Annotated in this window: 45 protein-coding genes and 2 pseudogenes (1 of these 47 only partly in view); 24 read left to right on the top strand and 23 right to left on the bottom strand. The window is 71.3% G+C overall.

All coding sequences use genetic code 11. From position 1 onward, the window contains the following. Positions 1 to 214: 214 nt before the first annotated feature. On the bottom strand, positions 215 to 2,032 hold the full coding sequence (locus ACGF07_RS25955; protein WP_350750007.1) for a glycosyl hydrolase family 18 protein: 1,818 nt from the start codon (positions 2,030 to 2,032) through the stop codon (positions 215 to 217). 290 nt (positions 2,033 to 2,322) lie between these two features. Beyond that, positions 2,323 to 2,562: an FxLYD domain-containing protein gene (locus ACGF07_RS25950; protein ID WP_392902472.1), complete on the bottom strand. Its 240-nt coding sequence runs from the start codon at positions 2,560 to 2,562 to the stop codon at positions 2,323 to 2,325. Between the two features lie 40 nt (positions 2,563 to 2,602). Between ACGF07_RS25950 and ACGF07_RS25945 the strand changes: the two genes are divergently transcribed. After that, positions 2,603 to 2,893: a hypothetical protein gene (locus tag ACGF07_RS25945; protein WP_350750013.1), complete on the top strand. Its 291-nt coding sequence runs from the start codon at positions 2,603 to 2,605 to the stop codon at positions 2,891 to 2,893. 198 nt (positions 2,894 to 3,091) lie between these two features. Here ACGF07_RS25945 and ACGF07_RS25940 read toward each other — a convergent pair whose 3' ends face one another. Further along, on the bottom strand, positions 3,092 to 3,652 hold the full coding sequence (locus ACGF07_RS25940) for a DoxX family protein (protein WP_392902470.1): 561 nt from the start codon (positions 3,650 to 3,652) through the stop codon (positions 3,092 to 3,094). Between the two features lie 201 nt (positions 3,653 to 3,853). On the opposite strand from ACGF07_RS25940, the gene ACGF07_RS25935 reads away from it, so the two are divergent. Beyond that, positions 3,854 to 4,486: a MarC family protein gene (locus ACGF07_RS25935; RefSeq protein WP_392902468.1), complete on the top strand. Its 633-nt coding sequence runs from the start codon at positions 3,854 to 3,856 to the stop codon at positions 4,484 to 4,486. Between the two features lie 37 nt (positions 4,487 to 4,523). Here ACGF07_RS25935 and ACGF07_RS25930 read toward each other — a convergent pair whose 3' ends face one another. After that, positions 4,524 to 5,063 carry an NADPH-dependent FMN reductase gene (locus ACGF07_RS25930; RefSeq protein WP_392902466.1) on the bottom strand — a complete coding sequence of 180 codons (540 nt, stop codon included), beginning with the start codon at positions 5,061 to 5,063 and terminating at the stop codon, positions 4,524 to 4,526. A gap of 58 nt (positions 5,064 to 5,121) precedes the next feature. Next, on the bottom strand, positions 5,122 to 5,556 hold the full coding sequence (locus tag ACGF07_RS25925; protein ID WP_350742401.1) for an Lrp/AsnC family transcriptional regulator: 435 nt from the start codon (positions 5,554 to 5,556) through the stop codon (positions 5,122 to 5,124). A 219-nt stretch (positions 5,557 to 5,775) separates the two neighbouring features. Here ACGF07_RS25925 and ACGF07_RS25920 point away from each other — a divergent pair, with 219 nt between their 5' ends. Next, positions 5,776 to 6,606 (top strand): tryptophan 2,3-dioxygenase, encoded by an 831-nt coding sequence (locus tag ACGF07_RS25920; protein WP_392902464.1) that lies wholly within the window; start codon positions 5,776 to 5,778, stop codon positions 6,604 to 6,606. A gap of 29 nt (positions 6,607 to 6,635) precedes the next feature. Next, positions 6,636 to 7,862 (top strand): kynureninase, encoded by a 1,227-nt coding sequence (gene kynU, locus ACGF07_RS25915; protein WP_392902462.1) that lies wholly within the window; start codon positions 6,636 to 6,638, stop codon positions 7,860 to 7,862. A 31-nt stretch (positions 7,863 to 7,893) separates the two neighbouring features. On the opposite strand, the gene ACGF07_RS25910 is transcribed toward kynU, so the two are convergent. Next, positions 7,894 to 8,853: a hypothetical protein gene (locus ACGF07_RS25910; RefSeq protein ID WP_350742395.1), complete on the bottom strand. Its 960-nt coding sequence runs from the start codon at positions 8,851 to 8,853 to the stop codon at positions 7,894 to 7,896. A gap of 76 nt (positions 8,854 to 8,929) precedes the next feature. Here ACGF07_RS25910 and ACGF07_RS25905 point away from each other — a divergent pair, with 76 nt between their 5' ends. Continuing rightward, a complete protein-coding gene (locus ACGF07_RS25905) occupies positions 8,930 to 9,559 on the top strand; it encodes a TetR family transcriptional regulator (protein WP_392902460.1) in 630 nt (209 codons plus the stop codon). Between the two features lie 150 nt (positions 9,560 to 9,709). Here the strand turns inward: ACGF07_RS25905 and ACGF07_RS25900 are convergent, their stop codons facing one another. Next, a complete protein-coding gene (locus tag ACGF07_RS25900) occupies positions 9,710 to 11,179 on the bottom strand; it encodes a choice-of-anchor A family protein (protein ID WP_392902458.1) in 1,470 nt (489 codons plus the stop codon). Between the two features lie 471 nt (positions 11,180 to 11,650). Here ACGF07_RS25900 and ACGF07_RS25895 point away from each other — a divergent pair, with 471 nt between their 5' ends. The 4 genes and pseudogenes from ACGF07_RS25895 to ACGF07_RS25880 all read left to right on the top strand — a co-directional run bounded on the left by ACGF07_RS25895 (position 11,651) and on the right by ACGF07_RS25880 (position 14,669). Continuing rightward, on the top strand, positions 11,651 to 12,358 hold the full coding sequence (locus ACGF07_RS25895) for a 4'-phosphopantetheinyl transferase family protein (RefSeq protein ID WP_392902456.1): 708 nt from the start codon (positions 11,651 to 11,653) through the stop codon (positions 12,356 to 12,358). A gap of 118 nt (positions 12,359 to 12,476) precedes the next feature. After that, complete coding sequence (locus ACGF07_RS25890; protein WP_392902454.1) at positions 12,477 to 12,959, top strand: DUF2269 family protein; 483 nt, start codon at positions 12,477 to 12,479, stop codon at positions 12,957 to 12,959. Positions 12,960 to 13,149: 190 nt separating this feature from the next. After that, positions 13,150 to 14,013, top strand: coding sequence for a helix-turn-helix domain-containing protein (locus tag ACGF07_RS25885; protein ID WP_392902451.1), 864 nt, complete (start codon positions 13,150 to 13,152; stop codon positions 14,011 to 14,013). A gap of 151 nt (positions 14,014 to 14,164) precedes the next feature. Continuing rightward, positions 14,165 to 14,669 (top strand): annotated as a pseudogene (locus ACGF07_RS25880) (GNAT family N-acetyltransferase). A 65-nt stretch (positions 14,670 to 14,734) separates the two neighbouring features. On the opposite strand, the gene ACGF07_RS25875 reads toward ACGF07_RS25880, so the two are convergent. Further along, entirely contained in the window at positions 14,735 to 15,001 is a 267-nt protein-coding gene (locus tag ACGF07_RS25875) for a hypothetical protein (protein WP_392902449.1), read from the bottom strand. 45 nt (positions 15,002 to 15,046) lie between these two features. After that, complete coding sequence (locus tag ACGF07_RS25870) at positions 15,047 to 16,063, bottom strand: Lrp/AsnC family transcriptional regulator (protein WP_392902447.1); 1,017 nt, start codon at positions 16,061 to 16,063, stop codon at positions 15,047 to 15,049. Positions 16,064 to 16,175: 112 nt separating this feature from the next. Between ACGF07_RS25870 and ACGF07_RS25865 the strand changes: the two genes are divergently transcribed. Next, positions 16,176 to 16,985 carry an inositol monophosphatase family protein gene (locus ACGF07_RS25865; RefSeq protein WP_392902445.1) on the top strand — a complete coding sequence of 270 codons (810 nt, stop codon included), beginning with the start codon at positions 16,176 to 16,178 and terminating at the stop codon, positions 16,983 to 16,985. A 171-nt stretch (positions 16,986 to 17,156) separates the two neighbouring features. Here the strand turns inward: ACGF07_RS25865 and ACGF07_RS25860 are convergent, their stop codons facing one another. From ACGF07_RS25860 to ACGF07_RS25835, 6 genes are all read right to left on the bottom strand, one after another. Beyond that, positions 17,157 to 18,014: an amidohydrolase family protein gene (locus ACGF07_RS25860; protein WP_392902474.1), complete on the bottom strand. Its 858-nt coding sequence runs from the start codon at positions 18,012 to 18,014 to the stop codon at positions 17,157 to 17,159. Between the two features lie 77 nt (positions 18,015 to 18,091). Then, on the bottom strand, positions 18,092 to 19,726 hold the full coding sequence (locus ACGF07_RS25855; protein ID WP_392902443.1) for an acyl-CoA dehydrogenase family protein: 1,635 nt from the start codon (positions 19,724 to 19,726) through the stop codon (positions 18,092 to 18,094). Further along, positions 19,710 to 20,432, bottom strand: coding sequence for a TetR/AcrR family transcriptional regulator (locus ACGF07_RS25850; RefSeq protein ID WP_392902441.1), 723 nt, complete (start codon positions 20,430 to 20,432; stop codon positions 19,710 to 19,712). Before ACGF07_RS25850 ends, ACGF07_RS25855 begins: the two co-directional genes overlap by 17 nt. Positions 20,433 to 20,560: 128 nt before the next feature. After that, a complete protein-coding gene (locus tag ACGF07_RS25845) occupies positions 20,561 to 22,051 on the bottom strand; it encodes a S28 family serine protease (RefSeq protein WP_392902439.1) in 1,491 nt (496 codons plus the stop codon). A 411-nt stretch (positions 22,052 to 22,462) separates the two neighbouring features. Then, entirely contained in the window at positions 22,463 to 23,371 is a 909-nt protein-coding gene (locus ACGF07_RS25840) for a serine protease (RefSeq protein WP_392902436.1), read from the bottom strand. A 174-nt stretch (positions 23,372 to 23,545) separates the two neighbouring features. Further along, a complete protein-coding gene (locus ACGF07_RS25835; RefSeq protein ID WP_392902434.1) occupies positions 23,546 to 24,175 on the bottom strand; it encodes a TetR family transcriptional regulator in 630 nt (209 codons plus the stop codon). A 120-nt stretch (positions 24,176 to 24,295) separates the two neighbouring features. Here ACGF07_RS25835 and ACGF07_RS25830 point away from each other — a divergent pair, with 120 nt between their 5' ends. From ACGF07_RS25830 to ACGF07_RS25820, 3 genes are all read left to right on the top strand, one after another. Further along, positions 24,296 to 24,451 carry a hypothetical protein gene (locus ACGF07_RS25830; RefSeq protein ID WP_350742363.1) on the top strand — a complete coding sequence of 52 codons (156 nt, stop codon included), beginning with the start codon at positions 24,296 to 24,298 and terminating at the stop codon, positions 24,449 to 24,451. 121 nt (positions 24,452 to 24,572) lie between these two features. Beyond that, entirely contained in the window at positions 24,573 to 24,983 is a 411-nt protein-coding gene (locus ACGF07_RS25825; protein ID WP_392902432.1) for a hypothetical protein, read from the top strand. 223 nt (positions 24,984 to 25,206) lie between these two features. Beyond that, positions 25,207 to 26,106: a metallophosphoesterase family protein gene (locus ACGF07_RS25820; RefSeq protein WP_392902430.1), complete on the top strand. Its 900-nt coding sequence runs from the start codon at positions 25,207 to 25,209 to the stop codon at positions 26,104 to 26,106. Between the two features lie 116 nt (positions 26,107 to 26,222). Here ACGF07_RS25820 and ACGF07_RS25815 read toward each other — a convergent pair whose 3' ends face one another. The 5 genes and pseudogenes from ACGF07_RS25815 to ACGF07_RS25795 form a co-directional block, all read right to left on the bottom strand. Further along, positions 26,223 to 26,510, bottom strand: coding sequence for an SHOCT domain-containing protein (locus ACGF07_RS25815; RefSeq protein WP_350742357.1), 288 nt, complete (start codon positions 26,508 to 26,510; stop codon positions 26,223 to 26,225). A 186-nt stretch (positions 26,511 to 26,696) separates the two neighbouring features. After that, positions 26,697 to 27,374, bottom strand: a complete 678-nt coding sequence (locus ACGF07_RS25810; protein ID WP_350742355.1) for a response regulator transcription factor — start codon at positions 27,372 to 27,374, stop codon at positions 26,697 to 26,699. Continuing rightward, entirely contained in the window at positions 27,371 to 28,468 is a 1,098-nt protein-coding gene (locus tag ACGF07_RS25805) for a sensor histidine kinase (RefSeq protein WP_392902428.1), read from the bottom strand. Before ACGF07_RS25805 ends, ACGF07_RS25810 begins: the two co-directional genes overlap by 4 nt. A gap of 465 nt (positions 28,469 to 28,933) precedes the next feature. Then, positions 28,934 to 31,522 (bottom strand): ATP-dependent Clp protease ATP-binding subunit, encoded by a 2,589-nt coding sequence (locus ACGF07_RS25800; RefSeq protein ID WP_392902426.1) that lies wholly within the window; start codon positions 31,520 to 31,522, stop codon positions 28,934 to 28,936. 116 nt (positions 31,523 to 31,638) lie between these two features. Further along, positions 31,639 to 32,348 (bottom strand): annotated as a pseudogene (locus ACGF07_RS25795) (VIT family protein). Positions 32,349 to 33,605: 1,257 nt separating this feature from the next. On the opposite strand from ACGF07_RS25795, the gene ACGF07_RS25790 reads away from it, so the two are divergent. The 7 genes from ACGF07_RS25790 to ACGF07_RS25760 all read left to right on the top strand — a co-directional run bounded on the left by ACGF07_RS25790 (position 33,606) and on the right by ACGF07_RS25760 (position 46,900). Continuing rightward, entirely contained in the window at positions 33,606 to 34,499 is an 894-nt protein-coding gene (locus tag ACGF07_RS25790) for a hypothetical protein (RefSeq protein ID WP_392902424.1), read from the top strand. A gap of 5,017 nt (positions 34,500 to 39,516) precedes the next feature. Then, positions 39,517 to 40,065: a CRISPR-associated endoribonuclease Cas6 gene (locus ACGF07_RS25785; RefSeq protein WP_392902422.1), complete on the top strand. Its 549-nt coding sequence runs from the start codon at positions 39,517 to 39,519 to the stop codon at positions 40,063 to 40,065. Further along, a complete protein-coding gene (locus tag ACGF07_RS25780) occupies positions 40,062 to 41,495 on the top strand; it encodes a hypothetical protein (RefSeq protein WP_392902420.1) in 1,434 nt (477 codons plus the stop codon). The genes ACGF07_RS25785 and ACGF07_RS25780 overlap by 4 nt, the downstream gene beginning before the upstream one ends. After that, complete coding sequence (cas7i, locus tag ACGF07_RS25775) at positions 41,492 to 42,517, top strand: type I-B CRISPR-associated protein Cas7/Cst2/DevR (RefSeq protein WP_392902418.1); 1,026 nt, start codon at positions 41,492 to 41,494, stop codon at positions 42,515 to 42,517. The genes ACGF07_RS25780 and cas7i overlap by 4 nt, the downstream gene beginning before the upstream one ends. After that, on the top strand, positions 42,514 to 43,191 hold the full coding sequence (gene cas5 / locus ACGF07_RS25770) for a CRISPR-associated protein Cas5 (RefSeq protein ID WP_392902416.1): 678 nt from the start codon (positions 42,514 to 42,516) through the stop codon (positions 43,189 to 43,191). The genes cas7i and cas5 overlap by 4 nt, the downstream gene beginning before the upstream one ends. A gap of 24 nt (positions 43,192 to 43,215) precedes the next feature. Next, the gene (gene cas3 / locus ACGF07_RS25765) at positions 43,216 to 45,636 is read left to right on the top strand and encodes a CRISPR-associated helicase Cas3' (protein WP_392902413.1); all 2,421 of its coding nucleotides are present in this window, start codon (positions 43,216 to 43,218) and stop codon (positions 45,634 to 45,636) included. A gap of 841 nt (positions 45,637 to 46,477) precedes the next feature. Then, the gene (locus tag ACGF07_RS25760) at positions 46,478 to 46,900 is read left to right on the top strand and encodes a hypothetical protein (protein WP_392902411.1); all 423 of its coding nucleotides are present in this window, start codon (positions 46,478 to 46,480) and stop codon (positions 46,898 to 46,900) included. 1,286 nt (positions 46,901 to 48,186) lie between these two features. On the opposite strand, the gene ACGF07_RS25755 is transcribed toward ACGF07_RS25760, so the two are convergent. The 3 genes from ACGF07_RS25755 to ACGF07_RS25745 all read right to left on the bottom strand — a co-directional run bounded on the left by ACGF07_RS25755 (position 48,187) and on the right by ACGF07_RS25745 (position 50,357). Beyond that, positions 48,187 to 49,464, bottom strand: a complete 1,278-nt coding sequence (locus ACGF07_RS25755; RefSeq protein ID WP_392902409.1) for a hypothetical protein — start codon at positions 49,462 to 49,464, stop codon at positions 48,187 to 48,189. A gap of 72 nt (positions 49,465 to 49,536) precedes the next feature. Further along, complete coding sequence (locus ACGF07_RS25750; RefSeq protein WP_392902407.1) at positions 49,537 to 49,725, bottom strand: hypothetical protein; 189 nt, start codon at positions 49,723 to 49,725, stop codon at positions 49,537 to 49,539. 113 nt (positions 49,726 to 49,838) lie between these two features. Continuing rightward, positions 49,839 to 50,357, bottom strand: coding sequence for a helix-turn-helix domain-containing protein (locus tag ACGF07_RS25745; RefSeq protein WP_392902406.1), 519 nt, complete (start codon positions 50,355 to 50,357; stop codon positions 49,839 to 49,841). Positions 50,358 to 50,500: 143 nt separating this feature from the next. Between ACGF07_RS25745 and ACGF07_RS25740 the strand changes: the two genes are divergently transcribed. The 4 genes from ACGF07_RS25740 to ACGF07_RS25725 all read left to right on the top strand — a co-directional run. Beyond that, on the top strand, positions 50,501 to 50,758 hold the full coding sequence (locus ACGF07_RS25740; RefSeq protein ID WP_392902404.1) for a helix-turn-helix domain-containing protein: 258 nt from the start codon (positions 50,501 to 50,503) through the stop codon (positions 50,756 to 50,758). After that, positions 50,755 to 51,015, top strand: a complete 261-nt coding sequence (locus tag ACGF07_RS25735) for a hypothetical protein (RefSeq protein WP_392902402.1) — start codon at positions 50,755 to 50,757, stop codon at positions 51,013 to 51,015. The genes ACGF07_RS25740 and ACGF07_RS25735 overlap by 4 nt, the downstream gene beginning before the upstream one ends. Before the next feature lie 117 nt (positions 51,016 to 51,132). After that, positions 51,133 to 51,354, top strand: a complete 222-nt coding sequence (locus ACGF07_RS25730; RefSeq protein ID WP_392902400.1) for a hypothetical protein — start codon at positions 51,133 to 51,135, stop codon at positions 51,352 to 51,354. Beyond that, positions 51,351 to 51,425, top strand: partial view of a hypothetical protein gene (locus ACGF07_RS25725; protein WP_392902398.1) — the 5' end (the start) only. Its footprint extends 132 nt past the window's final position; the window shows 75 of its 207 coding nt (coding positions 1-75); it begins with the start codon at positions 51,351 to 51,353; its stop codon lies off the right edge, out of view. The genes ACGF07_RS25730 and ACGF07_RS25725 overlap by 4 nt, the downstream gene beginning before the upstream one ends.

The raw sequence follows: 51,425 nt of genomic DNA, 5'->3' as shown, positions 1-51,425 counted from the left end.
TCGGACCGGTGGCCGGGGGGCCTGGCCTGCGGGGGCCCCCGGGGGGGGGGCGCCCGGGGGGGGGGGGCCCCGGGGGGGCGGGCCCCGGGGGGGGCCCCCCCCCGCGCCCCCCCGCACTCCTGTATGCGCGTGGTGCTCCGGGCGCCGCCCGGATCGCGCGGGCCGGTCGGGCCCGCGCCCGGTCAACCGATCAGCCGGTCAGCCGGTCAGCCGATCAGCAGGGGCCGTTGTCGGCCCAGACGCCCCACTGGCCGCTCAGCGTCGGGTCCTCGCCCTTGGTCCACCACTTGTTGGTGTAGTAGTGGCCCTTCCAGGAGACCTTGGTGCCACCGGCCGCGTAGGTGGTGTTCGGGTCCCAGCTCGGGGCGGCCGGGCAGGTGACCGGCGGGGTCGGGGTGCCCGTCGGGGTGCCGGTGGGCGTGCCGGTCGGGGTGCCCGTCGGCGTTCCGGTGGGGGTGCCGGTCGGGGTCTGGGTCGGCGTCGGCGTGCCGGTCGGCGGAGCGGGGCAGCCGGCGGCGGAGCCGTTGGTGGCGGTCACCATCTTGTCGAACAGGGCGGTGTTGGTGCCCAGGTCGTACAGCGAGAAGGCGAAGGAGCCGCCGAGGCCGTTGCAGTGGGCGTAGTCCAGCTTGGCCTGGATGGACCGGGCGTCCTCACCGCTCCAGAAGGTGTTGCCGTCGTAGAAGTAGGTGGCCTTGGCGGTGTCGTCCCAGAAGGTCTTGGACGGGTTGTCGACGAAGCCGCCGAGCTCCTTGTACATCTGGATGCCGGGGACGTTGCCGGACATCGCGGCACCGGCCGCCGGGCCCGTGGCGGGCTGGAAGAGGCCGTTCTTGCCGTTGTTCTGGACGCCCGTCCAGCCGCGGTAGTAGAACGGCACCCCCATGTTGATCTTGTTGGCGGGGAAGCCGCCGGGGATGCCGTACTGGGCGTCGCCGACCGTCCACGCCTTGATGGCGTTGTCGATCGAGTACTTGCCGTTGCCCGGCTTGGCCGGGGTCGACGGGTCGTCCGGGCCCGAGTAGAGCGGCGCCTGGTGGTTCGTCGGCCCCTGCGGGTCCCAACCGCCGTGCATGTCGTAGGTCATGACGTCGAGGAAGGTGAGGTACTGGCCGATCTTGTCGGTCTCGACGTTCATGATCTTGTCCTGGCCGGCGCCGACCGCCGCCGACAGGGCGTAGGTCTTGCCGTCGGCCTTGCCCTGGGCGTCCAGCTGGGTGCGGAACTCCTTCAGCAGCGCCGTGAAGTTCTGCTTGTCGGCCGGGCTGGAGATGTTGCCGGTGTGGCCGCCGCCGCCCGGGTACTCCCAGTCGATGTCGACGCCGTCGAAGATGCCGGCCGCCGAACCCGGGCCGCCGTAGCCCGCGTCGGTCGGGAGGTTGCCCTTGATGAACATGTCGAGGCAGGAGGACACCAGGTGCTTGCGCGAGGCGTCGGTGGCGGCGGCCGACGAGAAGTACTTGGAGTAGGTCCAACCGCCCAGCGAGATCAGGACCTTGAGGTTGGGGTTCTTCGCCTTCAGCTTCTTCAGCTGGTTGAAGTTGCCCGCGATCGGCTGGTTCCAGACATCGCCGACGCCGTCGACCGAGATGTCCGCGCCGTAGCTCTTCTGGTAGTCGGCGAACGCGTCGCCGGCGCCGTCACCCGCGTTGGGGTTGTTGTCGTTCGTGTCGGCGGCCTTGGTGGCCTCGAAACACCCGAGGTCGGTCGGGTGGATGTTGGCGAAGTCGTAGATCAGGTAGTCCAGCTTCCCGGCCACGCCGGTGCTCTGGATCGTCTTGGGGTAGTACGCGTTCGCGTACACCGACCACTGGTCGAAGTAGGCCACCTTGATGCCGCCGCTGGTGGCGGGGGCGCCGGTGGAGTTGGTGGTCGCGGCGTTGGCCGCGCCGCCGCCGGACAGCGCGAGGCCCGCGCCGAGCAGCAGGGAGGCGGCGGTGCCGGCCGCGACGGCGGCCAGGCTCTTCGGTCGGCGCCGGCGGGCGCCCTCCGGAGCCGGGGTCCCGGCCCTTTCGATGCGTGAGCGCAGCATGGGTGCGTGACTCCTGGTTGTGGGGGATGCCGTCGTCCCGGTGGGGTGACGAGTCCGGAGTGGGGCCGGACGACCGGGACATGACAGGTCTGGGTGGGGAATCGAGCGGATCAGGCCGTGACGGACACCGGGATGTGCCGAACCGGCGCCCCCGGCGCGAGGCCGGTGACGCCGGTTCAGGGGCTCCCTGCACCTGGGCATTAAAAATGGACTAGACCAACTCCGGCGTCAAGGGGTGCTGCCGGCCCTTGAGCCGTGCTTAAGGTTCGTCCCCGCTCCAGGCGGGCGGCTCAGTAACGGACGGCGTTCGCCACCTCGGCCTTGACCGTGCCCGAGAGGTCCAGGTGACTGCTCGCGCTGGCCTGGGTGCTCTGACCGGCCGCCAGGTCCGGGACGGTCACCGCCGTCGCGTCCAGCACCTTGCCGTTCCCGTCGGTGAAATTCACCTGGATCACGTACCGGTAGGACTGCTGGCCGTGGTTGGTGACGGTCAGCTGGACCAGCGTCTTGCCGTCCGTGCCGGTGGTCACCGCCCCGACGGTCACGTCCCCCTTGGCGTCGAGCCCGCCCTTGACCCCGGCCACCGCGGACGAGGCCGCCGAGACCGCCTCCGAGGCCCGAGCCTGCGCCGAGGCGAGCGCCGAACTCGCCCCGCCCGCCGCCGAGGCCAGCGCCGACCCCGCCCCACCCGCCGCCGAGGCCAGCTTCGAGGCGGCCGAGGCCGCGGCGCTCGCCGCGTTCTGCACCTCGGTCGCCGCCGAGGAGGCCGTACCGCTCGCGCTCTTGCCGGACGAACACCCCGCCAGCACCGCGACGCCGATGACGGCCGCCGCCAGCGCTCCGGCCGCCACGGCATGGTGACGACCCGACGGCGGTGCCGTGGGACGGGCGGTGACGCGGGATCCGGGTGTGGCTCGGGTCAGCGGCTGGCGTTCCATGCGGGTCCTCGTTTCTGCGCGGCGCCGGGCTGCCCGGCACACCTCCCCGACCACCCTCCGAGGACGACCGGACCGCCGCCAGCAGAGCTGCTGCCTCCGGATGACGGGGGAACGCCCCCCGCTACGACAGTCCCGAACCCTCCTGCTCGTCCGCCTCCACCGCCGCCCGCTCCTCCCGCAGCCGCACCACGTGCCGGCGCCGCGCCACCACCCCGTACGCGCCGGCCGCGCTCGCCAGGAACGCCAGCGTGCCCAGCCACGGACGGTCGAAGGCGTGCCCGGTCAGGTGGTCCAGCGAGTACCGCCCGGGCCCGGCCAGGCCGATCGCCAGCCCGGTCGCACCGAGGAAGGCCGGGTACTCGTAGCCGCCGGACATCGCGAAGAAGCCCGCCGGGGCGTGCACCGACACCGCGCCGGCCATCGTCCCGGCCACCACCGCGCCCGCCGCCGGGGTGGCCAGCCCGGCCACCAGCAGGGCACCGCCCCCCGCCTCGCCGAGGCCCGCCGCGATGGCGCTCTCCCGGGCCGGATGGAAGCCCATGTGGTCCATGGCCTGGGTGGTGCCCTCCAGGCCGCCGCCGCCGAACCAGCCGAACAGCTTCTGGGTGCCGTGCGCGATCAGCACCCCGCCGACGGCGCTGCGCAGGGCCAGCAGGCCCAGGTCCTTACGGTTCAGGCACATGTCGCATCCTCGTTTCCGCCAGGGGGTGGTGCTACCTCCATGGCACCCGAGAGCGCTCACCCGTTCGAGCCGGGACCGCCATCCGGGCGACATCCCCGACGGCGGGGACCGGCCCACCGCCCGGCACACGAGCGGCCCGCCACGCCCGGGCCCGGGGCGTGGCGGGCCGGCCGCCGCGGGCCGCGCGGTCATGCTGGGCCCATGTTCGTCTTCAACCTGGGCAGCGCGTTCATCACGTTCTTCGCCGTGGTCGGCCCGCCGAAGGTCCTGCTGGCCTTCACCCGGCTGGCCGGCACCCGGAGCACCCGCGAGCTGCGGCGGCTGGCGGCGTGGAGCGCGGTCATCTCCGCGGTGATCGGCCTGGTGCTCGGCTTCGGGGCCGACGACCTCACCACGTTCTTCCACATCAGCGACCAGTCGCTGCAACTCGCGGGCGGGGCGATCTTCTTCGCGTACGCCGTCGCCCTGGTCTTCGGCGTGCACCTCGGCTCCGACGGAGACCAGGGCGAACAGCTGGCGAACCCCCTGGCGGAGGGCATCCGCGAACTGCTGCTGCCGTACATCGCCAGTCCGCTCGCCATCACCGGCGTGCTCGTCGTTTCGCTCAACCGGGACGACGCGGGCTGGAAGGCCGCGGTGGCGGTGGCGTACGTGGCCGTCGCGGCGATCAACTACCTCTGCGTGGCGCTGCTCGCCCCGCTGATGCAGCGCACCCACACCACCTCCCTGGAGGTGCTGTCGCGGCTTCTCGGACTGCTGCTGGCGGCCGTCGGCGTGGAGGTCTTTTTGGAGGGCCTGTCCGGGCTGGGGGTACACCTGCCGACCGCGCACTGAGCCCGGCCCGGCCCGACCGGCGCGGCCACCCCGTGGGTCACCCCGCCGCCAGTCGGCTCAGCACCGCGCCGATCCGCTCCCCCACCAGCGGGTCGGTGACCAGGCCGTCCGCGCCCACCGCCGTGCGCTCCAGCGGGATCCGCACGCACGCCTCGTCCACCACGGCTGCCCCGGTGTAACCGAGCACCGTGCGCAGGGTGGCCTCGGCACCCCGTCCGCGGCCGGGGGCGGCGCAGTTGATCCAGCCGACGGGCTTGTCGGAGATCTCCGTGCCGCCGACCGTCCAGTCCAGCAGGTTCTTGAACGAGCCCGGCAGCGTCCCGGCGTACTCCGGGGTGCAGACCAGCAGCGCGTCGGCGGCCTCGATCGCGGCCCGCAGCGCGGTCACCGGCGCGGGCAGCGGGTCGGTGTCGTGGTCGGGGTTGAAGTGCGGCAGCCCGGCCAGCCCCTCGTAGCGGACGGTCCGGACGCCGGGCAGGCCGGCGGCCACGGCCGCGGCGGTGCGCAGCACGCTCTCGTTGGAGGATCCGGCCCGCAGGCTCCCGGACAGCAGCAGGATGTGGCGCTCGTTCGGCATGCCCGGGAACCTACTCCTTGACGTCCGCGTCAGGGCCAGCCGACCGCCACCCCGGGGGCTAACCCGGCTCCAGCGGCCGCCAGGGCACCGGGCTGGAGAGGATCATCGAGCTGGACGGCTGGCCGTAGCGGCCGAGCCGGTCGCACAGGGCCTCGAACTCGGCCATCGTGGAGACCGCGACCAGCAGCACGCAGCAGGCCCCGCCGGTCACCCGGTGCAGTTGGAGGACCTCCGGCCAGGTCGCCACCTCGGGGTCGCGCAGCACGCAGCGGTGGCCGTAGCACTGGATCTGCACCAGCGCGGTGATCGGCAGCCCGGCCCTGGTCGGGTCGACGTGGGCGTGGTACCCGCTGATCACCCCGTCGGCCTCCAGGCGGCGGACCCGTTCGGCCACCGCGGGTGCGGACAGGCTCACCCGGCGGGAGAGTTCGTTGTACGAGAGCCTGGCATCGGCCTGCAGCTCGGCCAGCAGTCGGCGGTCGACGGCGTCCATGGCTCCTCCGGGAAGCGGTCCTGGGCAGGGGTTTGCGTTCGCAAAGCGAACCGGTCGAACGCCTCGCGAACGACAACCCGCGGCGCGGTTGCGGTGCCCGTCGACCATTCAAGCGGGGGGCCGTACCGCCGCACAATGGGCTCCCCGGCGGAACCAGGACGTCCGTCCGCTCCGCCGGCCCCGGGCGACCAGACCCGGACGGACCAGGAGGGATTCGGGATGGGGCACGACACGGTGGAGACACCCAACCTGTCGTTCGGTCGGGGCGGCGAGCCGGGTCGGGGCACCCCGTACGCGCAGTACGTGCGACTGGAGGAGCTGCACAGCCTGCAGCACCCGCGCAGCAAGGAGCCGGCCGAGCTGTCGTTCATCGTCACCACCCAGGTGATGGAACTGCTCTTCGACCTGCTGCGGCACGAGTGGACGCAGGCCCGGCAGGCGCTGCGCGACGACGACCTGACGGCCGCGCTGGCCGCCCTGCGCCGCGGCACCCACGTGCAGGACGTGCTGGTGGAGTCCTGGGACCTGCTGGCCACCATGACGCCGCAGGAGTTCAACTCCTTCCGCGCCCTGTTCGGCGAGGCCTCCGGCTTCCAGTCCTCGGCCTTCCTGCACCTGGAGTTCCTGCTCGGCAACAAGAACGCCGCGCTGCTGAACATGTACGAGGAGATGCCCGGCACCCGGGCCGAGCTGGCCGAGGCGCTGCGCGAGTCCAGCCTGTACGACGAGGCGCTGGCCCTGCTGGCCCGGCGCGGGCTGGGGGTGCGCCCGGAACCGTCCGAGCAGCGCTACCGCCCGTCCGAGGAGGCCGCCGCGGCCTGGCGCCGGGTCTACACCGACCCCGAGTACGCCGCCCTCCAGCCGTTCGCGGAGGCGCTGCTGGACGTGGCCGAGCGCGTCACCCGCTGGCGCCAGCGCCACCTGAGCGCGGTCAAGCGGACCATGGGCGGCAAGCCCGGCTCGGGCGGCTCCAGCGGGCTGACCTGGCTGCGCAAGTCGGCCGAGCAGGACGTCTTCCCGGAGCTGTGGACGATCCGGGACGAGCTGTGACGGGCAGGGCCGTGGACGAGGGGATGGGCATGATCACGCGCGAGGACTGTGCGGCCCTGGACGCCGCCGACCCGCTGGCGGCGTTCCGCAAGGAGTTCACGCTGCCCGACGGGGTGGTCTACCTGGACGGCAACTCGCTGGGCGCCCTGCCGGTGCGCACGCCGGAGCGGGTGCGGCAGCTGGTCGAGGAGGAGTGGGGCCGGGAACTGATCCGCAGCTGGAACGACGCCGGCTGGTTCGAGCAGCCGTACCGGCTCGGGCGCCGGGTCGCGCCGCTGATCGGCGCCGACCCGGCGCAGGTGGTCGTCTGCGACACCACCTCGGTGAACCTGTTCAAGGTGCTCTCGGCGGCGCTCGCGCTGCGCCCGGGGCGGCGGACCGTGCTCGGCGACGCCGAGGCCTTCCCGACCGACCTGTACATCGCCGAGGGCGTGACGGGCCTGGTCGAGGGCGGCCGCAGCCTGCTGATCCGCCCCGAGGAGCTGGACCGCCACCTGGACGCGGACGTGGCCGCGGTGGTCCTGTCGCACGTGGACTACCGCACCGGCGAGCTGCTGGACATGCCCGGGATCACCGCCCGGGTGCGGGCCGCGGGCGCCCTGATGATCTGGGACGTGTGCCACTCGGTGGGCGCACTGCCGATCGAACTCGACTCCTGCGGAGCGGACTTCGCGATCGGCTGCACCTACAAGTACCTGAACGGCGGCCCCGGCTCGCCGGCCTTCCTGTACGTCGCCGAGCGGCACCTGGCGGCCGGTCCGCGACAGCCGCTGAGCGGCTGGTTCGGGCACGCCCGGCCGTTCGCCTTCGAGCCGGGGTACGACCCCAAGCCGGGCATCGGCCGGTTCCTGACCAGCTCGCCCTCACTGCTCGGCCAGGCCGCGCTGGACGCCTCGCTGGACGTCTGGGAGCGGGTCGACCTGACGGCCGTACGGGCCAAGAGCCTGGCGCTGACCGACCTGTTCGTCTCGCTGGTCGAGGGCCTGGACGGCGTGGAGGTGGTCACCCCGCGCGACCACGCCCGGCGCGGCAGTCAGGTCGCACTGCGGCACGCCGACGGGTACCCGGTGGTGCAGGCGTTGATCGCCCGCGGAGTGATCGGGGACTTCCGCGCGCCGGACCTGATGCGCTTCGGCTTCACCCCGCTCTACCTCTCGTACACCGACGTCTGGGACGCGGCCCGCGAGCTCGCCGAGGTGCTGGCGAGCGGTGAGTGGCGGCAGGAGCGCTTCTCCCGCCGGGGCGAGGTGACCTGACGGGCGACGGCGTCGGCCCCGCGGCAGCCGGTCAGCGGGGCTCACGCCTCGTCAGCTCCGCCACCAGCCTGCGGTAGACCTCGAAGGCGGGCTTGGGCGCGTAGTCGTCCCGCAGCAGTCCGAAGCGGCGGAACAGCCCCGGGCCCGCACTGTCGGCGTCCCGCAGGGCGAAGAAGGTGTAACCGGTGATGGTGAGTTCGGAAGCCAGCCCGACGACGGCCCGGACCACCTCCTCGACCACCTCGGCCTGCCGCGCCTCGCTGCGGCCGGGGCCGGTGGGCCAGCCGTTCTCGCAGATCCGCAGCGGGACGGCGGGCCCGATCCCGGCCCGGGGCAGCGCACCCTCGCGGAAGCCGGTGAGCACCGCCCGCACCGCGTCCGTGAGTCGGTCGGCCGGGACGGGCCGGAAGACGTCCGGGAAGAAGTCCACGCCGACGTAGTCGAGGGCGCGGTGGAAGCGGTCGTCGGCGAGTTCGCCGAGCTCGTCCCAGAAGGCGTCGGCGGCGGCATCGAAGGACGGCGCCGCGTTGAAGCCGACCGCCAGGTGGTCGTGACCACGGGCCAGCGCCTCCTCCTTGGCCGCGACGACGCCCTCGACCATCGCCCGGCACACGTTGGGGATGCTGCCGTCCACCGGCGGGAGGTCCACGTTGGGCTCCTCGCAGATCTGGACGTATGCCAGACCACCGCCCTGCGTCCGTACCGTGCGCCGGACGAAGTCCAGCCAGCCGTCCAACTCTCCGCTGGGCTCCCGGTACTGGAGCACCAGCTCGAGCTCGCGGCCCTCGACGGCGTACTGCTCGGGCCGCTCCGGGGTGTGCGCGCCGTCCGGGTACATCCGGTAGGCGCGGACGGTCAACCCGGCCTCGCCTCCCTGGAGTTCGCGCAGTGCGGCGGTGATCCGCGCGGGGTCGTCGGGACGGACGGGCTCGATCAGGCCGGTGTCGTCGCCGACCAGGCCGCCGGGGTAGATGCCGAAGGTGAAGGTCATGCCGACACCCTAGCCGATTTTTTTGGTGTCACTTTAATTTTGCTGCGACCCCATTGTTCACCGGTAGGATTCCGCCATGGGACTTCGTGAACTCAAGAAGCAGCAGACCCGGGAGCTGCTCGCCGACACCGCGATGGGCCTGTTCGCCGAACGCGGCTTCGAGCAGGTCACGGTCGTCGAGGTGGCCCGGGCGGCCGGCGTCTCGCCCAACACCGTCTTCAACTACTTCCCGACCAAGGAGGACCTGTTCTTCGACCGCCAGGACGAGGTGGTCGCCCACCTGGCCGAGGTGGTGCGCGGAAGACCGGCGGGCAGCTCCGCCGTGGACGCGGTACGGGCCGACCTGCTGGCCGCCATCGCCGACGGGGAGCCGACCCTCGGACTGAGCCCGCGGGCGGCGGCGTTCTGGCGGATCATCGACGCCAGTCCGGCGCTGCGCGCCCGGCTGCTGGACCTCGGCGAGCGCGCCGAGGCGGTGCTGACGGCCGTCCTGGTCGAGGAGTCGGGGGCCGGAGCGGACGACCCGCTCCCCCGGGTGGTGGCCGGCGCCGTCGCCGGCGCCCACCGTGCGGTCCTCGCCGAGATCCGCCGCGCGATGGTCGCCGGGGAGCCGGCCGAGCTGGTGCGCCGGCGGGTCGAGGACGCGGTGGAACGGGCCTTCGGGCTGCTCGCCTCCGGTCTCGCGGAGTACCCGCCGAAGCGTTGACCCGGGCTCGGGACGCACCCGCCGAAACGCCGACCCGGGCCCTGAACGGCCGAGGCCGCCCGGTCCGGTCGACACGGGCGGCTTCGGCCGTCAGCGGGGCCTTCAGGTGGGCCGTTGGCGGGGCCTTCGGCTGGGCCGTCAGCGGGGCCGTCAGCTGTGGCGGCCGCGGCGGCGGGCGGCCAGGACGGCGAGGCCACCGAGTCCGAGCAGGGCGACCCCGGCCACGCCGAAGACCACCGGGGCGTTGCCCGCGCCGGTCGAGGGCAACCCGCTGCCGTCACCGGGGTGGTGACCGCTCGGGCGCTTGGTCGGGTGGTGGCTGGTCGGGGCCGGACCGGTGCTAGACGTGGAGGCGCTCGGAGAGGTCGGGCTCGGCGAGGGCCAGGTGGGCGTCGGGCTCGGCCGGGTCGGTGAGGGCCAGGTCGGCGAGGGCGAAGTCGGGGACGGCGGGGTCGGGGAAGGGGACGTCGGCGAGGGCGGAGTCGGGGACGTCGGGGACGGTGACGGTGAGGGCGAGGGTGACGGCGAGGAGGAGGTCGGCGACGGGCTCGGTGTCACCGTGCAGTCCGGCAGGTCCCCGTCGAACGGGTAGCTGTGGATCTCGTAGCCGCCGGTGCCGGTGTGGACCAGGTTGCCCGCCAGGTAGACCCGGCCGTTCATGCCCGCCTGGGCGATGGTCGTCGTCCCGGCCGGATTGCCGGCCAGGACGGACCCCTGGAACTGCGCACTGCCGAGGATCTGCGCCCTGGTCGCGGTCGGGAAGTTGTACATGAGCCTGGAGCGCATCTCGGTGGTCTGGTCCCCCACCAGCCCGGTGCCCGTGTAGGTGTTGATGATCGGACTGTCGCCGAGCATGTTGATCACCACGGTGGCCCCGGCCGGGATGTCGTTGAAGACCAGGCCGATCTGCCCACCGCTCGGCGAGGTGAGGTTCCGGCTGACGTTGAAGACCTGCTTCGTGCTGGTCCCGTCACCGGTGAAGACGGCCTGGCCGGAGGCGACGTGGACGGTACCGGTCGCGGCGGCCCGCCCGACACAGTCCGAGAGCTCCTCGATCCGGGTCAGCACCGCCTGGTACGGCGCGGCCGCGTTCGGGTCCTGGATGTCGCGGCCGGTGGGGTCGATCCGGACGGTGCCGGTGACGCCGCCCGCGTGGCGCAGGTTGCCGAAGGCCTGCCCGCGGGAGTCGCTGCCGCCGATCAGGATCGAGTTGCCGGTCCTGACGTCGACCGCGCCGCCGGTGGTGACGAGGTCGCTGCCGTTCGGCGGCACGACGCGCGAGCCGACGCCCACGACGCCCATGTTGTAGACGCCGCCCCCGTTCTTGTCGACCGTCAGGTTGCCGAGCGTGACGATCTTGCCCTCGGCCTCCGCCGCGCGGCCGTTCACGGTGTAGTCACCGCCGGTGAAGACGTTGATCGTGGCATCCCGGCCGGTGAAGTCGCCGTTGTTCGGCGGCGGCCAGGTGGCGGGGCAGTCGGGTCCGGAGCAGGGACCCAGCGGCGGGGCCAGCGGGGCGGCCGAACCAGCCGTCAGCACGGCGGCCAGCGGCACCGCGGCGACGGCGGTCGCCACGGCGATCCGGACGGCCCGGCGACGACCGGTGGCGGGCGTCCTCACGGCGGTCGTTCTGTGATCCGGCGAACCGGCGGCCTGACCCATCGACAATTCCTCCGCACAGGGGAAGAGGGCAGGCGTGGACGGCCTGCCTGGTTCCGTCATATGTGCGGACAATCCCATGGCTTCGGGGCATCCAATCCCGAATCGGATGATTCACACCCTTTCGATCAACGGAGTGGATCTGGACGTCCGTCGATCGGCCCATGGACAGCCAGGGCCCACGAACCTTGGCCGGGGGTCGCGGACCGGTGAGCGGAGGTCGCGGACGTGTGGACGGGGGCCGTGGAGGTGTGGACGGGGGCCGCGGACGTGTGGACGGGGGCCGCGAGACGTGGCCCGGGGTGGGGCGGGCAGGATCGGGAGGGGGCCGGGTCCGCGGTCGGGGCTGCGGTCGGGGCTGCGGTCGGGCCGGCGCGAGCGCAAGGGGGCACCCGCAACCACCGCGCCGCCGACCCGGCTAGGTTGGACGCCATGACCACCGAGGCCCAGGACCAGGGCGCGCCGCTCGTCGCGGTCGCGTCCGCGGACGCCGTACTGCGCCACCCCGAGGCGGGCGAGCACCTGCTCACCACCGTCGAGCGGGAGCGCGCCGCACGCTTCCGGCACGCCTCGGGGCGGGCCGACTTCACCGCCGGGCACATCCTGGTACGGCTCTGCGCCGCCCGGCTGCTCGGGCTCCCCGCCGCCGAGCTGGTGCTCGCCCAGGAGTGCCCGGACTGCGGGCTCGCCGACCACGGCAAGCCGTACCTCCCCGACCACCCCGAGGTGCACGTGAGCCTGTCCCACACCCGGGGCGTGGTCGCAGCCGGGGCCGGCCGGCTGCCGATCGGCGTGGACGTCGAGCTGGCCGCCCGGGGCGGCTCGCTGCGCGCCGTCGCCCGCCGGGTGCTCACGCCGGCCGAGCTGGCCCTGGTCGAGGCGGCGCCGGAGCCCGACCAGGCCTTCCTGCGCCAGTGGGTGCGCAAGGAGTCGCTGATCAAGGTCGGCCGGGCCACCCTGGACACCCTCGGGCAGGTCGACCTCTCCGCCCTGCCGCTGGACGTCCCGCCCGGCACCCCGCTGCACGGCCGGTACCAGGACCTCCACCTGCTCGACTGGACGGACCCGCAGCACGGCGCCGCCATCGCGGCCGCCTGCGCGGCCCCGCCGGACATCGTGGACCTGACCACCGCCGGATAGGCCGGGGCACCCGAGCGCGGGACCGGTGAATAAGCGGTGTTAGCGTGCCTGCTCGTGGGCGCGCCGACGGCGCGCGCCCGCCTCACCCAGCTACCCACCGGATCAAGGGATGCCCGCCATGGCCAAGTTCCTGCTGAGCCTGCACGTCCTCGCGTCGGTCCTGTTCATAGGCCCGGTCGCGGTGGCCGTCAGCATGTTCCCGCGCCGGGCCAAGGCCGCCCTGGCCGGCGGGCCGGACCGGGCCTCGGACGCGGGCGTGCTGCGCGTCCTGCACCGGATCACCCAGGTCTACGCGCTGCTCGGCGTCGCGGTCCCGGTGCTCGGCATCGGCCTGGCGCAGGTGATGGACGTGCTCGGGCAGTCCTGGCTGATCGTCTCCATGGTGCTCACCGCGGTCTCCGCACTCTCCCTGCTGCTCTTCGTACTGCCCGGCCAGCAGGCCGCCGTGGACGCGCTCGGCCTCGACCCGGACGACGAGCAGCACACCAAGGCCGTCAGCGGCCTGCGGATGCTGCCGATGACGGCCGGCGTCTTCAATCTGCTGTGGGCCGTGGTCGTGGTGCTGATGGTCGTCCGCCCGGGGTCCTCCACCGGAGTCTGAGCCGGAGCCCTCCCCTACCGGAGCCCGCGCCGGAGCTTCGCCGGGACCCGAGGCGGAGGCCTCCACCGGAGCCTGGACCGCGGCTTCACCGGAGCCTGACCGGAAACCTCCGCCCCGGCCCCGCTCCTTCGGTCCCGATCCGCCGGGCCCCCTCCCGCCGACCGACTCGGTTCGAGTACCGTCGTCGGCCATGACGATCATGGCGGGCATGGGCAGCCCGACGGGAACCGGCGCCGGCCCGCTGCTGCGCGGCTGGCGTGAGCGACGACAGCTCAGCCAGCAGCAACTGGCGCTGCGGGCGGAGTCCTCCGTCCGGCACCTCAGCTTCGTGGAGAACGGCCGCGCGCGCCCGAGCCGCGCGCTGCTGCTGCGGCTGGCCGCCGAACTGGACGTCCCGGTGCGGGAACGCAACACCCTTCTCCTGGCGGCCGGTTACGCCCCGCACTACCCCGAGACGCCGCTGGACGACCCGTCGATGGCCGCGGTGCGCGCCGGCATCGAGCGGCTGCTCGCCGCGCACGACCCCTACCCGGCCGTGGTGATCGACGGGACGTTCCGGGTGCTGGCGGCCAACCGCTCGCTGGCGCTGCTGCTGGACGGCGTCGCCCCGAAGCTGCTCGAGGCGCCGTCCAACGTCATCCGGCTCGCACTGCACCCGGAGGGGCTGGCCCCGCGCATCGTCAACCACCGGCAGTGGCGGCGCCACCTGCTCGAACGGATGGAGCGGCAGCTGGAATCCGTCCGCCCCGAACCGCTCCGGCGACTGTACGAGGAGGTCAGCGGCTACCCCGAGCCGGCCGGAGACCCGGCCGACGCCCAGGCGGAGGCCCCGGTGGAGGCGCCGGCCGGAGCGCCGGGCACCGCCCAGGGCTGCCCGATCGCCCTGCCGCTGCGGATCCGGCACGACGGGCAGGTGCTGTCCTTCCTGTCGACCACCGCGACCTTCAACACCCCGCTGGACGTCACCGTCGCCGAGCTCTCCATCGAGACCTTCCTGCCGGCCGACACGACGACCGTCCGCTACCTGCAGTCCGCCGTGGGCCCGGACCGCTAACGGCCGGCCGTGAGACCCGCCCTCATCCCCTATCGGCGCAGCCAGTTCATCGCCACGGAAGAGCCCGGCGACGTCTTGACCGACGCGAGGAACGCTCTGGGGCGCCGGGCATGATCAGGGTGGGCCGTTCCCGTGCGACAGACTCGTCGGCATGGTGACTCTGCGGCTCCTCACGACGCGGCTCCTCACGACAGACGACTGGCCGCAGTGGCGGACGCTCCGCCTTGCGGCGCTGGCAGACGCACCGCACGCCTTCAAGTCCCGGCTCGCCGACTGGCACAGAGGCGAGGAGGAACGCTGGCGTGCCCGCCTGGAGATCCCCGGCGCCCACCATGTCGCCGCGCTGCTGGACGGCCGCGCCGTCGGCAATGGCCAGCGGCCTCCCCGGCGACCGCGACACCAGGGAGCTGAGGTCCGTCTGGGTCAGTTCCGGGGCGCGGGGCCGCGGGATCGGCACCCGGCTGATCGGGGCAGTGGAGACCTGGGCTCTGGAGTCAGGCGGAGCGGTGTTGAAGCTCGCGGTGCTCCCCGGCAACGAGGCCGCCCTCACCCTCTACCGGCGCAGCGGGTTCATCGCCGCGAGAGAGCCCGGCGACGTCCTGCCCGACGGGACGACCAGGGAACTCGTGATGGTGAAGGCATCGCGCCGGGCCTGACCGGCAAGAGCGATGCCTCCGGACTGCCACCGACCAGTGCCAGGACGAAAGCCTCCCGGTGTGCGCTACCTGGCGCGGCGCCGCCGAAGCTCCTCCAGCCACTCTCGTACCTGCTCGTCGTCGTGCAGGTACGGCTCCTCGGGCCCCGGCCGCAGATCGATCCCGTGAAGGAGCGCCAGCGCCCACAGTGACAGGTCGTCCCATTCCAGTTCGTCATCGAGGAACCAACGCCCGGCCCACCGGTCGGCTGACTCCCGGCTCACGCACCCCTCGGCTACAGCGGAGAGCCACAACTCGATCTCGTCCAGGTCTGGCTGGTCTCTTCCGCTCACGGCCTCACCGTATCCAGGACCGGGCAAGGGCTTCCTGACGCGGCACTAGCGGGCGGCCGTGAGGCCATCGGCGCGTGAGCGGCGGGGCTGGCGCAGCAGCACGCCCGCCCGCTTCACCGCGCGGGCCGTGATCGTGGTTTCGGCGCGGGTGACTCCGAGCGGGCCGAGGGTGTCGGTGAGGAAGCGGTAGAGGCCGCCGTGGTCCGAGCAGAAGATCGTCGCCAGCAGGTTGGTCGGGCCGCTGGTCGCGAACACACCGTGCACCTGCGGGTGGCGGGCGAGCTCGGTGCCCACCGCGGCGAGCCGGGCGGGCGGCACGTCCAGCCAGAGGTTGGCGTCCACCGCCATGCCGAGCAGCCTCGGGTCCACGGTGGTGTGGGTGCGCAGCAGGCCGGCCGCGTCCAGCCGGTGCAGTCGGCGCCGTACGGTCGACTCGGGCGCGCCGACCGCCGCGGCCAGCACCGCGTGGGACTGCCGGGCGTCCACGCCGAGCCGCTCCAGCAGGGCGCGGTCCAGCTCGTCCAGCGGCGGCGGCGCGGCGGGGCGTGCGGGGACGCGGCGGGCGAGGGCTGCGGCCTCCTGCTCGGTCAGGTAGCCGGCCTGCCACTGCCCGGCGTCGGCGAAGGCGTGCAGCACGGCGTGGGTGGTGGTCTCGGTGACGGCGCCGGTCGCGGGCAGTTGCCCGTACAGGAGCCGGTCCCGGGAGCCGGCGTCGCTCAGCATCACCGCGCCGACCTCGTGGCCGCCGAGCATCACGTCGACGAAGGGCACGTCGGAGCGGTCGGCCAGCGCCTGGGCGATCGCGTCCACCCGGCCGCGCAGGACCCGGACCCGCAGCAGCAGCGCGCCCACCGCGGCGTCCTCGACATCGGGCATCCGGACCACGCGCAGCACCCCGGCCTGCCGCATCCGGGCGAGGCGACGGGTGACCGTCCGGGCGGAGACGCCCAGCACCTCGGCGAGCCGCCCCGGCTCCGCCCGCCCGTCCAGTTGCAGCGCGGTGATCAGTCGGCGGTCCAGCCGGTCCAGCACGGTGTCCGGATCAGTCGTCTCCAGATCCATGATGTCCGATCCCCGTAACTATGAGCTTCCTGGCGTCCTGTTCGGCAGGCACGACGGTACTCCTTGTCCTGTGCGGACGGAACGGGCCGGCCGCGGAGACGGAGGAGACGCTGTGACGGACGAACTGTGGACGCTGGCGGAGGCCGTGGAGGCCGCGGTGCGCGAGGTGGGCGGGAAGCTGGCGGCCGCGCGGCCGGCCGAGCCGACGCCTGCGCGCACGCTCGACGAGGCGGCGGCGCGCTTCGCCGAGTCGGACGGCCCGGCCGCCGCCGAGCTGCGCGAACGGCTGACCGCCCGGTACCCGCAGGCCGGCTGGCTCTCGGAGGAGTTCGAGGGATCGGTGCCCGACGCGGGCGAGTGGTGGGTCTGCGACGCGACCGACGGAGCGGTGCAGTACCTGCTCGGACAACCGCACTGGGCCGTGACGGCGACGCTGGTACGGGACGGCGTGGCGGTCCTGGCCGTGGTGCACGCCCCGGAACTGTTCGGCGCGGGCCGCACCTACCGGGCGGTGCTGGGCGGCGGGGCCCAGCTGGACGGGCGCCCGATCGCTCCCCTGGAACGCGACCTGGCGGCGACGGTCGCGGCGACCAGCCAGCCGCCCGGGATCGCCGACGACCCGGTGGCGCTGCGCCGGGCCGGCGAGTCGCTGTCCGCGATGGCGGGATCGGTCCTGGCCGTGCGCAACCTCGGCCCGACCGCCCTCCAGGTGGCCCAGGTGGGTTCCGGGCACCTCGCGCTGTTCTGGGAGTACGGCGCGGACGCGGGCAACCTGCTGCCCGGCGCGCTGATCGCGAGCGAGGCGGGGGCGACGGTGACGGACGCCGCCGGGGCGGCCTGGACGGTCGGCTCCGACAGCTTCCTGGCCGCCGCGCCCGGGCTGCACGCGGACGCGCTGGGCGTGCTGCGGGCGATCGGCTGAGGGTGGGGGCGAGGGTGGCGGGCGGGCTGGGGCTGGGGCGAAGGGCGAGAGTGGCGGGCTTGGGCTGGGGCTGAGAACGGCCGACCGGCGGCGTGGGCGGCTGACCGCGGCCTGGGTAGCCGGCCGTCGAGTGGCGCGGAGGCGCTCAGCCCGCGGCCGGCGGCGGGGCGGTCAGCCGAGGTCGAACAGGGTCGCCGCGTTGTCGTGGCAGACCGCCCGCAGCCACTCCTCCCCCAGCCCCAGGCCGGCCAGCGCCTCCAGTTGGTGGACGTACCGGTGGGGGATGTTAGGGAAGTCGCTGCCGAGCAGGACGCGCTCCCGCAGCGCGCGCAACCGCGGCAGTTCGTCGCGCGGGAACGGGACGTCGGCCTCGGCGAAGTCGGTGAACGCCATGGTGGTGTCCAGCCTGACGTCCGGGTGGCGCTCGGCCAGGTCCAGGAAGTCGCGGTACTCGGGCATGCCGAGGTGCGCGACGACCAGGACCAGTCCCGGGTGCCGGGCCAGCACCTCGCCGATCGGGCCGGGCCCGGTGAACTTGCCCGGCACCGGTCCGGAGCCGCAGTGGGTGACCACCGGGGTGCCGGTCTCGGCGAGCAGCCCCCAGACACCGTCCAGGCGCTCGTCCGTCGGGTCGTAGCCGCCGACCTGGAGGTGCGCCTTGAACACCCGGGCGCCGTCCTCGATCGCCCGCGCCACGTACCCGGCCGCCCCCGGTTCGGGGAAGAACGTCGCGGTGTGCAGGCAGTCGGGGGTACGGGCGGCGAAGTCGGCGGCCCACGCGTTCAGCCAGACCGCCATGCCGGGCTTGTGCGGGTAGAGCATCGAGGTGAACGCCCGGACGCCGAACTGCCGCAGCCGCAGGACGCGTTGCTCCTCGGCCTCGCGGTAGGTGATCGGCCAGGGCCGGTTCACCAGCGGGCCGGCCGCGTCGAAGTACGCCCACACCTTGTCCATGACGTTCTTCGGCATGAAGTGGGTGTGCACGTCGATCAGGCCGGGCACGCCCAGGGTCTGCCAGAACTCCCGCACGACCGTCGCCTCTTCGCCGGCGGAATGCCGGGCGCTCGGGTCGCCGGCGGAACGCCGGGCGCTCGGGTCGTCGGCGCTCACGCGGGCACCGGGCGGGCGCGGTCGATGATCGCGGCGGTGTCGGCACCGGAGGGCAGGGTGCCGAAGGCCGCCCCGTGGTCGCCGCCCAGGCGGGTCGCGCAGAACGCGTCGGCCACCGCCGGGCTGCCGTGGCGGACCAGCAGCGCCCCCTGGAAGGTCAGGGCCATCGATTCGACCAGTCGCCGGGTGCGGAACTCGAGGTCGCTCGAGTCGGCGAGCTGCTTGCGCAGTTCGCCGACGGCGGCGTCCAGTCGGCGGTCCGCGCCGGCGGCCGCGTCGAGTTCACCGAGGAAGGCCTCGACCGTCTCCGGGCGCTTGGCCATGGCGCGCAGCGCGTCCAGCGCGGCGACGTTGCCGGACCCCTCCCAGATCGACACCAACGGCGCCTCGCGGTAGAGCCGGGGCATCCCGGACTCCTCGACGTAGCCGTTGCCGCCCAGGCACTCCAGGGCCTCGGCCGCGTGCGCCGGCCCGCGCTTGCACACCCAGTACTTGGCCACCGCGAGGCCCAATCGCCGTACCAGCGCCTGGGTTGCGTCACCGGCCAGGGCGAGGTCGGTGGCCTGGGCCAGCCGCATCGCGACCGCGGTGGCCGCCTCGGACTCCACCACCAGGTCGGCCAGCACGTTGCGCATCAGCGGCTGGTCGACCAGCGCCTTGCCGAACGCCCGCCGGTGCAGGGCGTGGTGGACCGCCCGGGTGGCGCCGTAGCGCATGCCGGAGGCGGCGCCGACGGTGCAGTCCAGGCGGGTCATGTTGACCATCTCGATGATGGTCGGCACGCCCCGGCCCTCCTCGCCGACCAGCCAGCCGACGGCCCCGTCGTACTCCAGCTCGGCGGAGGCGTTGGACTTGTTGCCGAGCTTGTCCTTGAGCCGCATCAGGTGCAGCCGGTTGCGGCTGCCGTCCGGGAGGACTCGCGGCAGCACGAAGCAGCTGAGGCCGCCGGGCGCCTGGGCGAGGGTCAGGAAGAGGTCGGACATCGGCGCCGAGGTGAACCACTTGTGGCCGGTCAGCCGGTAGGTGCCGTCGGCGTTCGCGGTCGCGGTGGTGATGTTGGTACGGACGTCGGAGCCGCCCTGCTTCTCGGTCATCGACATGCCGGCGATCAGTCCGCGCTTGGTGCGCGGCTCGCGCAGCCCGAAGTCGTACTCGGTGGCGGCCAGCAGCGGCTCCAGCTCGGCGGCCAGGGCCGGGTTCCGACGCAACGCGGGGACCGCCGCGTAGGTCATCGAGATCGGGCAGGTGTGGCCGGCCTCGACCTGGCCCCAGACGTAGAACTTGGCGGCGCGGGCGGCGTGGGCGCCGGGCCGGTCGTCCCGCCAGGGTGCGGCGTGCAGCCCGTACGAGACGGCGGTGCGCATCAGCTCGTGCCAGTACGGGTGGAACTCGACCTCGTCGATCCGGTGGCCGAAGCGGTCGTGGGTGCGCAGCACGGGCGGGTTCTCGTTCGCCAGCCGGCCCCACTCGGCGGCCTGCTCGGAGCCGGCCAGCCGGCCGAGCTCGCGCAGCTCCGGCTCCGCCCAGCCGGCACCGGCCCGCTCCAGGGCGGCGAGCAGGGTCGGGTCGGCAGCGGTGTCGTGTCCGTACGGCAGGGGCACCTGGTTGGTGACCTCATGCGTCGCTGTCATCGCGTCCTCCCAGGGCACGCAGGGTGAAGGAGACCAGGGCGGGGACCACCGTGGCGTTGTCGCTGTGCACCGTGACGTCGTGATCGTGGGCGTGGTCGGAGTCGGGGTTGGGGACGGCGGGGCCGCGCTCTGTGGCTGGGGTCGGTGCGGTGCCGCGCGGCACGGTTCCGCTCGGCGCGGCGGCGAGCGGGCCCGCCAGGGCCTCGCCGACCGCACCGACCAGGGCGGCTGCGGTCAGCACCGGGTCCTGCTCCGGGAGTTCGCCGTCCGCGACGGCGGCGGCGATCTCGGTGGCGATCACGTCCCGGAACGCCCGCCGGAAGACCAGTCGCTCGCCGTCCACCACCGCGTCGGCCGGCTCGACCAGCAGCGCGTACGCCAACCTGGGAGCGCGCAGGGCGCGGGTTGCGAAGGTCTCCACCACGGCGGCGATCCGCTGCTGCGGGGTGTCCCGGCGGGCAACGGCGGCGTTGACCGCCTCGATCTCCCGGGTCACCACCCGGCGGAAGAGTTCCACCGAGAGTTCGGCCTTGTTGGCGAAGTGCTGGTAGAGGCTGCCGGTGGCGATTCCGGCGCGGTCCGCGACGGCGGCCATGCTGCAGCCGCCGTAGCCGCGTTCGGCGAGCAGGCCGACCGCCGACTGCAGGACCGTCTCCCGCTGGGCGTCCAGGCGGGCTTGTACGGCTGGAGTGCGTCGGTAGGCCATGGAAGTATTGAAGCACTGATTCACTGCTTCGGGGAGCGCGCGCGCTTCCCGGATGGAACGCAGCAGGCCGCCCCCGTCGGGGCGGCCTGCTGGTGGCGTACGGCTTCGCCGGTGCCGGTCACTCGCGCCTACAGCGGGCGGCGCTCCTGCTCCAGCCGCTGGCCCTCGACGTCGAGCGGGCCGAAGGACGGGATCAGCCGCGGCGACTTGGCCTGCGACCCGGCGTTGTCCTGGTCACCCAGGCCGGCCCATTCCAGCACCTTGGCGGTCGCCTCCGCCGACTGGTCGGCCGGCAGCTTGCCGATGTTGGAACCGTGGTTGCCGCCGGGCACGGTGTAGACGTAGCTGTCGTCACTGCCCCGGCCCAGGTGGAACGGCTTGGCGCCCCACGGGTCGTTGCCGCCGTAGACGAACATGATCCGCTCGCCCTCGCGCTTCACCCAGCGGTCGATGTCGGGCATCGCGTACGGGTTGAAGACGGTCGGGATCTCCTTCGGCACGTACGAGCGGGCCGAGTAGAGCTCCTTGTAGTCGTAGTGCAGCTGGTCCTTCAGGTACGAGACGTCGAAGAACGGCGCACCCAGCTCGGTCGCGGCCTGGTAGTAGTACGCGGTGTACTTCGCCAGCGACTGGTCGCTGTTGCCCGTGATGCCCGACTGCGCGTCGAACCACGCGTACAGCTCGTCGTCGGTCGCGGTTGCGGCGACCGGCACCTTCGCGCAGTCCGACTCCAGGCTGTACTGCCAGAACGCCCAGACCACGTCGAGCACCCCGGCCTCGTAGGCGCGGTCCGGGGTGCCCAGGGTGTCGAAGGTGGAGCCGGCCGCCTTGTTGTCCGCGATGTAGCGGGCCTCCAGGCGGTCGCGGCGCACCAGCAGCTCGCGCTGGGCGGCGTTCAGCCTGGCGCGGCACTCCGGGGTGCCGACGGTGCGGAAGAACTCGGTGTAGGCCGAGTAGTCGCTGACGTCGGTGTTGTTCGGCGCGACGTAGGCGATCGTGCCCGCCACGTCGTCCGGGTAGAACCGGCGGTAGTAGGTGGAGGACATCCCGCCCTTGCTGGCGCCGGTGGAGAGCCACTCCTGCTGGTAGATCCGCTTTAGCGCGGTCACCAGCTTGTGGGAGTCGGCGGCCTGCTGACGGATGCCGGCCTTGGTCCAGTCGGCCGGCTCGGGGCGGGACGGGGTGAAGAAGCGGTACTCGATGGAGACCTGGTTGCCGTCCACCAGCCGGGTGGGCTCGGTCCGGGACGGGCTGGTGCCGAGCGTGTAGCCGTTGGTGTAGAAGACGGTCGGGCGGTCGTAGCCGCGGTGCAGCACGCTGAAGCGCTGCTGGAAGGTGCCCAGCCAGGGGCGGAAGTGGTCGATCGGCTGGGTGTAGGTGGCCAGGAAGTAGCGGTGGCCGGTGGTGGTCGGCTTCTCCTCGGTGATGGTCACCCCGGGGATCGCCGCCAGACGGTCCTTGATGTCGGCGTTCGGGTCGTCGGCCGGGCTACGGCCGTGGGCGGCGCCCGCGGCCCCGGCGTCCGGCGCGGCGGCGGAGGCCGGGGTGGCCAGGCCGCCGATCGCGAACATCGGTATCAGCAGGACGGAAACCAGCAGTCTTCTCAGCCTGGCAGTCATCAACTCTCCATCTCGTCAACGTCAACGGTGCTGGAGCCGGCCTCATCGGCACGGTTCCGGGTACGGGTGGTGCGGCTTCGGTACGGGTGGTGCGGCTCGGGTGCGGTGGTGCGGTTCCGGTGCGGGTGGTGCGGTTCCGGTGCGGGTGGTGCGGTTCCGGTGCGGGTGGTGCGGTTCCGGTGCGGTGGTGCGGCTCCGGTGCGGTGGTGCAGTTCCGGTGCGGGTGGTGCGGCGGTCGCCTCGTGGACGGCCGAATGGGCCACCCGCCTGGTCGCGGGTGGCCCATCGGGGAGATGTGCTGGTCAGGGGTGCCTCGGTTCCGTCGGCCGGTCGGCTGCCCGTCACGGCAGGGTGCCGGTGGGTGCTACGGGCGGGTCGGGCGTTCGGCGGGGCGTGCGAGGGACTCCGGGCTCACGGGCGGGGAAGGGTGCACCCCGGCAGGGTGAGGTCGAAGCGGTTGCCGGAGGCGAAGCAGGCGGGGATGCCGTAGGTCTCCTGGGCGTAGCCGATCCCCTGGTGGACCGTCACCGCGCCGCTCTGGTCGACCTCACAAGGGTTGTCGAGGGTGCAGGACTCGCCGTTCTCGTTGATCGTGTTGTTCACGGCGACCAGCAGTCCGGTCGCGGTGTCAACCACCGGCGAGCCGGAGGTGCCGCCGATCACGTTGCAGCCCGAGGTGTAGCGGACCGAGTCCTTGAAGGTCCAGTCGGCCTCGTGCAGGCGGTAGGCGAAGCCGTCGATCGAGCAGGAGTAGATCTTCTTCCAGTACCCGGAGACGACCCGGATGTCCGCGCCCTGGGTGGGGTGGGTGTCGGCGATGGTCAGCGGGGAGATCCCGTAGCGCGACTTGATCGATGAGTAGCTGGTGTTCAGCTGGTAGATCGACACGTCGGTGTCGGTCATGGCGCCGTACACCACCTTGCTCGCGCGCAGGGTGGCGAGGCGCGCGCCGGTGGAGCTGAGCAGGGTGAAGGTCCGACTGGAGGGCTGGTTGAGGACGACCTCACCGGGGCCGGGCATGCCCGACTCCAGGCAGTGGCCGTTGGAGAGCACCAGTGCCGGGTCGGTCGCCGCCGAACCCGGCATCCGCACCAGGGACCCGGAGCAGTTGCTGAGCGCGACCGTTCCGGCGAAGTTGACGGCGACCGGAGGGGCGGCCTTGGCGGTGTCTGCCGCCGCGGCCTGGACGGTGTCGGCGGCGGACTGGACGGTGTCGGGGGCCTGGGCGGCGCCGGCGGCCTGCGCCGGTAAGGCACCGGCGAGGGCGGTGGCCCCGGCGACCAGGAGCGTGGCGAGCATGCCGATGAGCGGCTTCTTCATGAGAGACCTCTCGATGTGGGGGTCCACCAAAGCTGTCGCGGACATGACTTGCTGTCAAGAGTCAAGACCAGACAAAGGGAACGCCCCGGCCGCAGAGCACTACCCGGCCCCCGGCCGCAGAGCACTACCCGGCCCCCGGCCAGTCCCGCCAGGGCCGCCACACCCGTCGGCCGCTCAGATCCCTTGCCAGTGACGCCGCCCCAGGCTGATCAGGCGCAACTGCAGGCGGGCCGTGTCGGCGATCCGCCGCTCCCGTTCGGGACCCACCTCCTGGGCCTCCAGCAGGGCGGAGGCGGTCGACACCATGTGATCCACGTACAACTCGGCGAGCATGCGCAGGTCCTGCTCGCTCCATCCCCGCGAGACCGGCTGGAGCGCCAGCGCCGACCCCACCTCGGCGGCGAACCGGCCCAGTTCGGCGTCGATCGCCTCACGCACCTGACGCACGCCGCCGTGGCGCTCGCGCGCCAGGAACCGCACATGCGGCCGGTGCTCGCGGACGTGCTGCTGGATCACCTCCACGGCCCGGTCGATCAGCTCCTCGGCACCACCGGCCTCGGCGAGGACCGAGCGGATCATGACGTGGAGGCTGGCCAGCGACTCCTCGACCAGCGCGACGCCGAGGGCCGCGAGGTCCGGGAAGTGCCGGTAGAAGGCGGCCGGGGACAGTCCGGCCTCCCGGGTGACCTCGCGGACGCCCAGACTCGCCAGGTTCTGGTCGGCGAGCAGGTGCAACCCCGCGTCCAGCAAGGCCCGCCGACTCTGCTGCTTCTGGGCCTGCCTGGCCCCTACGGTGTGACTCACGCCATTCAGTAAACAGTCGTTTGCCGAACTTGGCCAGTCGGCGTACAGTGGGACTCGAAGTCAGTGAACACTTGTCAACCGAAGCCGGCACAGCCGCACCCGCAGCTGAAGGAGTCAGTCGTGATCCTGTTCTCCGCCCTGGTCGCCATGGGCGTCCTGATCGGTACCGCCGCCCACCTGCCCCTCCCGGTCTTCCTCGCCGCCGCCGCCGCGATCAGCGCCTGGCTGCTCGGCTTCGGCGCCCGCGAGGGCATCTCCCGCCTCCGGCACCGCTGAGCGGCAGCCACCGGGCTTCGGCCGAGCTGACCGAACCGGCGCGCCCGCTCGACCCGAGCAGCCCCGGCAGCCGCTCGACCCAGACGATCCGTCCGCTCCCGTCGAGAGGATCACCACCGCCATGAGCACCTTCACCGAACGCGCCATCAGCCACCGCACCACCACGGGCACCACCGGCCCGGCCGCCGCCGACCGCCCAAGCGCCGACCGCGACACCAGCACCAGCCGCACGGGCAGCAGCCGAAGGGACTCCAGCCGAACGGGCGCCAGCCGCGCGGCCACCGGCCGTCAGGGCACGGCCGAGGCTGACAGTCTGGCCGTCGCCTCCTTCCTCCTCGGCCTCCCGAGCCTGCTGCTGTTCAACATCGTCCTCGGCCCGATCGCCATCACCCTCGCCACGCTGGCGCTGATCCGGGGCACCAGCCGCCGCGGCCGCGCCTTCCTCGGCCTGGCCCTCGGCATCACGTCGCTGGTCATCCTCGCCGTGACCACCGCCACCTCCCACGGTGTGCTCATCGACATCAGCTCCTGAGCGGCGTTCCGGCTGGCTGCCCGATCCGAACGCGACACCCGTGCCTCGACGTCGACCTCGACGTCGACCCGGACGTCGACCCGGACGTCGACCCGGACGTCGACCGGGACGTCGATCCGGATTTCGACCTCGGCCTCGGACGGGTGATCACGCCAACCCGGCCCATGGTCCGCGCCCGCCACGTAGGGTGGCCACATCGGCCGGGTGACCACAGGGGGCAGGAGTGACTACCGAGTTCCACAGCGACGCGCAGCCGGAGCCCACCGGGGCGGCCGGGCGGCTGCTCGCAGTGAGCGATCTGCACATCACCTACCAGGAGAACCGCGACCTGGTGAAGAAGCTCCAGCCCGGCCACCCCGACGACTGGCTGATCGTCGCCGGAGACATCGCCGAACTCACCACGAGCATCGAGTGGGCGCTCGGCCTGCTCGCCGAGCGATTCGCCCGGGTCATCTGGGCGCCCGGCAACCACGAGCTGTGGACCCACCCCCAGGACCCGGTCCAGCTTCGCGGTGTGGCCCGCTACGAGCACCTGGTGGAGCTGTGCCGCGGCCTCGGCGTCGTGACCCCCGAGGACCCGTACCCGCTCTGGCAGGGTGCCGGCGGCCCGGTCCGGATCGCCCCGATGTTCCTCCTGTACGACTACACCTTCCGCGCCCCAGGCACGACCACCAAGGAGGAGTCCCTGGCGGCCGCCTACGAGAGCGGTGTCGTCTGCGCCGACGAGCGGATGCTCCACCCGGACCCGTTCCCGGACCTGGACTCCTGGTGCCGCGAGCGGGTCCGGCTGACCGAACAGCGGCTCGCCGCCTGCGATCCGGACGTTCCCCTCGTCCTGGTGAACCACTATCCGACGGTCCGCCACCCCACCGAGGTGCTCTGGTACCCGGAGTTCGCCCAGTGGTGCGGCACCGAGCTGACCGCCGACTGGCACCGCCGCTTCAACACGGCCGCGATGATCTACGGCCACCTGCACATCCCGCGCAAGACCAGCTACGACGGCGTCCCGTTCGAGGAGGTCTCGCTCGGCTACCCGCGCGAGTGGCGCAAGCGGGGGCTCCCGGACCCGCTGCTGCGCGAGGTGCCCCTGCAAGCCCGGACCGGACCGGCCGCCGGCCGGTAGCCGGCGGCCACGGCGGGCACCGCGCTCCACGGCCCGGACCTCGAGGCCGCCGACGCCGTCGGCCTTCCCGGCGTCCGCGGCGCGGACGCCGGTGCCCGGGGCGAGGTCGAGGGTGGTCATGTCCCACCCCCGCCCCCGGGTGCGTCCCTGGTCGGTTCCGTCAGCACGGCCCGCTTGGCGCGGTACTCCTCCGCGTCGATGTCGCCCTCGGCGTAGCGGCGGCCGAGGACGGCGAGCGGGTGCTCCGCGACGGATCCGGGCCCGACGCCGTAGCCGCAGCCGCGGCGCCGCCAGACCGTCCGCCGCAGCAGGGCGATCACCAGGATCACGACGGCGATCCAGACCAGGGGAACGAGCAGGATCCACGGACCGGGACCGTGCCAGTCTGCGAGCTGCGTGTACATCGCGCTTCAACTCCTCGGTGGTGGGCCTTCAGGACCTCGGGTTCGTTCCCGAGGTGCCTTGAGCATCCCGCCGAGGAGTCTCATCACGCGTCCTACCGGCAGCGGCAGTTGGGGTACTCCCCGGAGAGTACGGACGCCCCGCGACACGCCGGGCCGGGAGTACGGAAGTAGCCGCCGACCGGCCCGTCAGCCCAGCCAGCCCGGCCGCACCAGCCCCGACTCGTAGGCCAGTACCACCAGCTGCGCCCGGTCCCGCGCCCCGAGCTTCACCATCGCCCGGCTGACGTGCGTCTTCGCCGTCAGCGGGCTGACCACCAGCCGCCGGGCGATCTCCTCGTTGGACAGCCCCATCCCGACCAGCGCCAGCACCTCGCGCTCCCGCTCGGTCAGCATCGAGATGTCCGACAGCCCCTCCGGCGCCTCCTCGGGCCCCTTCGACCGGGCCGCGAACTCCCCGATCAGCCGCCTGGTCACCCCCGGCGAGAGCAACGCGTCCCCCGCCACCGCGACCCGGACCGCCCGCAGCAGGTCGGCCGGCTCGGTGTCCTTGACCAGGAAGCCCGCCGCACCCGAGCGCAACGCCTCGAAGACGTACTCGTCCAGCTCGAAGGTGGTCAGCACGACCACCCGTACGGAGGACAGCGCAGGGTCCCCGGCGATCCGCCTGGTCGCCTCCAGCCCGTCCATCCTCGGCATCCGGACGTCCATCAGCACGACGTCCGGCACCAGTTCGCGGGCGAGCCGCACGGCCGCCTCTCCGTCGTCCGCCTCACCGACCACGGTGAGGTCGTCCTGCAGGTCCAGCAGGGCCCGGAAGCCCGCCCGGACCAGCAGTTGGTCATCCGCCAGCAGTACCCGAATCACTCACTCCCCGCCTTCGGTGTCGGCAGCTCCGCCCGGACCCGGAAACCGCCGCCGGGCAGCGGCCCCGCGGCGATGGTGCCACCGAACGCACCCGCGCGTTCCCGCATGCCGGCCAGCCCGCTGCCGGAACCGCCGGCGTCGCCGACCACCGCGGGCCCCGGGTCCTCGACCCGGACGACCAGCACGGCCGGGTCCCGCCAGTCCAGCACCACGACCGCCTCGCGGGCCACCGAGTGCCGGACCACGTTGGTCAGCGCCTCCTGGACGATCCGGAAGGCGGTGAGGTCGACGGCGGCGGACAGCGGGCGGCGCTCGCCGTACTCGTGCACCTCGGCCGCCAGGCCCACCCGGTCGGCCTGCTCGGTGAGCTCGTCCAGCCGGGCCAGCCCCGGCGCGGGACCGCGCGGCGCCGCCCCCGGCCCGCGCAGTGTGGCGAGCACCTGCCGGACCTCGCCGAGCGCCTCCTTGCTGGTCGACTTGATGGTGACCAGCGCGGTGCGGGCCTCCTCCGGCCGCCGGTCGAGCAGCGCCAGCGCGACCCCGGCCTGGATGTTGATCAGCGACAGGCTGTGGGCGAGGATGTCGTGCAACTCCCGCGCCATCTTGAGGCGTTCCTCGTTGGCCCGGCGCTGCTCCAGCTGCTGCCGGTAGGCCCGGTGGGCGGCGATCCGCTCGCGCCGGAAGCGGACGATCTCGGCGATCGCCATCACCAGCAACAGCCAGGCGAGCAGCCCGAGTTCGGGCAGCCAGACGTTCCCGGACGGCGGGCTGGCGCGCTGCCAGCCGGCGGGCACGGCGAAGGTGGTCAGGACGTGCGCCAGGTAGACCCCGCCCAGGCCGAGCCAGGCCGCCCGGCGGTGGCCGCCTCCGATCGCCGCGCAGCACGCGATCAGCCAGCTGACGAAGACCGGCCCGTACGGGTACCCGGCGGCCAGGTAGGCGGCCGTGACCACCGAGGTGCCGGCCACCACCGCGACCGGACGGCGTCCGCGGAGCACCAGCAGGGCTGGCCCGGCCAGCAGCAGCAGGTAGCCGAAGGCGTCCAGCGGCGCCCGGCCCCTGGCGTCGTGCGCGGCGAAGGTCGATCCGACCACCTGCACCACCGCGACCGCCGCCGCCAGCCCAACCGGCAGGCTCGCCCCGGCCGCGCGCGCCCACGGCGGACGCCACGGCCCGGGCGGCCGGCCCGGGGGCGGCGGCTGCGCCGGGGTCGGCGGGGGTCCCGGGGGAGGCGGGTCTCCCGGGGGCGGCGGGTGTCCCGGGGGCGGCGGGTGTCCCGGGGGCGGCTCGGGCACCGGCTCCGACCCGGGCTCCCGTTCTCGCTCCTGCTCGAGCTCCCGCTCGGGCTCCGGCTCCCGCTCGGGCTCGGGCTCGGGCTCCGTCGCCCGCTCGGGCTCGGGCTCCCGCTTCGGCGGCTGGGACATGGGCGGCATCATGCCCGGAACGCTAGACCAGCGCCCCGCCCCCGCACGTCCTCCACCAATGGCGTTCGGGCATACTCCCGCTGGAGTACGCCCGAACCCTCAGCCACCCGCGAGGCCGCCGACACCCTCACCGGCTCAGCTCTCGGTGACCGCCGCCCCGGACGCGGACCCGGACGGCGCCCCGGACGCACTCCCGACCGCGGCCCCGGTGCCCTCCCCCGCCCCCTCGAAGCCCGCGGACGCCTCCGGCCGCGCCAGCGACACCACCAACTCCCCGTCGCTCACGTCCGCGATCAGCGTGTCCCCCTCCTGCACGGTGCCCTCCAGCAGGAGGTTGGAGATCCGGTTGTCCAGCTCCGACTGGATCGTCCGGCGCAGCGGCCGGGCCCCGAACTCCGGCTGGTACCCGCGGTTGACCAGGAACTCCTTGGCCGCCTCGGTGACCTCCAGCTGCACGTCCTGCGCCCGCAGCCGGCGCCGGGAGCGCTCCAGCAGCAGGTCGACGACCGACACCAGGTCCTTCCGGGTGAGCGCGTGGAAGACGATCACCTCGTCGATCCGGTTGAGGAACTCCGGCCGGAACTGCCCGCGCAGGTCCCGCATCAGGTCGTCCCGGATCTCGTCGACGTTCCCGGAGTGGTCCAGGATCCGCTGCGAGCCGATGTTGCTGGTCATGATCACCACGGTGTTGCGGAAGTCGACCGTACGCCCCTGGGCGTCGGTCAGCCGACCGTCGTCCAGCACCTGGAGCAGCAGGTTGAAGACGTCCGGGTGGGCCTTCTCCACCTCGTCGAAGAGCAGCACGCTGTACGGCTTGCGGCGCACCGCCTCGGTCAGCTGCCCCGCCTCCTCGTAGCCGACGTACCCGGGCGGGGAGCCGACCAGGCGGGAGACGGTGTGCTTCTCCTGGAACTCGCTCATGTCGAAGCGGATCATCCGGTCCGGATCACCGAACAGCAGCTCCGCCAGCGCCTTCGCCAGCTCGGTCTTGCCGACGCCGGTCGGTCCGAGGAAGAGGAAGGAGCCGGTCGGCCGCTCCGGATCACCCATTCCGGCCCGGCCGCGGCGCACCGCCTGGGCGACGGCGGTGACCGCCTCGTCCTGGCCGATCACCTTCTGGTGCAGGTGCTGCTCGAGCTTGAGCAGCCGCTCCTTCTCGGTCGCGTTCAGTTCGGCGACCGGAATGCCCGTCCGGGAGGACAGCACCTGGGCGATGTCGTCGGCCGTCACGTCGACGACCTCCTCGCGGGACTCGGCGATGGCCGCCAACTCCTCCTCGGTCTGCCGCAGTTCGGTCTTCAGGTTGGCGGCCCGCACGAACTCCTCGTCCGCGACGGCCTCGTCCAGCTCCCGCTTGAGCTTGGTGATCCGGTCCTGCACCGACGTGGCCTCCGTGGAACCGCTGAGACTGCGCAACCGCACCCGCGCCCCGGCCTGGTCCAGCAGGTCGATCGCCTTGTCCGGCAGGAAGCGGTCGCTGACGTAGCGGTCTGAGAGCGTCGCCGCCGCGTCCAGCGCCTCGTCGCTGAACCGCACCTGGTGGTGCGCCTCGTACGCGTCGCGCAGCCCCCGCAGGATCTCGATCGTCTCCTCGACGCTCGGCTCGGGCACCAGCACCGGCTGGAACCGGCGCTCCAGCGCGGCGTCCTTCTCCACGTGCTTGCGGTACTCGTCCAGCGTGGTCGCGCCGACCACGCTCAACTCGCCTCTCGCCAGGGCCGGTTTGAGGATGTTGCCGGCGTCCATCGAGCCCTCGCCGCCACCGCCCGCGCCGACCACGGTGTGCAACTCGTCCAGGAACAGGATCACGCTCTTCTCGGCCGCCGTGACCTCGTCGATGACGTTCTTCAGCCGCTCCTCGAACTCGCCCCGGTACTTGGACCCGGCCACCAGCGCGGTCAGGTCCAGCGCGACCACCCGCTTGTCGCGGAGGCTCTGCGGCACGTCCCCGGAGACGATCCGCTGGGCCAGCCCCTCGACGATCGCGGTCTTGCCGACACCCGGTTCACCGATCAGCACCGGATTGTTCTTGGTCCGCCGGGAGAGGATCTCGACGGTCTGCTCGATCTCCTCGGCCCGCCCGACCACCGGATCCAGCCGGCCCGAGCGGGCCTCCTCGGTGAGGTCCCGCCCGTACTCGTCCAGCGTCGGCGTCTCACTCGGGCGCGCGCCCGAGCCGCCGCGCTCCCCGGCCGGGCCGCGCCCCTCCAGCACCGACCTCAGCGCCTCCGGCGACTGCGCCGCGTTGCGCAACGCCGTCCCCGCGCCCGAGCGCTCCTGCTCCAGCAGCGCGCCCAGGATGTGCTCCGGACCGATGTACGAGGCGCCGGCCTCCTGCGAGCGGGCGTGCGCGGACAGCAGGGCCCGCTTGGCCGAGGGAGTGAGCGCCGGGCGCCCTTCCGACGTCGCCGCGTCGCCGGACGGCAGCCCCGCCTCCAGGTCCCGCGACAGCTCGTCGGGATCGATGCCCGCGCGCTGCAGCATCCGGCGCGAGGGCTCCACCCGGGTGGCCGCCCAGGCCAGGTGCGCGGTGTCGAGGTCGCTGCTCCCGTCCTCGGCCGCACGTTGCGCGGCCAGCGCCAGCAGCTCCTGGGAGGACTCACTGAGCAGCCGCCCGATCGGGACCCGCTGCACGGCGGGCGGAGAGGCCATCGGACTCATTCCGAAGAACCGGCTGAGCAGGTCGGAGAACGGATCGTTCGATCCGAACGGGGGCATGGTCACGACGGTTCACCTCTCCCAAACGGTTTGCAGCCACACAAACACAGGGCGGGTGCGCTCGCCTGTCGAGCGGAGACCGGGCGCGGCCCTGCTCGGAAGTCCGCGCTCGCCGGCGGATCTCACCCCGTGACGTCGTCCAGCAGCACGCCCCCGCTGTACGTCACCGCCGTCGCCGGCAACCCGCCCGCGACGTTGCGCGCCACCGCCGGCCCCGGGCGGGCCCCACCCAGCCGGGCGCTGGTCCACCCGGACAGCGTCAGCGCGAGCACCACCGCCGCCGCCGTCACCCCCAGCCGCCATGACTCCGGCGGCAGCATCACCGCCAGCAGCGGCACCAACGCGCCCAGCGTGAACGCCGCCGCGCTGGCCAGCGCCGCCTGCCAGGGACTGGTCAACGCCGCCGGACCGGTAACGAGTTCGGTCTGCGCATGGGCCCCCGACGCATCCCGCTCGGTCAACGCCGCCGCCACGTCCCGGGCCAGGCCATCCGCCAGCCCGCTGTCCCGGTAGCAGTCGGTCAGCTCGTCGAACTCCCCCTCCGGATCCTCCGCCGGCTCGCGCCGCTCCTACGCCAACTCCGCCTGCTCGATGTCCCGTTGGGTGCTCACCGACACGTCCTCGCCCACCGCCATCGACATCGCCCCGCCAACAGCCCGGCCACCCCGGCCACCCCGGCCACGAGCAGCGCGGTGCGCGAACCGGCCGCGCCCGCCACCCCCGTCACGATCCCGGCCGTGGACACCACCCCGTCATTGGCACCCAGCACCGCCGCCCGCAGCCAGTTCAGCCGCGCCGGATAGTACGCGACCGCCCCCAGCCGCTCCACCATCCGCCCACCTCTCCCGGGGATGCCTCCGGTCCCCCGATCCTCACCCGCCCACCCCCACCCCGCCACCGACGGCGCCGCGGCCCCGCGGTCCGGCGAGGGGGCCACCGCTCAGCCCGCGCCCTGGAGCCGACTCGGCCCCCGAAACGATCAAGGGCCAGTTCGGGGGGATCCTGCCCCCGAACTGGCCCTTCGTGTGGGTGGGCGCGGACGGTTTCGAACCGCCGACATCTGCTTTGTAAGTTTTCCCCGGGCAAGCCTCTGACCTGCACAAACGCGACTGGCAGGCCACCTGACCTGCGAGATTCACTCTCGGTGACTCTCCCAACCTCACCACGTTTCTCGGCCTCATGTGTGCCGATTCCGTGCTGCGAGGTAGTCGGCCCGCCTGCTGGCCGCCGCCAACTGCCCCACTGCTCGGCTGTTCGGCCGCTGCGCAAGTATCGCAGGTCCACCGCTCCCGCGCGGGCGCCGAACAGGGCTGGACCTCGCTGCGGACCTGCGGTTGGCAGCATCCCCAGACCCACTCTAGCTATCACGGAACGTAACGAAGGAGCTGACCATGCACATCGACACCATCACCCATGAGCGGCTCGACGAACTGCTCTCGGACGCGACCACTCCTGTCGCTCACTGTGCCTTGTGGGCGCTGCTCACGGAGGTCAAGTTCAACCTTGCGGACTTCCCTTCCCTCGACGTCCGGGACGCGACCGACACCACGTTGAACGCCGCCGGCGCTTCGAAGACTGGGCTCCGGAGATGCTCATCCCGGAAAGTGCCTCGGTCCTTCTCCGCGAGGCCATCGGCAACCGTGTGGCGGGTGCAATCTTCACCGAAGGAGGAAAACCCATGTCCCGAGAGGTGGCGACTCGGGCCGCACGGCAGTACGCCGGGTGCTCGATCCATGCGTTTCGGAACTCCGGCTTCGGGCGGAAGCGTCCGGCAAGCTAAGTCGACCTCGGGCGCCGTCCGGACGCGCGAAAGGTGCCGGGCGGCACCGTGGGCCCTTCCTGACTACCAGTTCCGGTTCCTCGTCTCAAGTTCCCAGCGATCCGGGCGACCATAGTCGCCCATTGAATCCAACCTCCAGCTCGAACTGCCCGAACGGTGCCCGAGATTGAGGAGGCGCGGGGCACGATCGACCGGGGATTCCGTGTATCTTGACTGCCCGCATTGCGCGGCCGACCAGCATGCCCGTTCAGGACCGACTCGCCGGTAACCAGAGCAGGCCACGCCGCGGACCGGAAAGGCAGGAACACCTTGGGCAAGGCCAGGATCTCGGGCAGGTTCCTCTACTGGTCCGACCGAGCCGTTCAGTCGCTCGCGGAGGACAACGGCGTGGACCTGGGGAGGAACTCACGATTCCAGGCCAACGTCAGCGCGACCGTTTCACACCTCCCGGTATCAGCCCAGGTGCAGGGGGCCTTCAGCAGCAGCGAGAGGAAGACCCGCAACCGACTGGAGGAGGCTGAGCGGATCAAGGAGGCCATGGGCTCGAAGGCGACCGAAGCCCTGGACCAACCGCCGAAGGCCCCGTGGGTCTGGACTGTCGGCCGGGTGAACCTCTCGAAGATGATCCACTACGCCAAGAACGACGGACTTCTCGTCCACCTCCAAACCACCAACCGCGCCGGCCATCGGATCGACCTCTGCCTTTTCGGCAGCATGGACAACCTGTATGGCAGCGGGCCGCTCGACAGCTTCACCGGCGGCTGGTATTCCTCGGCGTACTACGCAGTGCAGGAACTACTGGAGACCCGGGGCCAGGTCAACACCTCGCAGTGGGACGACCCTGAGGCCCTCTCCGTCGAGGTGCTGAGGATCGCCCTCGAAGAAGGTCGGTTGCCCGACTCGGAACCAGGACGTCCGGAGACCCGCGGCCGTACCATCCTCCACGCGGAGGCGTGTGAACTCATGGCCGAGGTCTACACCGACGTCGTGCTCACCGAGTCCCGTTGGAACCTCACCGACGACTTGCAAGGGGCCCAACGGATCATCGTGGGTCGCCCGCTCTGGGTCCGTACCACCTCAGAAGACGCGGTAGTCCGCTACACGGAGCTGCGCAACGGGCCGCGTTGGGCTCGCTGGTGGTGGCTGTTCCAAGCTCAGCAGTTCGTTCGCCGGCAACTCAGGCGGCTTTCCCAGGGGCGATGATGCTCGACAACATCCATCCCTTCGCCCCGGCTGAGTTCCCGTTGTTGCCCCTCCCGGGGGCGATGAGGCGCTGGTCCTACGCCGCCCTGCACGCGGACGGCTCCAAGTTGCTACCCCTCGCAGGGGCGATGAGGTCGGCCACACCCTCGCTGCGCACACCCAGGTCATCCTGTTGCTACCCCTCGCAGGGGTGATGAGGCGAGATCCTGGCCGGTCACCTGGTGCTGCTGACCAGGTTGCTACCCCTCGCAGGGGTGATAAGACCGGGCTGATCGGCCACTACATCGGCGGAGACGGGATCGAGTTGCTACCCCTCCCAGGGGCGATGAGGCCGAGGCTCTCGCGATGCTGTACGGCCTGGACGCGTAGTTGCTACCCCTCATGGGGGCGATGAGGCATGCCTCGGCGAGTTCCAGAGTCTCCGCTCGCATGTTGCTACCCCTCCCAGGGACGATGAGACGCTGGAAGAGGAGACCGACATCGTGACGGACCCCGCATTCCTACCCCCCTCCCAGGGCGGTGAGACATGCTGCGCCTAGGGTGCTGGCGTTCTGCAAACTCGCGTTGCTACCCCTCCTAGGGGCGATAAGGCCAGGGCCAGGTTCTGGTGGACCTCCGTGTCCACCGCGCTGCTACCCCTCAGGGGCGATAATGCCTACACCGGCCCCAGCGTGTGGCACCGAGACCACCTGTTGCCACCCCTCCCAAGGGCGATAAGGCGTGAGGAACCGACGCTGGTGGAGATCCGCAGCTTCATGTTGCCATCCCTCCCAGGGACGATAAGGCGTCCCACCCCCTGCCCGGCAGTCGCCAGCAGATCGCGTTGCTACCCCTCCCAGGGGCGATGAGGCGGTGACGGACCTGATGCTGGTCGGTGACGCCTACCTGTTGCTACCCCTCCCCTCCCAGGGGGATGAGGCCCCCGGCCTTGGTGTGCCACTCCCCGTCACTCCAGGGTTGCGACCCCTCCTAGGGGGGGCGATGAGGCGCCCTACCAGACGGCGTTCGCTGCCGGCCAGCAGGTGTTGCTACCCCTCCCAAGGGCGATGAGGCGGCGAGCGGCCTCGGGGGCTCCTATCTCGCCGTCCGGTTGCTACCCCTTTCAGGGGCGATGAGGCGGCCCTGATCATCGGCCGCCGTGACGCCGGCGTCCTGTTGCTACCCCTCCCAAGGGCGATGAGACGGTCTGGTGATGGGCACCGCACCCGCCCTGTACCCCATGGAGTTGCTACCCCTCGCAGGGGCGATGAGGCCCGGGACCAGGGCGCCGAGGCGGCCCGCATCCTGTCGCTGCTACCCCTCCCAGGGTCGATGATGCCTGCTTATCAGCCGGGTCTGACAACGGCGCCCGCGAGTTGTTACCCCTCCCAAGAGCGGTGAGGCGCGCGGCATGTTCGACGGCCCGACAACCGGGGACGTGTTGCTACCCCTCCCAGAAGCGATGAGACCGCATCGACGATCTTCCAGATCAGGACGATCCTCGCGTTGCTACCCCTCCCGGGGGCGATGAGGCATCACGTGGCCGATCTGCGCGCGCTGTTCAGTTCCAAGTTGTTACCCCTCCCAGGGGCGATGAGACGTGGGCATGTACACCAGCGTCGACTGGTGGCACCGCACGTTGCTACCCCTCCCAGGGGCGATGAGACCCACGACCAGGCCATCTGCGTCGTCACCTTCCTCGGGTTGCTACCCCTCCCAGGGGCGATGAGACCGGTCCTTTCCCGCGTCTACTGGACGCCGCCGATCAGGTTGCTACCCCCTCCGAGGGGGCGATGGGACACCAGGCGATTGCGGATCACTACCGCCGCCTGATCGCGTTGCTACCCATCCAAGGGGGCGATGAGGCCCACCGCGATCGGCTTGCTCGGCAAGTCCGGCATCATCGGGTTGCTACCCCTCCCAGGGGCGGTAAGGCCGGAACCCGTACCTGTCTGATCACCTGTTCCACCCCGTTGCTACCCCTCCCAGGGGCGAAGAGAGCTGCGGCTGTCCGCCGGACCAGTCACCCTTCTCCTGTTGCTACCCCGCCCAGGGATGATGAGACGTCGGGCCCCCAGATCTGCATCAACATCTACGGCCAGTCGCTGCCCCTCCCAGGGGCGATGAGGAATCCGCTGGCCGCACCTGGACCGGCGCCGACTACGAGTTGCTACCCCTTCCAGGGGCAATGAGGCGCTGGATGCCTGCGGGCGAGTGGAGTGGATGGTCGGGTTGTTACCCCTCCCAGGGGCGATGAGGCCACACCGCACGCAGGTCGCTGGACATGGGTACGCTCGTTGCTACCCCTCCCAGAGGTGATGAGTCGCGCTCGCGGCCGCCATTCCGTCCTGCGTGCTCGGGTTACTACCCCTCCAGGGGTGATGAGACGGTCTGGCGATGGGCACCGCACCCGCCCTGTACTCCATGGAGTTGGTGCCCCTCCCGGGGGGGGGATGAGGCGCGTGTGGGCGTCTGCCGCCAGATGGTCTCCCGGGTGTTGCTACCCCTCCTAGGGGCGATGAGGCCGGCGCGCGGTCGAGGCTGTGGTTGCAGGTGGAGACGTTGCAACCCCTCCCAGGGACGATGAGACTTCCGGCAATACGCCAGAAGAGGTGGACGCCTCCATGTTGCTACCCCTCCCAGGGACGATGAGGCGGCCTCCCCGGCGACGCCCTTGCGGACGTAGGTCGGGTTGCTACCCCTCCTAGGGGCGATGAGGGCATTATCGTCGCTGCTCCGAAGATCGAAGCCGCCCAATTGCCACCTCTCCGGGGGGTGATGAGACGTGATCTGCTCGATGACCAGTACTACTACACTCCCGAGTTGCTACCCCTCCCAGGGGCAATGAGGCTGACCCGGAGGCATACCGCCTCGCCATCGTCGCCAGGTTGTTACCCCTCCCAGGGGCGATGAGCCTACGCCGGGCACTCCCGTGCACTACGACGTATGGGAATTGCTACCCCTCCCAGGGCCGATGAGACCGTACTCAAGGACACCTACGGCGTGGTGATCTTCAAGTTGCCACCCCTCCCAGGGACGATGAGGAGCTCTTCCACCCCGCGGGCCTCGTGCTGGTGTGTCAGTTGCGGCCCCTCCCAGGGGCAATGAGGCCGCACCTCGGCCGCGTATGGAGCATGGCCGAGTACCCGTTGTTACCCCTCCCAGGGGCGATGAGGCCACCTTCAGGCTCTAAGGTCTGTGTGAGTACCTCACGTTGCTACCCCTCCCCCGGAGGGCAATGAGGCATCACGTGGCCGATCTGCGCGCGCTGTTCACTTCCAAGTCGCTATCTCTCCCAGGGGCGATGGAGTCGGCAGTGCCGTCCGCACCCTCGGCCCGCTCACCATGTTGCTACCCCTCCCAGGGACGATGAGAGCTGCGGCTGTCCGCCGGACCGGTCACCCTTCTTCTGTTGCTGCCCCTCCCAGGGGCGATGTCTGGTCCACGTCCGGGATCGCGCTGCTCCCGTTGCCACCCCTCCCAGGGGCGATAAGGCCTATACCGGCCCCAGCGCGTGGCACCGAGACCATCTGTTGCCACCCCTCCCAAGGGCGATGAGGCGTTCGTCAGCAACTGGTCCCCGGGGCGCTACATCAAGTTGTTACCCCTCCAAGGGGCGATGAGGCCCTGGCCCGCTACCTGACCGTCGGCGGCGCCCACGTGTTGCTACCCCACCCAGGGGAGATGAGACTGGACGTCAAGGACGCCCTCGACGCCTATGTGCCCCTGTTGCCACCCCTCTCAGGGGCGGTGAGGCAGGCGCGCTGTCGAGGCTGTGGCTGCAGGTGGAGACGTTGCAACCCCTCCCAGGGGCGATGAGACCAAGGCACTGCTGCAGCTGATGCAGCAGGCCACGCTGTTGCTACCCCTCCCAAGGGGGTGAGCCGATGTGGCGGGCCTTTCGGGCTGGTCCCGGCATGGTATTGCTACCCCTCCGAGGGGCGACAAGCCTCCGCCGAGGACCCAGGTCGGGAGATCGAAGAGACGTTGATACCCCTCCGAGGGGTAATGAGCCGTGCACCGCCTGCGACGCCTGCTACTGCGGGGAGGAGTTGCTGCCCCTCCGAGGGGAGACGAGTAGTTGCTTGTTGCTGTCTTTCCAGAAGGCAAAGACGATCCGCCTGGTACCAGTCTTCCAGGACCGCGAGTAGTTGCTACCCCCTGAAGGGTGATGAGTCGGTGCCGATCCACGCCACCCACATCCACGGCATCACCTTGCTACCCCTGCGGGGCGATGAGGACCAGCGCGCTGGAGAAACGTCAGGTGCCCGCCACCACATTGCAGCCCCTCCCAGGGGCGATGAGGCGGTCCGCTTCGGCGTCGCGGCCGGTGCGGTGCACCAGTTGCCACCCCTCCCAGGGGCGATGAAGCGCCGTACCCGCTGATGCTCGACATCCAGGAACACGCGTTGCTACCCCCCCAGGGGCGATGAGACCCGACTCCCCCGCCTCGCACGCTGTGGGCGTGGACTTGTTACTACCCCTTCCCGGGGCGATGAGGCCGCCTGCCGCCGCTGGCAGGTCCGGGAGATCGTCTGGTTGCTACCCCTCCCCGGGGGCGATGAGGACCGATGGTAAAGCTGCAGGTCAGACGCCGGATGTGACTGGTCAGTGAGTCAGGTCCTGCAGTAGGAGTCCGGTGATGCTGTTGGCCACGTCATGGCGCCGTGGTGCGCAGCTTAGCGTTGGTCTGGGTGGGCTTGTTCAACGGTAGGGCATCGAGTGCTGCCCGGGGTCGTGGGTGACTGTGCGCAATCTTGTGACGGCTGTCAGTGGTGCAGTTTAGGGTCCTGGACTGTGCGGCTGGTGGTTCGTCAGCTTGCTGGTTTGTCATGCCGTTTGAGCGTTGGAGTGCGGGATGAGGGTGCGGCTGGCCGTGGTGACGGCGGCGGAGGAGGTGCCGTGGGGCAGCGTGCTTGCCCCTGGTCGGGGGTTGGTCTACGACGTGCTGGGGCGGGTGGCTCCGGAGCTTGGGCGCCGGTTGCACGAGCACGGTGAGGGGCCCCACGGGATGGCACCGTTCGGGCATGGTGCGCCGGTGTTCTCGTCCGCGCGTCGGCGGCCGGGGCGGTATGCGGCGGGCGGGCGGGGGGTGGTCGAGTTCGGCAGTCCGGTGCCGGCCATCGTGGAGGCGCTGGCGGCGGGGTTCGCGGAGCGCGAGTTGTTGGACTGGGGCGGGGTCGCCCTGCGCCTGACGGGCCTCGGCCTGGTGGAGCCGCCGGAGTTCGCCGATGGCCGGGCGGTGCTGCGGACGTCAACTCCGGTGGTGATGAAGGGCTCCGGCTACAGCCCGGATGGGGTGCGCGGGCCGCGTCAGGCGTGGGTGCTGCCGACTGAGTTGGAGTGGGCGGGCTACTTCCAGGGGAACCTGCGGCGAAAGGCCGAGACCTTGGGCCTGGACGCCGGGGTCAGCCTGGAGTCGGTGTCCTGGATGGGTCCGAAGAGGTCGTTCGCGGTGGGGCAGGGCGCCAAGCCGGGGGCCGCCGTCGAGGTGGAGCTGTCCGGAGCGCCGGAGACGCTGCGGGCCTTGTGGAGCTGGGGCCTGGGCCAGGCGAACTCGGCCGGGTTCGGCTGGGTGGCGGCATGAGCGCGCCGGTTCGCGGTGACCTCGGCCAGGGCCGACTGGTGCTGACCGCGCACCCCTTGCAGCGGGTGGGGGCGTTCGCGCTCGCCGCCCTGGCCGGCGACGGCTCTCCGAAGGAGACCACCGAGGCCGAGTTCGAGGCGGCGCTGTCGCAGATGGCCCGGGACGCGCTGAGTGCAGCGCTCGGACGCGACAGTAAAGCGCCGGACGGCTTCTGGTTGAAGGTCAGCTACTCCTTCTTCCCCAACACCGCGATGAACCACCCCAGCAACGGCAAGCGCACCGATGCCGAGATCACGGAGCGGGTGAAGCAGTGGCGGACCCTGCCCCTGCCGTCCCACTGGCCGCCCACGGTGTGCTCGCTGTGCTCACGGCAGGCGGTCGGGTACTACGGGAAGAGCGACGTGCCGCTCGCCGAGAGCCAGTCGTACCGCAACACCACCCCGCGAGGCCACGACGGGATGGCCCTGTGCTGGCCGTGTCTGTGCAGCTTCTACGCGCTGCCCTACGGGGTGCGCCTGACCGGCGGCCCGTCCATCGCCCTGCACAGCTGGGACGACGACTTCCTCCAGCACGCCGTGGCCGAGCAGGTCGACCACAACCGGATGCTCGCCGCCACCGGCGACGGCAGCAAACGGCAGACCGGCGCGCAGGAGGTCGTCGCACTTGTCGCGCTGCGCACCCACCGCCGCCCGATGGGCGCTGCCGTCGACCTCGTGGTGTTCAACAACAACAACCGCGGCCAGGAGCTGGAGACCCACGCGCTGGAGCAGCCGCTGGCCGAGTGGCTGCGCCGCACCCAGCGGCTGGGTGATCGGCGTGCCGGTTTCGCGGAGCTGGTTCGCGCCCATGCCAGTGCGTCGACGCCCGGGCTCGTGGCCTTGGCCCGCAACGTTTTCCGCTCGCCCAGCCGGATCGTGGCCGCCGGCCACGGCCAGTTGCTCGCCGACCTGACCCGCACCGGGCGTGACCGGTCCCGGGCCGAGGCGCTGGCCGTGCTGCTCAACTCCTTTGCGACCGAGGTAATGCTGATGACCGAGAAAGACCTGGCCGAGATCGCCAGGACCGCCCGCAACGTGGCCGTGCTGCTGAACACCGCCACCACCGGCGGCCAACTGCGGAGCTTCCGCACTCTGCTGCGCGACCCGTCGAAGCTGCGCGCGTGGCTGACCTCCCAAGGCGTGCAGTGGACCGTCAAGCCGCCCACGGGAGCAGCCGGACCTTTGGTGACCGAGCGGGGCTTCGAGCTGCTGTTCAGCCCGGTCTCGCAGAACCCGGCCTGGTTTCACCGGGACATGCTCCTGGTCGGTGTGCTGCAGGAACTGAACTCGCTCGGCTGGAAGCCCGAGCAGCCGGAGGAGGAGGGCGAGGAGGATCTCGATCCCCGCGACCTCGAAGCCCTGACGTTCGACACGGAGGATGAGCAGCAGTGACGTACCTGGTCGGCAAGATCGTTCTGGATGTGGTGGCGGGAGCCCCGAACAACGGACTGGCGGAGGACAACAACGGCAAGGTCAAGCAGTTGCGGGTGGGCCGCGACGTCTACCCGTACGTGTCGGCGCAGGCGTTCCGCCGCTGGCTGCGCGACAGCCTGCCCGTGCAGGAGTCCCGTTCGCCGGTGACCCGCAGCGGTTCCGGCGCGAAGCAGCAGGCGTACACCGCGGGCCGCCCCGATCTGCACCTGGACGACGACCTGTTCGGGTACATGGTCGCGGTGAAGAAGGAGAGCTACGGTCGCGAGACGGTGCTGGCGACCGGCACGTTCGTCTCCGTCGTCCCCCAGCGCCCGACCAGCGACTTCGGCACCATGAGCCGGGACTTCCCCGCCGGCGAGCACCCGGTGATCCACTCCCACGAGCTCTACAGCGCCGTCCTGGCCGGGGACGTGCTCCTGGACCTCCCCCGGGTCGGTGTCTTCGAGACGGACGGCACCGGCCTGCGCACCGCGCTGAGCCCGGCCTCCGCCGAGGAGGCCGTCAAGGCGGGTGCCGAGAAGACGACGCTGCGCGGCACCGGCGCGGTCAAGCTGCCGCTGGCGGAGCGCCGACGGCGGGTGGACACCGTGCTGCGCACGCTCGCCGCCGTGCGCGGCGGCGCGAAGCAGGCCCTCCACTACGGTGACCGCGCCCCGGCGCTGGTGCTGCTCGCCTCGGTCAAGGGCGGGGTGAACCCGTTCACCCGGATCGTCGGCGCCGACGACGGCCGGCCCGTCTTCCAGGCCGATGTGCTGCGCGAGGAGATCGAGGCGTGGCGCGACGAACTGGACGGCCCGGTGCTGGTCGGCTGGGCCCCCGGGTTCCTCGGTGACCAGCGCGAGCGGGCGGTCAAGGACCTCGCCGACCTCGTCGACAGCAGCGCGGTGGTCTTCGGGCACCCCCGGGTGATCCTCAACGGCCTGGCCGACCGGATCGGTGCGGGCGAGTACGACGGCTGGTTCGAGGACCCCGCGGCATGACGGCTTCCCCGGTCATGGCGCTGCGGGTGACGCTGACCGCGCCGGTGGTCTCCTTCCGCAACCACCTGTATGCCGGTGTGCAGGTCACTCATCCCTGTCCGCCGCCGTCCACCGTCGCCGGGATACTCGCGGCGGCGGCCGGCGGCTGGGACGAGGTCGACGTCGGCCTGCGGTTCGCCATGGCCTTCCACGCCGCCGGCACCGGGATCGACCTGGAGACCTACCACCCGCTGGAAGCCACTGGGAAGGCCACCACCCCGGTCCCGCGTACCCGGGAGTTCCTCGCCGACGCCACTATGCGCATCTGGCTGCTGGACGACGCCGACGTGTGGCGCGGCCGGTTGCGGCGGCCGGTGTGGCCGCTGCGGCTGGGCCGAAGCCAGGACCTCGTCGGAGTCTGCCTCGACCACACCGTCCTCACCCCGGTCGAGGGGGAGCAGCGCGGCGCCGTGGTCCCCGCCTTCCCCAAGGCCCAGGGCACGCTGCTGCGGCTGCCGACCGCTGTTGCCCCGGGGCGGGAGCGGACTATCTGGGGTGACTACCGGCATGACGCCACCAGCCGCAGCCGAACTCCGGTGCCCGGCAGTTGGTCGGATGCTGACGGCCAGGCCGTTCTGCTGCTGCCGCCCGTCCACCCCGGAGCCCACTTCACCACCGCCGTCAGCCCGGCCTGACCCAAAAGGAAGAAGGAGACGACCTTGGGCACGAGCGCCGATCCCTTGCGGACGCTGCTGGCCAAAAGCGCCCGCGGCGCCGTGCCGCCCGAAGAGCTGACAGTGCATCTGGAGACCACATTGACGGCGGGGGTCGAGCTCGCCCGCCGGGTCGGCCGGATCGAGGCCGCAGAGTGTGTGCTGGACGGCCGGTTCTGGCCGGCCGCCCAGTTGAGCGGGCTGTACCACGACGGTGGCAAGCTCCCAGACGGCTGCCAGCAGATGCTCCTCGGCAGGGTCCGCTCCTGGGGCGAGAGGCACGAGGTCGTCTCCCTCGGATTCCTCCCCACTCTCGTACCGGACGAGCAACTGTGCGGCTGGGTGGCGGCCGGTGTCGCCACCCACCACCGCGCACTGACCGGAAGCAACGGCCGCGATCTGCGCTTCCTCTACGACGGCCTGACACCGGCGGACCTCGCGAAGCGGATCGGCCCGATCGACGAGAACGCGGTGACGGCGCTGTTCGCCTGGCTGCACACCACCGCGACCGCGGCCATGCTCCCCACCACCTCGAACACCAGCCCGCTGAGCGGTACCGACCTCATCGACGCGGCACACCGCACCCTCACCGAGCTGCTGCACCGTTGGGACCGGCGGGTGACTCCGGACGTCGGCCTGGCCGCCGTCCTGCTCCAAGGGGCAGTAACGGTCGCCGACCACCTCTCCTCCGCCCACGGCTCCCTCCACACCACCCAGCCCTTCGACCACCGCTTCCGGCCCGCCCTCGAAGAGCAAATGGCCGCCAAGGGCCGGGCGCTGCGCGAGCACCAGGTCCGCGCGGCCGAGACCAGCGGCCACCTGCTCCTGCGGGCGCCCACCGGCAGCGGGAAGACCGAGGCCATGCTGCTGTGGGCGGCCCGCCAGGTCACCGAGCTCACCCAGCACTCGGGCGGCGTGCCCAGAGTCTTCTTCACCCTGCCCTACCTCGCCTCCATCAACGCGATGGCCGACCGCTTCGCCGACCTCCTCGGCAACCCGGACCTGGTCGGCGTCGCCCACTCCCGCGCCGCCTCCTACCACCTGGCCGCCGCCATCCACTCCACCGACAGCCCCGACAGCGAGGAGCAGGAGGAGACCGGGCCCTGCCAACAGAGCGAAGCCACCAAGGCCCTCGCCCGGGCAGCGGCCACCCGGCTGTTCCGCGAGAGCGTGCGGGTGGGCACGCCCTACCAGCTACTCCGCGCCGCCCTCGCGGGCCCGGCCCATGCCGGCCTGCTCGTGGACGCCGCGAACTCGGTGTTCATCCTCGACGAGCTGCACGCCTACGACTCCCGCCGCCTCGGCTACGTCCTCGCCACGGCCCGGCTGTGGGAACGCCTGGGCGGGCGGATCGCCGTCGTCTCCGCCACCCTGCCCGACGTCCTCGCTGACCTCTTCAAGGACACGCTCGCCCAGGCACCCGCTCTGGTGGACACCCCCGATCTCGGCCTGCCGCCCCGCCACCGCCTTCAGGTCCGCCACCACCACCTCACCGACCCGGCCACCACCCACGCGATCCGCGCTCGGCTCGACCGCGGTCAGAGCGTGCTGGTCGTCGCCAACAACGTCGCGCACGCCCTGGCCCTGTTCAGCGAACTCGCCCCGCACTGCCGGGCCATCCACGGCGACGACAGTGCCTTCCTCCTGCACTCCCGTTTCACCCGCCAGGACCGCAGCCGTATCGAGCAGAACATCCGAAACCGGTTCGCCAGCGCAGCAGCCCACCGCCTCCCCGGGCTGCTGGTCGCCACCCAGGTCGTCGAGGTCAGCCTCGACCTCGACCTCGACGTGCTGTTCACCGCAGCCGCTCCGCTGGAAGCCCTACTCCAGCGATTCGGCCGCATCAACCGCCTCGGCGCCTACGACCCGGCCGACGTCATTGTCCACGCACCGGCCTGGACGCGCCGACGCAACCAGCCCGGCGAGTACGCCGACGGCATCTACGCCCGCGAACCGGTCGAGGCCGGCTGGCACCGCCTCCTCGAACACCAGCACCGCATCATCAGCGAAGCCGACGCAACCGGCTGGCTCAACACCATCTACACCACCGACTGGGGCCGACGCTGGCACGACGAAGTCACCAACCACCGCGACGCCTTCGACAACGCCTTCCTCTCCTTCCGCCGGCCCTTCGCCGACCGCACCGACCACGCCCAGACCTTCGACGAACTCTTCGACGGCACCGAAGCCATCCTCGAACAACACCGCGCCGCCTACACCCAAGCCCTCACCCAGGGCACCACCGCCGAAGGACGACTCGTCGCTGACCAGTACCTCATCCCCATGCCCGCCTGGGCCGCCCCGCTCACCCGCTACGAGAAATCCCTCAACGTCCGCATCCTTGACGCCGACTACGACCCCGACCTCGGTCTCCTCGCCATCCGCGGCCCCCACCGACACGCCTACCAGACCAGCCAGGTCGTGTGAGGGCCGCCGGTAGCATCAGCAACGCACGGTGGGTAGGCTCATCGCCCCATTCAGGGGTAACAACCCCTTGAATTCGAGCACTAGGGCGAAGGCTCAGCGGTCTCATCACCCCCGGCGGAGTAGCAATTAGCGCAGACCAGCGGTGGCAGTACCGCCATGCCTGCTCTCATCGCCCCTGAAAGGGGTATCAACTACCACTCCCAAGTGTCGAAACCGAATGTTCCGCCGCCCTCACCTGCCTTGAAAGGGGCGGCAACTCGATGGGGCTGGCCGCCACGCGAACGTCGCCGCGTAGAATGGCTAGATTCCGATTGGTGGCGACCAGCGAAGAGACTGTCACCAGAGGCTCAGGGGACGCCCTTCTGCAATCGCTGCCCGAACGCGCCCGGCGATCTCCTATTCGTCCTCGCCACCAGCCAGACCGGCGCGGATGGCGGCGCCGATCGCACGGGAGCGTCCAACGGGGCCGCGGAGGTCCGCGAGGGGCTTCATCGTTCTTGACCGGTTCGGTTCGGTCCCCGGGCACGGTGGGATAAGCCATGCCCGGGGCCGTGCCGGACGTCCGGCAGGAACATCAACTTACCGGCACCTCAAGGCCGCAGAGCAGTTGATGCCCAACGGCTTAATCTCTGGTTCGCGCGAGACAATCTCGAATAGATAATTGGCGTTTACGTTCAGGTAGTATCCGAATTCGCCAATCTGTGCCCATATTCCTTCTACGCCCGACGAATTGGATGTGCCCGCTCCGGATAGTCTCCGGAACAGGCAAGGAGCCAGGCGTCTGTTGCTGTGAACTACGGATCGCTCTCGCGATCCGTTACCGAAGTCGGGGACCGCGGTGGTGCGAGCGAGCCTGCGGCGGCTGCTGAACTTGCTGCTGCGGCGCGGCAGCACGCTGGGCTGGGGTCTGACTCTGGCGCCCTTCGACTGGCTCGGGTCGGCGGCCGGGCACGTGCCGGGCGGTCCGGGCGGACTGTCCGCCGCACTGCTGGAGCTGTTCGCAGTGGGCCTGGCGTTCGACTTGATGGCCGGCTCGTCGGCGCTCGGCGAGGGTCGGCCGACACTGTTCCTCCGCCTGCGGCTGCTCGGGCCGGACGGTCTCCGCGGTGAGCTGGCGCCGCTCCGCGAGCACGGTGGTGACCTGCTCAGCGACGTTCTGCTGGGCGAGGGCAGCGTCGTCCGGGCGCGGGAGGCTGGCGCACCGGTCCGGGCCGCGACGGCGGGCAGGATCTCGGTCTGGTCGGCCTCGGGCAGGGCGCGGTAGACGTCGGCGGCGAGCTGGTGGCGGGCCTGCTGGTCGGGTGCCGCAGGGGTGGTCTCCGCGCTTGCTGGCGCGGCGGCGGTACGCCGGGCGGCGACGGCGGCTGCGGCGGCCTGCCAGTAGGCGTCGTGGCCGGTGCGGCCTTCCTCGATGTAGGGACCAGAGGGCTGGGCGGAGTTGTCGTCGGCGACCTCGTACTGGTCGCGGTAGGCGGCGAGGAAGGCGAGCTGCCGTTGCCACTGGGCACACTGAGTGGGGTCGGTCGGGGCTTCACCGAGGGTCCGGCTCCACTCCGGGCGGGTCTCCACGGTCCGGTCGGCGATCAGGGCGGCGCTGCCTGGTGGCGCGGGTTGGCCGCAGTGGAGCGCGGTATTGCGCTGGTCCGGTCCGGGAGGCCGGCTCGGCTGACGGCGGCGCGGGCGTGGACGAGGACCTGCTGTTGGGCGTACTGGAACAGTTCGGGCAGGGCAGTGCGGCCGGTCACCTCGGTGAGGGCGGTCTCCGCGGTGGCGCCGGTGTTCTCGATGGCCTTGAGAGTTCAGGCGTGGGTTCGCCACCTCTGGGGCCGCCGTGGCCAGGTGGCAGCCGATATGCCAGGCGAGAACCTGGCTGAGGCTGTCGGCGATGGTGAGCGGCGCCGTTCGGCGGCTGCCGCAGCATTGCGGCGGGCCCGTGGGCCGGCGGTCTCAGCGCGGCACAGGGCTGCCATGAGAGTGGGTCAGGTGCGCTCGGGGAGGCGGCCAGCAGGGCAGTGGTATCGCGGTCGGTAAGAGGGCGTCGGCTAGGACAGCAAGCCAGCACCGCAACAGGTGTCGGAGTCGCCGTGATCGGTTGCCGTGTGTGCTGAATGTGTGCTGGAAGCTCCCGCACCTTCGGTTGCACCCGGCCTGACCTGCGACTTCACATAGGGCCAGAGGGGCGACCCGCAGTCCGTGTGAGCAGAGGTCGCACAGAGCGGTCAATTGACTAGAAGACCTACCCTGACCTGCTGTTTCTCCAACGAGAAGCCCTGATTCGGGCCTGAGTGCCGCCTTCTGGGGGCAGATGTCATCATGAGCACCAAAGTGGCTCTGACCTGCGGCGATACAGAACAAGGGCCAACGTTGCCACAAGTGCGAGGGCAAAGGATACGCGCCCCGATTGTCCGTTTCGACCTGAAAATATGTCCGTTATGGGTGGGCGCGGACGGTTTCGAACCGCCGACATCTGCTTTGTAAGAGCACCGTTTTGATTGCCTCTCACCTGCTGCGATACATCCGATGGAGATCATTTAGGGGAAATATCGGAGATCAACTCTCCCAGACCCTCTCCCAGCCCAGATTCTCCATCGCCTGCTCGAAGACGGCCTGCAGGCCATTGAGCCGGTCGATCCGCATCGGCACCGTCGGATGCTGGTACACGGCCTTGATGCCGGACCGCACGTGGCCGGCCTGCTCGTGCGCCAGCGGATCCGCCACCCCGATCTGCGACTGCAGGGTGTCGTGGAAGTGCCGCAGCAAGTCCATGGTAAGCCCGGGCAGCAGCGGCTCCCAACCTTCCCTTGGCGCATGCCCCTTCGTCGCCTTCAGTGCTTCGCGCCCGTCCGCGCCGGGCCGCATCACCTGCCGGCCGAAGTTGCTGTTGCGCCACCACACTCCCTTCCGGGTGCAGAACAGCGTGTTGTGGTGAGGCTGCATCCGCTTCTCGTGCTGGTCCAGCAAGTCGTCGAGGAACGGCGGCACGTCGATGTCGCGCAGGGAGCCGTCGTTCTTCACCGGCTCCAGGCCGAAGTGCATGGGGCCCTTCTTGCCGGTCTTCGGGTCTCTGGTCTGGTACTCCGCAACCTCCTCCCGAATCTGGAGGGTGGGACAGGTCCAAACACCGTTACCGTGGGCCTCTCGCCGCTCGCCGCGGCTGCTGCGGGTGAGTGCACAGCCCTCGCCCCAACGGGGGCCGAGGAACGCGGTGGTGAGGATGTGCATGCCGTCGAGCGGGCCGACGCGGCGGGCGAGCTGGAGCACAAGCTCGGGTGTTGCAGGCGCGGACTGCTTCTTGACCATCTTCGCCTGATTCTTGGCCTTGATGGCGGCCGTGCGACTGCGCCTCCGCCCGAACAGCGGGTTGACTGTGAGCTTTCCGGCGTCGACCGCGCCGGTCATGATCTGGCTCATGAGCGTGAGGCAGTGCGAGGCGGTGGTGTCGTCGTGCGTCTCGCCGACGGAGTTGGCCCACGATTCCGCGTCGAACCAGTTGATCTGGTTGAGCGGCACGTGTTCCCAGCGCGGCAGGATGTGCGTGTCGAGGCGGTCCCACCTCGTGGTGTTGGTCCGACCACGCGGGGCCTTCGCAGCCATCCACTCCCGGGCCCACTGCCCGAACTGGGTCTGCGCAAGCTTCGGGTCGATCCAGCGGCCTGCCCGGATGAGGGCTTCCTGCTCCTGCCCGTACTCCTTGGCGGTCTTCTCCGTGGGGAAACCGGGCGCGCTGCCGTAGTTGATCCCGTCGGGCAACAGGAATCGTGCTCGCCAGGTGTACTGCTTCGTCTTCTTGCCGTTGCGGACCTTGAAGACTTTCTCGCCGTAGGCCAAGGGGCACCCCTCTTTGTCCTGGCAGGCGGGGCCTGCCGTCCCGCGAGACCCCGCCGTGCCAAGGGTGCCGTGCTACACGTCGGTCTCGCCGAGCGTCCGCCAGAGGTCCGGGTCCTTGCGGAGCCGCTGGCCGAACAGAATCGCCTGGGCCTCGGTGACGAGGCGCGCGTTCAGCTGGACCACCGGCGTGCCGGCCTTCCGTCGGACGACCGCTAGGCCGCCGTGGGGGATGTCCGTTACGCGCTCGATCCGCAGCCGCATGGGGCGGTCCCCCTACCTGTGTTGGGTTGACCCCCCTCACTCAGGTAGCGGAATCCTGACACACAGTTGGCGTATGCGCACGGGTTTCGCGGGCGTTTCGTGTGATTGTCGACCTACTCCGAGTCGTCAGAGAAGATCTCGTGTGCGGCGCGCTGCAGCTTTGACCACTTCTTCTGCAGCTTGCGCCGTTCCTCGGGCGTGAGGTCCCGAGTCTCGCCCTCCTTCCAGATGATCACCACGTCGCCTTCGTCGGGCGTGTCGAGGGCGATCGCCGTAGCGTCCGCGACCCGGCCACCGAGCAGGGCTGCCCGCACCCGCCCGGTCAGGTCGTCGAGGAGCTCGTCGACTTCGCCGTCGCCAGCGTCGACACTGGTCGCCACGTCGCCGCGCCCCGTTCGTACGGTCGGATCGCCACCCGTCAGCACAGCTTCGATGCTGTCCTCGGTCCAGCCCAGCCGCCGGGCGGCTGCCCGGTGAAGGGGTGTGACCTTGACGTACTGGTGGCCACTCTCCAGCTTCTGAACTGATGAGCGACCGACCCCTAGCTCGGCGGCTAGCTCGGGCTGCGTTAGCCCAAGATCGTCGCGCGCGGCCGCGATCGCGCGTGAGAGGCGGGCCCAGTCTCTGTCCATGGGACACATCATGCCGCATGCTCATGCAACCGCAGAGCCTGGATCCAGCCGTTTGACCTGCATTTAAGGCGTTCGGCGGTTGCATCGCGCGCATTACGCGCCCATGACAGCTTGCATTACAAGCCGCTTGCTGCGTCGAAAGTGTGTCGAAACTGCTTGCAAAGCGAGCTGTCGCGTGGTTGTCTTCTCTCGTGACGCCGAACGGAACCGCGATCAGAGCACTCCGAACTGCTTGCAATGTAAGCCTCAGGGAGCTTGCTTTGCGGACTGGGCGTGACCGCAGTCATTTGTCCCGAGTGGAACGTGGGCTGGCAGGGGCGAGCGAAGAAACGATCCGAGCGATCGCCGCTGCTCTCGGCCTTCCCAACGCCGCCGCTCTCAACCGAGAGGAACAACCGTGACCAAGAAGGTCGCGCCGCCCAACCTCACTGCCGAGTACACGGCCGAGGAACGACTCCGGCTCTACACGGTGGAGGAGGTCATCGACATGAAGCTGCTGCCCTACACCGCCCGGACCCTGCGAGACGCCGCCCACCGACGGCGCGTCCCGCACACCACGGTCAACCGCAAGGTGCGCTTCCGGCTGGAACACATCCTTCAGATCCAGCTGGCCTGTGACGTGGACCCGGCCAGCCGCGGCAGCCGTCGCGCCGCCTGATCGCACCCCTGACACGGGTCGGGCCCCCGCCCGGCACACCCGGATGCACCCGGATGCCGCCCGCGAGAGCCCTACGGCCCACCGATCAACGACCAACACGAAGGAAGGAGGCAGGCCATGAGCCAGCCTACCGTCATCAGCGAGCAGGAGTTGAACGCGCTGCTCGACGCAACGCTCGCGGCGTACGCGGAGATGCACTCCTGGCCGATCGTCTACGACGACCCGGTCCAGCGCGAGATGCACGCGGCGTACTGCGACCTGCTGTACGGGCCGTTGCCGGAGTTGCCGGCGTGGTCGTCGGCGACGGAGGCGCTGGTCGCCGAGTGGAAGGCCGCATGATGGCCCAACTTTCGACCGCCCAGCAGGAAGCGCTCCAGCGGATCGCGGCGCACGCCAAGGAGCTGCCGGTG

The sequence above is a fragment of the Kitasatospora sp. NPDC048194 genome, from assembly GCF_043202455.1.
GTDB lineage: Bacteria > Actinomycetota > Actinomycetes > Streptomycetales > Streptomycetaceae > Kitasatospora.
Note: the sequence above shows the minus strand (reverse complement) of the source record. Positions and strands in the feature narration are given on the sequence as shown.

Bases quoted from the DNA above. Each gene is read 5' to 3' on its own strand.
- ACGF07_RS25930 (WP_392902466.1), bottom strand. From the start codon at position 5,063: ATGCCGAACGAGCGCCACATCCTGCTGCTGTCCGGGAGCCTGCGGGCC.
- ACGF07_RS25745 (WP_392902406.1), bottom strand. From the start codon at position 50,357: ATGGACAGAGACTGGGCCCGCCTCTCACGCGCGATCGCGGCCGCGCGC.
- cas5 (WP_392902416.1), top strand. From the start codon at position 42,514: ATGACGGCTTCCCCGGTCATGGCGCTGCGGGTGACGCTGACCGCGCCG.
- ACGF07_RS25870 (WP_392902447.1), bottom strand. From the start codon at position 16,063: ATGGATCTGGAGACGACTGATCCGGACACCGTGCTGGACCGGCTGGAC.
- ACGF07_RS25905 (WP_392902460.1), top strand. From the start codon at position 8,930: ATGGGACTTCGTGAACTCAAGAAGCAGCAGACCCGGGAGCTGCTCGCC.
- ACGF07_RS25925 (WP_350742401.1), bottom strand. From the start codon at position 5,556: ATGGACGCCGTCGACCGCCGACTGCTGGCCGAGCTGCAGGCCGATGCC.
- ACGF07_RS25890 (WP_392902454.1), top strand. From the start codon at position 12,477: ATGGCCAAGTTCCTGCTGAGCCTGCACGTCCTCGCGTCGGTCCTGTTC.
- ACGF07_RS25840 (WP_392902436.1), bottom strand. From the start codon at position 23,371: ATGAAGAAGCCGCTCATCGGCATGCTCGCCACGCTCCTGGTCGCCGGG.
- ACGF07_RS25845 (WP_392902439.1), bottom strand. From the start codon at position 22,051: ATGACTGCCAGGCTGAGAAGACTGCTGGTTTCCGTCCTGCTGATACCG.
- ACGF07_RS25920 (WP_392902464.1), top strand. From the start codon at position 5,776: ATGGGGCACGACACGGTGGAGACACCCAACCTGTCGTTCGGTCGGGGC.
- ACGF07_RS25855 (WP_392902443.1), bottom strand. From the start codon at position 19,726: ATGACAGCGACGCATGAGGTCACCAACCAGGTGCCCCTGCCGTACGGA.
- ACGF07_RS25780 (WP_392902420.1), top strand. From the start codon at position 40,062: ATGAGCGCGCCGGTTCGCGGTGACCTCGGCCAGGGCCGACTGGTGCTG.
- ACGF07_RS25940 (WP_392902470.1), bottom strand. From the start codon at position 3,652: ATGTGCCTGAACCGTAAGGACCTGGGCCTGCTGGCCCTGCGCAGCGCC.
- ACGF07_RS25850 (WP_392902441.1), bottom strand. From the start codon at position 20,432: ATGGCCTACCGACGCACTCCAGCCGTACAAGCCCGCCTGGACGCCCAG.
- ACGF07_RS25885 (WP_392902451.1), top strand. From the start codon at position 13,150: ATGACGATCATGGCGGGCATGGGCAGCCCGACGGGAACCGGCGCCGGC.
- ACGF07_RS25750 (WP_392902407.1), bottom strand. From the start codon at position 49,725: ATGCGGCTGCGGATCGAGCGCGTAACGGACATCCCCCACGGCGGCCTA.
- ACGF07_RS25825 (WP_392902432.1), top strand. From the start codon at position 24,573: ATGAGCACCTTCACCGAACGCGCCATCAGCCACCGCACCACCACGGGC.
- ACGF07_RS25910 (WP_350742395.1), bottom strand. From the start codon at position 8,853: ATGACCTTCACCTTCGGCATCTACCCCGGCGGCCTGGTCGGCGACGAC.
- kynU (WP_392902462.1), top strand. From the start codon at position 6,636: ATGATCACGCGCGAGGACTGTGCGGCCCTGGACGCCGCCGACCCGCTG.
- ACGF07_RS25955 (WP_350750007.1), bottom strand. From the start codon at position 2,032: ATGCTGCGCTCACGCATCGAAAGGGCCGGGACCCCGGCTCCGGAGGGC.
- ACGF07_RS25895 (WP_392902456.1), top strand. From the start codon at position 11,651: ATGACCACCGAGGCCCAGGACCAGGGCGCGCCGCTCGTCGCGGTCGCG.
- ACGF07_RS25815 (WP_350742357.1), bottom strand. From the start codon at position 26,510: ATGTACACGCAGCTCGCAGACTGGCACGGTCCCGGTCCGTGGATCCTG.
- ACGF07_RS25730 (WP_392902400.1), top strand. From the start codon at position 51,133: ATGAGCCAGCCTACCGTCATCAGCGAGCAGGAGTTGAACGCGCTGCTC.
- ACGF07_RS25935 (WP_392902468.1), top strand. From the start codon at position 3,854: ATGTTCGTCTTCAACCTGGGCAGCGCGTTCATCACGTTCTTCGCCGTG.